The following is a 57,671-nucleotide window of genomic DNA, read 5'->3' on the forward strand; positions in this document are numbered from 1 at the left end:
TTATTAACGGCGTTTTATCTAATATAAAAGATACACTGTAAATTCTTTAAGGGGGAATCTTAAAATGGTAGCAGTAATCATCAAAGGAAATGAAGTTGCGGAGAAAAAACGAGCACAATTAACAGAAGAAGTTGTGAAGTTGAAAGAGCAAGGTATTGTACCAGGATTAGCAGTTATTTTAGTTGGAGAAGATCCAGCATCTCGTTCTTATGTGAAAGGAAAAGAAAAAGGCTGTGAACAAGTAGGGATTTACTCAGAGCTAATTGAACTTCCTGAAACAATTACTGAGGAACGTTTGCTTGCTGAAATCGATCGCTTAAATGGAGATGACCGTATTAATGGCATATTAGTGCAATTACCTTTACCAAAACATATTGAAGAAAAAGCTATCATTGAAAGAATTTCACCAGAAAAGGATGTAGACGGATTTCACCCAATCAGCGTGGGACGTATGATGACGGGACAAGATACATTCCTTCCATGTACACCGCATGGTATTGTAGAATTAGTAAAAGAAACAAATCTTGATATTTCTGGAAAACATGTAGTAGTAATTGGAAGAAGTAATATTGTCGGTAAACCAGTGGGGCAATTGTTTTTAAATGAAAATGCAACTGTCACATATTGTCATTCTAAGACGCAAAATATGAAAGAGTTATCGAAGTTAGCTGATATTTTAATCGTAGCTGTTGGACGACCTAAAATGATAACAGCAGATTATATTAAAGAAGGAGCGGTTGTAATTGACGTTGGTGTTAACCGTTTAGAAACAGGAAAACTTTGTGGTGATGTTGACTTTGACAACGTGTTAGATGTTGCGGGTTACATTACACCTGTGCCAAAGGGTGTTGGTCCAATGACAATCACAATGCTTCTTCATAATACTGTTGAATCTGCCAAACGTGCAGGTGTCGTTTGTAAATAATTTGAGTCGGCTATGAGGAGAGAGAAATGGAGAAGCAATATTTAACCGTTACAGCGTTAACACGCTATATAAAAACAAAAATAGAATATGATCCGCATTTGCAGTCTGTTTGGTTAAAAGGTGAAATTTCCAACTTTAAAAATCATAGCCGTGGCCACATGTATTTTACATTGAAAGATGAAAATGCAAGAATCGCAGCGGTTATGTTTGCGGGTCATAATCGTAATATTAAATTCAAACCTGAAAATGGGATGAAGGTACTCGTGAAAGGGAAAATCTCTGTTTACGAGGCGAGTGGTTCTTATCAAATTTATATTCAAGACATGCAGCCTGACGGAGTCGGAAATTTACATTTAGCGTACGAACAGTTAAAAGTTCGCTTAGAAGAAGAAGGACTTTTTTCTCAAGTTTATAAAAAAGCAATTCCTCCTTACGCTAAAACAATAGGTGTGATTACGTCGCCAACAGGAGCAGCGATTCGTGATATTATAACAACGATTAAACGTCGTTATCCAATTGGGAATGTTATTGTATTTCCCGTACTTGTACAAGGGGAGTCAGCGGCTCCCTCGATTGTACAAGCGATTCGTACAGCGAATGAAATGGGAGAGATAGATGTACTAATCGTTGGTCGTGGTGGAGGTTCTATTGAGGAATTATGGGCTTTCAATGAGGAAATGGTTGCAAGAGCAATCTTTAAGAGTGAAATTCCTATTATTTCGGCAGTAGGCCATGAAACGGATTTTACAATCGCAGATTTTGTTGCAGATTTACGCGCGCCAACACCGACTGCAGCAGCTGAGCTAGCAGCACCTAATATTATAGAGTTACAAGAAAAGGTATTACAAAGAACTCTGAGATTGCAAAGAGCAATGAAAGAGTTAGTACATAAAAAAGAAGAAAAACTACAAGTGTTGCAAAAATCGTATGCGTTCCGTTATCCAAGACAAGTATATGAGCAAAAGGAAGAGCAATTAGATAGAGCGCTAGAACAGCTTGTTTTAGCGAAAGAGCGCTATATTGATAAAAAGGTGAATCAGTTAAAGCAACTTTCATTTTATTTAGAGAAGCACCACCCATCTCAAAAAATTATTCAAACGAAGGTAGCTGTTGAAACGTTGCAAAAGCAATTACAACGTGAAATGCAAACGTTACTTCAAACGAAAGAATTTGCCTTTGTAAGAGCTGCTCAAAAACTTGAAGCGTTAAGTCCGCTTAAAGTAATGATGAGAGGGTACGGGCTTGTATATGATGAAGAGAAGCAAGTGTTAAAAAGTGTGAAAGATGTAAGCCTTGGAGATGCTGTTTCAGTTCAATTACAAGATGGAATACTAGATTGTAGCGTATCAGGCATAGAGGAGCGTGAATTGAATAATGGAAAATAAATTAAGCTTTGAAGAGGCAATTTCGCAACTTGAGCATCTTGTTTCTAAGCTAGAACAAGGTGACGTACCTTTAGAAGAAGCGATTTCTTATTTTAAAGAGGGTATGGAATTATCTAAGCTTTGTGATGAGAAGTTGAAGAATGTACAAGAACAAATGGCAGTTATTCTTGGGGAAGATGGAGAGCTTGAACCGTTTACTGCTTTAGGAGATGAAGCATAGTGACGATTGCTTTTGATACTTTTTTGAAGGAAAGTAAAACTTTCGTAGAAGAGAAACTTGTAAGCTATGCAAATGAATTACAATGTCCAAATGTACTTCGTGAAGCGATGGCATATTCTTTAGAAGCGGGTGGAAAACGTCTCCGCCCGTTACTTTTGTTTGCAACATTACAAGCGTTTAGGAAAGAAAGAAATCTTGGAGTAGGTGCAGCTTGTGCTCTTGAAATGATTCATACATATTCGTTAGTTCATGACGATTTACCTTGTATGGATGATGATGATTTAAGAAGAGGAAAGCCCACAAATCACAAAGTATTTGGTGAAGCGATGGCAGTTTTAGCAGGAGATGGCTTATTGACGTATGCTTTTCAAGTTATTATGGCATATGAGCAAAAAGAAATTTCTGCCGAAAAAAAAGTAAGACTTGTACTTGAACTTGCAAAAGCAGCAGGACCAGAAGGAATGGTTGGCGGACAAGTGGCAGATATGGAAGCTGAAGGGAAACGTCTTACGATTGATGAATTGGAGTACATCCATAAACATAAGACCGGAAAACTGCTTGAATTTGCTGTACTTGCGGGTGCGATACTTTCTGATGCGACAGAAGAGCAAGAAGAAAAGTTGCTTACGTTTGCTAAATATATCGGTCTAGCTTTCCAAATTCGAGATGATATTTTAGATGTTGAAGGCACCGAAGAAGAGATTGGAAAACCGATTGGTAGCGATCTTTCTAATGAAAAGAGCACATATACGACGTTGTTTACTGTAGATAGAGCAAAGGATATTTTAGAAGAAACAATTGCAGAAGCAAAAGGTGCAATTAGCTCCTTGCAATTACAAGATGAATATTTACTATCTATTTGCGATTTGATTGCAAAACGTAATAACTAATATAACAGCGTTTTCATTTGTTGAGTCATTCATCATTTTATGATATAAATGTAGGAAAAGGTTTTTCTTTTCTTGTTATTGGCAAAAATATATGTAGATTACATTGCCGTTATCACTTCGTGTTAGCGGCTATTTTTTTCATCGCCTAAAGAAATATGGTTTATAATAGGATTAAGGCGCAATAGACTGGTTAATAGCGGGACAAGACGAAAAATAGAAAAGGGAATTTCTTGTTTTGTGTAAATGTTTTTTATAATATTTGACATGTTGACAGATTATGAAATGAAAGTGAGTGATCCATGTGGATCTAACGCAAATTCAAAACCCTAGTTTTTTGAAAGATATGTCTATCAGTGAACTAGAGGGATTGAGTGAGGATATTCGTAAGTTTTTAATTGAAGAGCTCTCTCAAACAGGTGGACATATTGCACCTAATTTAGGTGTAGTAGAACTCACAATTGCTCTGCACAAATTATTTGATAGCCCGCAAGATAAATTTTTATGGGATGTAGGACATCAATCCTATGTACATAAAATTTTAACTGGACGCGCGAAAGAGTTTGGTACATTAAGGCAATATCAAGGTCTATGTGGTTTCCCGAAACGTTGCGAGAGTGAGCATGATGTATGGGAAACTGGTCATAGCTCGACTTCGTTATCGGCTGCAATGGGAATGGCTCTGGCACGTGATTTAAAGAAAACGAAAGAATATGTTATACCAATTATTGGAGATGGTGCTTTAACAGGTGGAATGGCCTTAGAGGCATTGAACCATATTGGACATGAAAAAACAGACATGATTGTTATTTTGAATGATAATGAAATGTCAATTGCACCAAACGTTGGTGCGCTTCATAATGTACTCGGTCGTTTACGTACCGCAGGAAAATATCACTGGGTAAAAGATGAATTAGAGTATATATTAAAGAAAATCCCAGCAGTTGGCGGGAAAGTGGCTGCGACAGCAGAGAAAATAAAAGATAGTCTTAAATATTTACTAGTATCTGGTGTCTTTTTCGAAGAGTTAGGCTTTACATATTTAGGTCCAGTCGATGGGCATGATTATGAAAAGTTATTCGAAACGTTGCAATATGCAAAGAAAACAAAAGGCCCAGTACTTGTTCACGTTATTACGAAAAAAGGAAAAGGTTATAAACCGGCTGAGAGTGACGTTATTGGAACTTGGCATGGAACAGGACCTTATAAAATTGAATCAGGTGACTTCGTTAAGCCAAAAGAAGTTGCACCAGCATGGAGTGCTGTCGTTAGTGAAACAGTACTTAAGCTAGCGAGAGCGGATGAGCGTATCGTAGCAATTACACCTGCAATGCCTGTTGGATCAAAACTTGAGAAATTCCAAAAAGAATTCCCAGATCGTATGATTGATGTAGGTATTGCAGAACAGCACGCTACAACAATGGCAGCAGGTATGGCAACGCAAGGAATGAAGCCATTCTTAGCAATTTATTCGACATTTTTACAAAGAGCATATGACCAAGTTGTTCATGATATATGCCGCCAAAATTTAAATGTTTTCATCGGAATAGATCGCTCGGGATTAGTAGGAGCAGATGGTGAAACGCATCAAGGCGTATTTGATATCTCATTCTTACGTCACTTGCCGAATATGGTGCTTATGATGCCGAAAGATGAAAATGAAGGGCAACATTTAGTTTATACGGCGATGCAATATGAAGATGGACCAATCGCATTGCGTTATGCTCGTGGTAATGGACTTGGCGTTCATATGGATGAAGAATTAAAGGCGATTCCAATCGGTACGTGGGAGACGTTAAAAGAGGGTACACAAGCAGCTATTTTAACGTTTGGTACGACAATACCAATGGCAATGGAAGCAGCTGAGCGTCTTGAAAAAGCTGGGGTTTCAGTGAAAGTAGTGAATGCTCGCTTTATTAAACCAATGGATGAAGCATATTTACATGATCTTCTAGGGAAGAATATACCGATTTTAACGATTGAAGAAGCTTGTTTAATCGGTGGTTTTGGAACAGGAGTAGTTGAATTTGCATCTGAAAATGGTTACCATAGTGCATTAGTTGAACGAATGGGTATTCCAGACCGCTTCATAGAGCACGGAAGTGTAACAAAATTATTAGAAGAAATTGGTTTAACGACAGATGCTGTTGTAGACCGTATTCATACAATGATTCCATCAAAACAAAAAAGGGCGTAACAAATGAGCGTAAAAAAAGAAAGAGTAGATGTACTATTAGTAGAGCGAGGACTTATAGAAACGCGTGAGAAAGCAAAGCGCGCCATTATGGCCGGACTCGTATATGCAAATGAGATGAGACTTGATAAGCCAGGAGAGAAAATCTCGCAAGATACTGAGATTACGGTGAAGGGACAAGTTATGCCGTATGTAAGTCGTGGTGGTTATAAACTTGAAAAGGCATTAGAGACATTTCATCTTGATTTACAAGATAAAGTTATGATAGATATTGGTTCATCAACTGGTGGCTTTACAGATTGCGCGCTTCAAAATGGAGCGAAATTATCTTATGCATTAGATGTAGGATACAATCAGCTAGCGTGGAAATTACGTCAAGATGAGCGTGTTGTTGTAATGGAACGAACAAACTTCCGTTACGTGACACCAGCAGACTTAGAACGTGGTTTACCTCAATTTGCAAGTATTGATGTTTCATTTATATCATTAAAGCTTATACTGCCAGTTTTAAAAACAATGCTTATGCCTAACGGAGATGTAGCAGCGTTAATTAAACCGCAGTTTGAAGCTGGAAGAGAGCAAGTTGGGAAAAAAGGTATCGTTCGCGATAGAAAAGTACATGAAGCTGTTGTAGAAATGATTGTCGAGTTTGCTTTAAAAGAAGGCTATGATGTGGAAGGTTTAACATTCTCACCAATTACGGGTGGGGATGGTAATATTGAATTTTTAATTCATCTGAAATGGCATGGTGAACGTGAGAATGGCGAAAATCATTCTCCGATTTCTATAGAGCAAGTTGTTACAGAAGCGCATGAAGTTCTAAAACAAAAAGGGAAAGGGGAATAACATATGTTGTTCCTCTTTTTGCTGTAATTGTATAATGATTGTAAAAACAATTGTGTACAAGAAACGAATTATAAGTTAACATAAATAAGTGAAGTATACCAATGTTTAAACTATGGTAAGAGATAGTGTGAGGTGCAAATGTATGAATAAAGGTCAGCGCCATATTAAAATCAGGGAAATTATTGCAAACAAAGAAATTGAAACACAAGATGAATTAGTTGATATTTTACGTAATGAGGGATTTAATGTAACGCAAGCAACAGTATCGCGCGATATTAAAGAACTGCACTTAGTGAAGGTGCCATTACATGATGGGCGCTATAAATATAGCTTGCCAGCAGATCAACGATTTAACCCGTTACAAAAATTAAAACGAAATCTAGTGGATTCATTTGTAAAATTAGACACGGCAGGACATATGCTTGTGCTAAAAACATTGCCTGGTAACGCTCATTCACTTGGAGCACTTATTGATCATTTAGAGTGGGATGAGATCATCGGAACCATCTGTGGTGATGATACTTGCTTAATTATTTGCCGTACACCTGACGATACAGGTGTTGTCTCTGATCGTTTCTTAAATATGTTGTAACAAAAAATCTTGTTTGCTTTCCATCGTAAAGTGGAAAGTGAACAAGATATTTTTATTGGTTAAAAATATGAATTTTCAATTGTAATATAATATTTTGTTTGCATAAAGTTAGAAAATAGATGGATTGACCCGTAAAACAAATGTTTGGTACAATGAAGCGGGTTAGAAGAGTATATACATACAAATATATAGCATGATTATTTGAATGAAGAACTGAGAAAATCCTTTAGTAAGGGATTATTTTATAACGAGGTGAATGGGGCATTGTTATCGGAATTATCGATTAGAAACTTTGCTATTATTGAAGCATTAAATATTTCTTTTCAAAAAGGTTTAACGGTTTTAAGCGGTGAAACAGGGGCCGGAAAATCGATTATTATTGATGCAATTAGTTTACTTGTAGGTGGCCGTGGGTCAGCAGAATTTGTTCGATATGGAACAGAAAAGGCTGAGATTGAAGGGCTATTTTATGTTGAAGATGAGAAGCATCCATGTATTGAAAAGGCAGAAGAGTTAGATATAGAAATAGAAGATAGCATGATTATTTTAAAGCGTGATATTGCTGCGAACGGGAAGAGTGTATGTCGTGTAAATGGGAAGCTTGTTACACTTAGCATATTAAAAGAAATTGGGAAAACACTTGTTGATATTCATGGACAGCACGAAACGCAAGATTTAATGAATGAAGAACGACATCTGTTTATGCTTGATCACTTTGATGGGGATCGAATCGTTAAACAATTAGACATATATCAAAACGTATACGCTGACTATGAAAAATTAAAAAAACAATTGAAATCGTTAAGTGAAAATGAGCAACAAATGGCACATCGCTTAGATTTAATTCAATTTCAGCATGAAGAAATTCGCAAGGCGGATTTAAAGATGGATGAAGAAAATGAATTAACTGAGGAACGATTGCAAATTTCTAATTTTGAAAAGATTTATAAAGCGTTAGGTGATGCATATCGTTCGTTAAGTGCCGACGGACAAGGGTTAGATAATGTAAGAAGTGCAATGGGGCAAATGGAAAGTATTACACATTTAGATGAAGTGTATCAAGAGAATCATGATTCAATTGCAAATAGCTATTACTTATTAGAAGAGGTTGCCTATCAACTGAGAGAAAAGCTCGATATGATGGAATATGATCCAAATCGTTTAGATGAAATCGAAACACGTTTGAATGAAATTCGTATGCTAAAGAGAAAATATGGAAATACTGTAGAAGAGATTTTAGCGTATGCTGATAAAATTGAACAGGAAATTTTTACGATTGAAAATAAAGACGTTCATATTGAAACGACGAAGAAACAGTTGAAGGAATTAGAAAGTGTTATTCTGAAAGAAGCAACGTTGTTAAGTAATATGCGTCATGAGCTTGCAGAACACCTTACAAATGCAATTCATCAGGAATTAAAAGAATTATATATGGAAAAAACGAAATTTGAAGTGAGAATTATGAAGAGAGAAGGAAATGCAGAAGAGCCCCTTGTGGAAGGTGCGCCGGTAAGGCTTACGGCGGATGGTTACGATCATGTGGAATTTTATATTTCAACGAACCCAGGAGAGCCGCTAAAACCACTTTCAAAGGTTGCTTCTGGCGGAGAGTTATCTCGTATCATTTTAGCTTTAAAAAGCATTTTTTCTAAGCATCAAGGGGTTGCATCTGTTATTTTTGATGAAGTGGATACGGGTGTAAGTGGCCGGGTCGCACAGGCTATTGCGGAAAAAATTTATCGAGTATCAGTAAACTCGCAAGTACTTTGTATTACGCACTTACCTCAAGTAGCTTCAATGGCAGATTCACATTTATTTATTCGAAAACAAGTAGCGAATGATCGGACAATTACATCAGTTACTGTTTTAACTATGGAGGATAAAGTAACAGAAATAGCTCGAATGATTTCTGGTGTGGAAATCACAGATTTAACGACAGAGCATGCGAAAGAATTACTTACGCAAGCGCATCATTTTAAACAGACAGCAGAGGCTATCCAGTAATGGATAGCTTTTTTTCTCAAATGACGATTTCTTAATTCTTCCGGTTATAAATAAAGCACTGCAAGGAGAGATTAAAAAGTGAAGCCAAGAGGCTGAATGTGGGGTAGGAGCGAGGAGAGTGAACAAGTTGAAATTAGAAAAATTTCGAAAAATAATAGGTCTTTGTCTCCTTGTTTCTTTAGTTTTTATTGGATGTTTTAAACCGCTTCGAACGTTTATTTCATCACCGAAACAACTTGTTGTTTTTGAAGGACAACAATCAGAAATATCATCATTACCAGTTTTCAAAGCTTCATCCACAAATCGTCATGTATTTACAGTGAGTTCGAATGAACAAAAACAAGGACTTATGGTAAATTCTCATCAAAATGGTGAAGCTGATATGGTATTTCAGCTTGCTGGTTTTCCAGTGAAAAAAGTAAATGTGAAAGTGTTAAAAGATTTTAAAGTGATTCCAGGTGGACAATCAATTGGTGTGAAATTAAATACAAAAGGTGTACTTGTTGTAGGCCATCATTTAATTCAAACTGAAAAAGGTAAAATATCTCCTGGTGAAACAGCAGGTGTACAAATTGGAGATATGATTACTGAAATTAATGGTAAAACAATTGAAAGAATGAGTGATGTAGCACCGTTTATTCATAATAGTGGAGAAACAGGTGAACCGCTTAATCTTGTATTGTTAAGAGATGGAAAATATATTCGTACGAAGCTAACTCCACAAAAAGACAACGGTGAATCGTCTTATCGAATTGGCTTGTATATCCGTGATTCGGCAGCTGGAATTGGAACGATGACATTTGTTCATCCAGATTCTATGAAATATGGGGCACTTGGTCATGTTATTTCTGATAATGATACGAAAAAGCCGATTCAAGTCGAAGATGGACAAATTATGCGCTCGACAGTTACATCAATTGAAAGAGGTAGTCATGGGAATCCAGGGGAGAAATTAGCAAGATTCTCACCAGACCGTGAAGTGATTGGCAATATTACAATTAATAGTCCATATGGTATTTTTGGAAAATTAAATACGAATATGAAAAACGGTATAATGGATAAAGCAATGCCTATCGCATTATCTCATCAAGTAAAAGAAGGACCGGCAAAAATATTAACAGTTATTGATCAAGATAAAGTAGAAGCGTTTGATATTGAAGTTGTTAGTACAGTGCAGCAAAAATTCCCAGCCACAAAGGGTATGGTAATAAAAGTAACAGATAAACGTCTATTAGCGAAAACGGGCGGTATCGTACAAGGAATGAGCGGAAGTCCAATTGTACAAAATGGAAAAGTAATTGGTGCTGTTACACATGTATTTGTAAATGATCCAACATCAGGATATGGTGTTCATATTGAATGGATGTTACATCAAGCTGGAATTAATATTTATGATCAAGAGAAAAAAGCGAGCTAATACATATTAGCTCGCTTTTTCTGTTGAAAAATTCGTTGAAATTTTGTAAAAGCTCCGCAAGAGGTGTTTTTTGTTGTAAAATAAAAGAAAAGGGTTGAACGTTTCGTTGTATTTCTATGATGGAATGTGTTGCGAAAGGGAATAAATGAACGATAAACATATTTTTTTGTGATTTTATCGGAAAGTAAGAAACTTTAAAAGGGAATTTTCACACAATTGTCGAACAATTCATGTAGCCTAGAAGGATACACATGTCGGAGAATCGATTCGGTAAGGGAGGAAAAGCTGTGGAGAAAATTAAAGTATGTCTTGTGGATGATAATAAAGAACTAGTATCAATGTTAGAGAGCTATGTAGCTGCTCAAGATGATATGGAAGTAATTGGTACTGCTTATAATGGTCAAGAGTGTTTAAACTTATTAACAGATAAGCAACCTGATGTACTCGTTTTAGACATTATTATGCCACACTTAGATGGTTTAGCTGTATTGGAAAAAATGCGAAATATTGAAAGGTTAAAACAGCCTAGCGTAATTATGTTGACAGCATTCGGGCAAGAAGATGTGACGAAAAAAGCAGTTGACTTAGGTGCCTCATATTTCATATTAAAACCATTTGATATGGAGAATTTAACGAGTCATATTCGTCAAGTGAGTGGTAAAGCAAATGCTATGATTAAACGTCCACTACCATCATTCCGATCAGCAACAACAGTAGATGGAAAACCGAAAAATTTAGATGCGAGTATTACGAGTATCATTCATGAAATTGGTGTACCCGCTCATATTAAAGGATATATGTATTTACGAGAAGCAATCTCCATGGTATACAACGATATCGAATTATTAGGATCGATTACGAAAGTATTGTATCCAGATATCGCAAAGAAATATAATACCACAGCAAGCCGTGTGGAGCGAGCAATTCGTCACGCGATTGAAGTAGCTTGGAGCCGTGGGAATATTGATTCTATTTCGTCCTTATTCGGTTATACAGTATCCATGTCAAAAGCAAAACCTACGAACTCTGAGTTTATCGCAATGGTTGCGGATAAGCTGAGACTTGAACATAAAGCTAGCTGAGAGTAAAGATAGTAAGGGTTTACTCTTTAGCTAAGCCGACAAATTCTTGAAATCTATACTTAATATCAATTTTAAAACCAATAAACTTTTCACTCAATGACCAATGAATTTTATGATTCGTTGGTCTTTTTATTTTGTTGAGAAAAAGAGATTATTTCATACCATGGAAAATAAAACCTATTTTTAGTAATATTACATATAAGTGAGTTTTTTATAAGGTAATTAAATAGGTATAGATAGGGAGAAGGGGAATGAAAAATAAAATTTTAACTTGGTTAGGAATAGTAGCAGCTATGGGAGTTCTTGCTGTAGCAGTTACATTTGGAATGTTAGAACTTGCCGATAATCCAGCAGATAAAGAGGTGAGTGCTCAAATAGACAAAAAAGAAGACCAAACGATAGTAGGTAGAGAGGTAGATGGAGTCTTTGTTGATGTGTATGTTACTGAAAATTCTACTGAAAGCGAAGTCATTATAGCGATGCATCACATGACTCATCAAAAAGTGGTGGCAGAACGAAAATCGGGCTCTATCCCAATGGTTCAAAATAATGCTAAAAAGTTAAAAGAAATCATAAATAAGAGTAGCTTTGCGAAGAAAAATGAGCTTTTAGCAATTGCTGATAGATGGGTGAAAAAAGATTTTAGTAAAATTGTAGAAAATCACAATTATTTCTCGGATGCTCAAGAAGATAGCGTTTGTAAAGCAACTAGAGCAATGGATGCGTTAGAAGAGCAACATTATATTTTAACTACATTCGGGGAGGAAAAGGCGAAAGAACTATACGAATCAGGGGATGCTCCGCACGTTCAATAAAAAATAATATAAAGGCTTTCTAGTTTTGTATTATCGTGTTTTAAGGATGCAATGGGGACTTATAAATAAATAGTCTGCTTTCTTTATGACTTGTAACAAAAAAGAAAAGATGTAATTCATTATTAAATGATGAAGGAACGGCTAAATTGCACCGAAGTACATCTATTAAAGAATTTTAGTAGGGAAAGTATCCATGGTATAATGGAGGGCAATAAAAAGCCCTGCAAAACAGGACTGTATTACTCTTCGTCTTTATTTTGTTTTTCTAATTCAACTAGCTTTTGAATTAAAATGTGCTGCGGCATATGCATGAGTTGTTCAAGTGGAACACCTAGTGCTTTTGATAAGCGGACTGCAGTATCTGGAGAAATTTGTAATGGTCTCATAGAAGTACCTCCTTTTTCGTATAGTATAGCATAAGATTGGGGGAGTGAGGATGACTCTTATATTTGCACATCGTGGTGCGGCTGGAACGTACCCAGAAAATACAATGATTTCATTTGAAGCGGCTGAGTCTTTTAGAGCGGATGGAATTGAACTTGATGTTCAATTAACGAAAGATGGAAAAGTTGTCGTCATTCATGATGAAACGGTGGACCGAACAACAAATGGAAAAGGTGCGGTTCGGAATTATGTATATGAGGATTTATGCAAGTTAGATGCAAGTTATAAATTTGGTGATAAAGTAGGGTTTTGTAAAATACCACTTTTAGAAGAGGTATTAGAATGGCTTGAACAAACGAGTTTGCTACTTAATATTGAACTTAAAAATAATAAAATTCCATACAGAGGTTTAGAGGAAGAAGTTATAACGCTTGTACGGAAATTTAGTTTAGAGGATCGTGTTATATTTTCTTCGTTTAATCACTACAGTATGAAACGGTGTCATATGATGGCTCCTGATATTCAAACAGCAATTTTATATCGCGAAGGTTTGCATAGTCCGTGGGCATACGCGAAAAAAATGGAGGCTACAGCAGTACATCCGAATTATCGTTATCTTCAAGATGCTATTGCCGAACTAACGATGGAAAGTGGTGTAGAGGTTCGCCCTTATACAATTAATGAAGAAACGCTTATGCGTAAATATTTTGATATGAATATATCGGCGATTATTACTGATTACCCTGAAACGGCAAGAACGTTGTTGCCAATAAAAAAATGAGACCGCGTGTAACGGTCTCATTTTTTTATTTATAAATAGTGGGGCCTTCCTATCTTCTAAAGCGAGCTTGTACTTTATTTCGTTTACGGTCTCGGTGCAAGACGAAGCCACCGAAGATATAAAACCCGAGCCCGAAGCAGAGAGCACCGATTAAAAATTGTAACCACAGTATAGAGATTGGTGGAAATAGAATCCCGAATACAGTATCTCTCATTAACTTTATACCAAACACAGCTAATGAAATAGGGATGAGTGCTAATAGTAGAGCAACGTAACGCTGCATACATAACTCTCCTTTTCAGATTATTTCGTATATTTTAATGATGTTATACGGAAAGGGGGTTTGTCAAGAGGGTGCTGAACGAGTAAGATAAGGGTGTGAAAAAATTTGCAGAGTTACTTCGAGAGGAAGTGTAATATATGAAACAAAAAGTATTAATTGTTGGTGCAGGTGAAGGCGGGAGCGCACTGCTGAATCTGTTACATAGTTCGAATATATTTCAAATTATAGGGATTATTGATATAAATCCGTTGGCAAAAGGATTACAAATTGCTAAGGAATATGGAATTGCAATTGGAGAAAGTGTAACTCCATTTCTTTCTATGCATATCGATGTAATATTTGATATGACAGGTGAAGATGATGTACATAAAGTTTTATTGGAAAAAAAGAAAAAAGACACTCTTCTTATACCAGGTGATATTGCAAAAATTGTTACAGGATTAGCGCATGAGAAGGAAGGGTTAATTGGGAGGTTAGAGGAACAAACGCAACAAGGAGAATTAATTTTAAATTCTACGCATGACGGCATGATCGTAATTGATCGAGAGGGACAAGTTCGTCTTTTTAATAAAAGTGCGGAGCGTATTATCGGATATAAAAAAGAAGAGGCGATAGGAAAATATATTTTAGAAGTCATTCCCACTAGTAAATTACTTCGCATTATACGTACGAAACAAATAGAAGTAAATTATGAACTAACATTAGAGAATGGAAAGAAAATTATTACAACGCGTATACCGATATTAAAAGAAGGCGGAGAGGTACAAGGGGCATTTGCAATTTTTAAAGATATAACAGAAGTTGTAGATTTAGCGGAAGAAGTTACAGACTTAAAAGAAATTCAAACACTATTAGAGGCAATTATCAACTCATCTGAAGAAGCGATTTCGGTTGTGGATGAAAAAGGAAGAGGTTTAGTCATTAACCCGGCATATACGAAATTAACGGGTCTAACAGAAGAAGATATTATTGGGAAGCCTGCTACAACTGATATTGTAGAAGGCGAAAGTATGCATATGAAAGTACTTCGAACGCGTCGTGCGGTGCGCGGAATACATATGAAGATTGGGCAAAAAAAGCGCGATGTAATTGTAAACGTAGCGCCAGTTATTGTGGATGGAATATTGAAAGGAAGCGTTGGCGTTATCCGTGACGTGTCGGAAATTCAAAAGTTAACAAATGAATTGAATAGAGCAAGGCAAATTATTCGCACATTAGAAGCAAAATATTCATTTGATGATATTGTCGGAAATTCAGATGAAACAACGGCAGCTATCGAACAGGCGAAGCTAGGAGCGAATACACCAGCAACGGTACTGTTACGCGGTGAATCTGGGACTGGTAAAGAATTGTTTGCACATGCAATCCATAATGGAAGTAATCGAAAATACAATAAATTCGTCCGTGTAAACTGTGCGGCCATTTCGGAGACGTTGTTAGAAAGTGAATTATTTGGTTATGAGGAAGGGGCGTTTTCTGGAGCGAAAAGAGGCGGGAAACGTGGGTTCTTTGAGGAAGCGAATAACGGTAGTATTTTTTTAGATGAAATAGGGGAGTTATCTGCAAATACACAAGCGAAACTCCTTCGTGTATTGCAGGAAAAAGAAATTGTAAAAGTTGGTGGGACGAAAGCGATACCCATTAATGTTCGAGTAATTGCAGCGACACATGTGAATTTAGAAAAGGCTATTCTAGAAGGGAAGTTTAGGGAGGATTTATATTATCGATTAAATAAAATTCCAATTCAAATTCCATCTCTTCGTCAACGTAAAGGAGATATACCGAAAATTGCGGACAGGTTGATTCAAAAAATTAATCAAGATTATGGTCGTAATGTAGAAGGGCTCACTGATTCAGCTATTTTATATTTACAATCATACGAATGGCCAGGAAATGTGAGAGAACTTGAAAATATTTTAGGACGAGCGATTATTTTTATGAATTATAACGAGATCTATATTGATGTACAACATTTACCACCATTACATAATGAAGAGCAGGTGGAGTCAAAGCAATCTCATTTATTACCTGAATTAGAAGAAAAGCCACTTGAACATTTAGTAACAGAGTTTGAAGGGAATATTATTCATGAATATTTGGAGAGATTTGATGGGAATAAAACACAAACTGCAAAAGCGTTAGGAATTTCCGTTCGAAATTTATATTATAAGCTAGAAAAGTATGACCATGCAAAAAATAGCATGCAATAAATTGCGCACCGCGCAATTTATTGCATGGTATACAAAAAGCGACAAAATAAGACAGAATCTTTCGTTATTTTCCAAAGTATTGATTTTACTGCATTTTGAATGCGTTTTCATTATTGGTAAGACCACTTTTAAAAGTTGGCACGGTATTTGCTTTATAAATAGACGAGGGACGACGGAAAGGGTTGATTACAAAATATGAAGTTAGAATACTTAATTGATCAAGCAGCGGGAAAGCCTAAAAAAACTGTAGCTGTAGCAGTAGCTGAAGATCATGAAGTAATTGAAGCTGTAGCGAAAGCAATTAAATTACAGCTAGCTCAATTTCGTCTATATGGAAATCAAGAAAAAATAATGGGGATGCTACAAGAACATGGTTTACAAACTTCAGAACATGTTGAAGTGATTGCAGCAATGTCTAATGCAGAGGCTGCAGAACTTTCTGTTAAAGCTGTGAGAAATGGTGAGGCAGACGTGCTTATGAAGGGGAACATCCCAACAGCGAATATTTTGAAGGCTGTGTTAAACAAAGAGTGGGGCCTACGTAAAGGTAGCGTACTTTCACATGTAGCAGCATTTGAAGTTCCAAATTATGATCGTCTTATTTTCGTTACAGATGCAGCGATGAACATCGCACCTGATGTAACACAAAAAGCTGCTATTATACAAAATACTGTAGAAGTTGCCCGGGCAATAGGAATGGACTTGCCAAAAGTGGCACCAATTGCAGCAGTAGAAGTTGTGAATCCAGCGATGCAGGCGACAATTGATGCAGCGATGTTAACACAAATGAATCGCCGCGGACAAATTAAAGATTGTATCGTTGATGGACCACTTGCTTTAGATAATGCAGTATCACAAATTGCAGCAGAGCATAAAGGCATAGTAAGTGATGTAGCAGGTAAGGCAGATATTTTACTCGTCCCAACGATTGAAGCTGGAAATGTGCTATATAAATCACTCGTATACTTTGCGGATGCAAAAGTAGGAGCAATGATTGCTGGCGCAAAAGCACCGATTGTTTTAACATCTCGTGCTGATTCAGCAGAAACAAAAGTATATTCATTAGCATTGGCAGTTGCGACTGCTTCAAAATAAACCAAAAAGGGTAAAACATTAGGGGGAAACGACAATGACATTAGAAATATTCGAATACTTAGAAAAATATGATTATGAGCAAGTGGTATTTTGTCAAGATAAAGAATCTGGTTTAAAAGCAATTATTGCAATTCATGATACAACACTTGGACCGGCTCTTGGTGGAACAAGAATGTGGACATATGATTCTGAAGAAGCGGCGATTGAAGATGCATTGCGTCTTGCAAAAGGGATGACATACAAAAACGCAGCAGCTGGTTTAAACTTAGGTGGTGCGAAAACAGTAATTATCGGTGATCCTCGTAAAGATAAGAGCGAAGCAATGTTCCGTGCACTAGGACGTTATATCCAAGGACTAAACGGACGATACATTACAGCTGAAGATGTTGGTACAACAGTAGATGATATGGATATTATCCACGAAGAAACTGACTTTGTAACAGGTATCTCACCATCATTCGGTTCTTCTGGTAACCCATCTCCAGTAACTGCATACGGTGTTTATCGTGGTATGAAAGCAGCTGCAAAAGAAGCTTTCGGTACTGACAATTTAGAAGGAAAAGTAATTGCTGTTCAAGGCGTTGGTAACGTAGCATATCATCTATGCAAACATTTACACGCTGAAGGAGCAAAATTAATCGTTACAGATATTAATAAAGAAGCTGTACAACGTGCTGTAGAAGAATTCGGTGCATCAGCAGTTGAACCAAATGAAATTTACGGTGTTGAATGCGATATTTACGCACCATGTGCATTAGGCGCAACAGTTAATGATGAAACTATTCCACAACTTAAAGCAAAAGTAATCGCAGGTTCTGCAAATAACCAATTAAAAGAAGATCGTCACGGTGACATCATTCATGAAATGGGTATTGTATACGCACCAGATTATGTAATTAATGCAGGTGGCGTAATTAACGTAGCAGACGAATTATATGGATACAATAGAGAACGTGCACTAAAACGTGTTGAGTCTATTTATGACACGATTGCAAAAGTAATCGAAATTTCAAAACGCGATGGCATAGCAACTTATGTAGCGGCAGATCGTCTAGCTGAAGAGCGCATTGCAAGCTTGAAAAATTCTCGTAGCACTTACTTACGCAACGGTCACGATATTATTAGCCGTCGCTAATCATTCATATATAACTTTTACAAAAGGTGTGGTTACCTCTTATGAGGTTTCCGCTTCCTTTTGAATTTATTAGTGGAGGTAGCAACATTGTCTGTAAATCGAATTCTTGTTATTAACCCAGGTAGTACATCCACAAAAATTGGTGTTTTTGATAATGAAAGACCCGTTCTAGAAGAAACGATTCGTCATGACGTAGAACAGATTGGAAAATATAAGAGAATTATCGACCAATATGAGTTTCGAAAAGAAACGATTTTAGAAGTTCTACATTCTCATGGTATTAACATTTCAAAATTAAACGCTGTTTGTGGGCGTGGTGGATTACTTCGTCCAATCGAAGGCGGTACGTATACAGTAAACGATGCGATGTTAGAAGATTTGAAAAATGGCTTTAGCGGTCATCACGCTTCAAACCTTGGAGGCATTTTAGCATATGAAATTGCTTCTGGATTAAACATTCCTGCATTCATTGTGGATCCTGTCGTTGTAGATGAGATGGAGCCGGTTGCTCGTATAAGTGGTATTGCTGGTATGGAACGCAAAAGTATCTTCCATGCATTAAATCAAAAAGCAGTTGCTCGTAAAGTAGCTGAACAGTTAAATCACAAATACGAGGATTTAAATTTATTAGTTACACATATGGGTGGCGGTATTACAGTTGGTGCTCATAAAAAAGGAAGAGTAATCGATGTGAATAACGGTTTAAACGGAGAAGGACCATTTAGTCCAGAGCGCGCTGGTACAGTACCAGTAGGGCAACTAGTAGAAATGTGTTTCTCTGGTGAGTATTACCGTGATGAAATGATTAAAAAACTTGTCGGACAAGGTGGACTTGTAAGTTTAATCGGTACAAATGATGCGATTAAAGTAGAGCAAATGGTTGAAAAAGGTGATCCTGAAGCAACTCTTATTTATAAAGCAATGGCATATCAAGTTGCAAAAGAGATTGGCGGAGCTAGCGCTGTACTTCACGGGAAAATCGATGCAATCGTATTAACTGGTGGACTGGCATACAGTAAAATTCTTGTCGATGAAATAAAAGAGCGAGTGGACTGGATTGCAGATGTTATCGTACATCCAGGCGAAGATGAGTTAGAAGCGTTAGCAGAAGGAGCACTTCGTGTATTACGTGAAGAAGAAGCTCCAAAAGAATACGTTGTACGTGAAAAAGAAACGGTAGCTAGGGGTTGAGATAATGGCAAAAGAATATGATTTAGTCATCGTTGGCGGCGGTACTGGTGGATATGTTGCTGCAATTCGTGCATCACAATTAGGGTTAAAAACAGCACTAGTCGAAAAAGAAAATCTTGGTGGTACTTGTTTACACAAAGGATGTATTCCTAGTAAAGCTCTTTTACGTAGTGCGGAAGTATATGCAACTGCTAAAAAAAGCGAAGAGTTCGGAGTTATTGCAAGCAATGTAGAACTAAACTTTGCGAAAGTACAAGAGCGTAAAGAGAAGATTGTAACGCAGCTTCATAAAGGCGTTCAACATTTAATGAAACAAGGTAAAATTGATGTGTTTGAAGGTATTGGTCGTATTCTTGGCCCGTCTATTTTCTCTCCTATGCCAGGGACAATTTCAGTTGAACTTGCAAGTGGAGAAGAGAATGAAATGTTAATTCCAAAAAATGTACTTGTTGCAACAGGTTCTCGTCCAAATTCATTACCAGGTTTAGAATTAGATGGAGAATACGTAATGTCTTCGGATCATGCCCTAAAAATGGAAACGCTTCCTAGTTCGATTATTATCGTTGGTGGCGGTGTAATCGGTATTGAGTGGGCATCTATGCTTGCTGACTTCGGTGTAGAAGTTACAGTATTAGAGTATGCAAAAACGATATTACCACTAGAAGATCAAGACGTTTCAAAAGAAATGCAACGTCTATTCAAGAAAAAAGGTATTAAAGTGGTAACTGGTGCAAAAGTATTACCAGAAACATTGGTAAAAGATAATGGAGTAACAATCCAAGCTGAACACAACGGTGAAAACAAAGAATTTAAAGCAGAAAAAATGCTTGTATCTGTAGGAAGACAAGCGAATACGCAAAATATTGGCTTAGAGAACACAGATATCGTTGTGGAAAAAGGATACATTCAAACAAATGAGTTTTATCAAACGAAAGAATCGCATATTTACGCAATTGGAGATGTAATCGGTGGCCTGCAACTTGCTCACGTTGCTTCTCATGAAGGAATTGCTGCAGTAGAACATATTGCAGGGAAAGAAGTTACACCAATTGATTACTCTATGGTATCAAAATGCGTATATAGCAGTCCAGAAGTTGCTTCTGTTGGCTTAACAGAACAAGAAGCGAAAGAAAAAGGCTATAAGTTAAAAGTAGGTAAGTTCTCATTCCGCGCAATCGGAAAAGCACTTGTATACGGAGAATCAGATGGTTTCGTAAAACTTGTAGTTGATGAAGAGACAAATGACATTCTTGGTGTTCATATGATTGGACCACATGTAACAGATATGATTTCTGAAGCTGGTCTTGCAAGAGTACTTGATGCAACACCTTGGGAAGTAGCACATACAATTCATCCGCATCCATCATTATCTGAGGCGATTGGTGAAGCAGCACTTGCTGTAGATGGAAGAGCGTTACACGCATAAAAATGTGGATTTAGGAGGTTATGAAAAATGGCAGAAGTAAAAGAAAAGCGCCATGAAGAGCTTGGCTTAAGTGATGAGCAAGTATTAGAAATGTTCCGTACGATGTTACTTGCACGTAAAATCGACGAACGTATGTGGTTATTAAACCGCGCTGGTAAAATTCCATTCGTAATTTCTTGTCAAGGACAAGAGGCTGCACAAGTTGGAGCGGCGTTCGCTCTTGATAGAGAGAAAGATTATGCATTACCATACTATCGTGATATGGGTGTTGTACTAGCATTTGGTATGACAGCTAAAGAGCTTATGTTGTCTGCTTTCGCGAAAGCTGGAGATCCAAACTCTGGTGGTCGTCAAATGCCTGGTCACTTCGGTCAAAAGAAAAATCGTATTGTTACAGGTTCATCTCCAGTAACAACGCAAGTACCACATGCAGTTGGTATTGCACTAGCTGGAAAAATGGAGAAGAAAGATTTAGTAACGTTCGTTACATTTGGAGAAGGTTCTTCAAACCAAGGTGACTTCCATGAAGGGGCAAACTTTGCTGGTGTACACAAACTACCTGTTATTTTTATGTGTGAAAATAACAAATATGCAATCTCTATTCCGGTTGAAAAACAATTAGCATGTAAAAACGTATCAGATCGTGCAATTGGTTATGGTATGCCTGGATATACAATAGACGGAAACGATCCGCTTGCAGTATATAAAGCTGTAAAAGAAGCAGCAGATCGCGGTCGTCGTGGTGAAGGCCCAACTTTAATTGAAACAGTATCATATCGTTTAACAGCACATTCTAGTGACGATGATGATCGTGTTTATCGTGATAAAGAAGAAGTAGAAGAAGCAAAGAAAAAAGATTCAATTATAACATTCGCGGCTTATTTAAAAGAAGCTGGTGTGTTAACTGAGGAATCGGAAAAACAAATGTTAGACGAAATTATGCATATCGTAAATGAAGCAACAGAATATGCAGAAAATGCTCCGTATGCAGCACCTGAAGATGCATTGAAGCACGTATACGCAGAATAGGGGGGAACGTTTCATGGCTGTAATGTCTTATATTGATGCTATTACATTAGCAATGCGCGAAGAAATGGAACGCGATGAGAAAGTATTCGTTTTAGGAGAAGATGTTGGTAAAAAAGGTGGCGTGTTTAAAGCGACACACGGTTTGTATGATCAATTTGGTGAAGATCGTGCGCTTGATGCACCGCTTGCAGAATCTGCAATTGCTGGGGTAGCAATTGGTGCAGCAATGTATGGTATGCGTCCAATCGCTGAAATGCAGTTTGCTGATTTCATCATGCCAGCAGTAAACCAAATTGTTTCTGAGGCAGCAAAAATTCGTTATCGTTCTAATAATGATTGGACTTGTCCAGTTACAATCCGTGCACCGTTTGGCGGGGGGGTTCACGGTGCATTGTATCATTCACAATCTGTAGAAGCGATGTTTGCAAACCAGCCAGGTTTAAAAATCGTTATCCCTTCTACACCATATGATGCAAAAGGCTTATTAAAAGCAGCCATTCGTGATGAAGATCCAGTATTATTCTTCGAACATAAACGTGCATATCGTTTAATTAAAGGTGAAGTGCCGGAGGATGACTACGTATTACCAATCGGAAAAGCAGATGTAAAACGTGAAGGTGATGATATTACAGTTATCACGTACGGATTATGTGTTCATTTTGCTCTTCAAGCAGCTGAAAAGTTAGCACAAGATGGCATCTCTGCACACATTCTTGATTTACGTACTGTATATCCATTAGATAAAGAAGCAATCATTGAAGCAGCTTCTAAAACAGGTAAAGTTCTTCTTGTAACAGAAGACAATAAAGAAGGAAGCATTATGAGTGAAGTGGCAGCAATTATTGCTGAAAACTGTCTATTTGATTTAGATGCGCCAATCGCACGTCTTGCAGGTCCAGACGTTCCAGCAATGCCATATGCACCAACAATGGAAAAATTCTTTATGGTAAATCCAGATAAAGTTGAAAAAGCAATGCGTGAACTTGCGGAATTTTAATCGGGGGGACTATACATGGCTGTAGAAAATATTACAATGCCTCAGCTCGGGGAGAGCGTTACAGAGGGCACAATTAGTAAATGGCTCGTTAATGTTGGCGATCACGTAAACAAGTATGATCCGCTTGCAGAAGTAATGACTGATAAAGTAAATGCTGAAGTACCATCTTCTTTCACTGGTATTGTGAAAGAGTTAATCGCTGGTGAAGGTGATACGTTAGCTGTAGGTGAAGTAGTTTGTGTGATTCAAGTAGAAGGCGCAGACGAAGTAGCAGCAACAGCTGTTGAGGAAAAAACGAAAGAAGAACCAAAGGCAGCAGCAATTACGCCTGAAAAAGCACCGAAAGTAAAACAACCAACTGATGGAAAACCACGTTTTTCACCAGCTGTGTTAAAACTTGCGGGTGAGCATAACGTTGATTTAGATCTAGTAGAGGGTACGGGAGCAAACGGCCGTATCACTCGTAAAGATATTTTAAAGCTAGTGGAATCTGGAAATATTCCGCAAGCAGGTGCGGCGAAGAAAGATGAAGCTGTAGCGGCGGTAGTAGAAGCTCGCCCAGAAGCACCAAAAGCAGCACCAGTAGAGCAAAAAGTAGAAGCTGCGAAACCAGTTTCTGTACCTACAATGCCTGGAGATATCGAAATTCCAGTCACAGGTGTGCGTAAAGCAATCGCAGCAAACATGTTACGTAGTAAACACGAAGCACCACATGCTTGGATGATGATTGAAGTAGATGTGACAAACCTTGTGTCATACCGTAACTCAATTAAAGGTGACTTTAAGAAGCGTGAAGGCTTTAACTTAACGTTCTTTGCTTTCTTCGTAAAAGCAGTAGCACAAGCGTTAAAAGAGTATCCTCAAATTAATTCAATGTGGGCTGGCGATAAAATTGTTCAGAAGAAAGATATTAACCTTTCTATCGCTGTTGCAACAGAGGAAGAACTATTTGTACCAGTAATTAAGCAAGCGGACGAGAAAACAATTAAAGGTATCGCTCGTGAAATTACAGAACTTGCAGGAAAAGTACGTACGAAATCGTTAAAAGCAGACGAAATGCAAGGTGGAACATTTACAATTAATAACACAGGATCATTCGGTTCTGTTCAATCTATGGGTATTATTAATTACCCGCAAGCAGCTATTTTACAAGTTGAATCAATTGTAAAACGCCCAGTAATTATGGATAACGGAATGTTCGGTGCTCGTGATATGGTTAACTTATGTTTATCACTTGATCACCGAGTACTTGATGGTTTAATTTGTGGTAAGTTCTTAGGACGTGTTAAAGAAATTTTAGAAAACATGTCAGAAAACAATACATCTGTATATTAATAAAAAGCTCGCTTATGCGAGCTTTTTATTATCTTATTTCTTCATCTACATCCTACTATATGTATAAATACCTTTCCCAGTAATCTTACAATAAACGATTATGTATTAGGAATTTACGAAAATACATTGCTGATATATGGTATATGGATATAAAATAAGAAAAGAATAATTTTTTTGGCAAATCTTACTGATGAAACTGTAGTATAATATATTGTATTGTATGAAAAAGAGAGTTATTCTATATAAGTGTTTTATAGATAATGTGTAATCAGTCGTCAAAACATGAAGAATGTTGACTCCTGGTTTTTTATTTTTGCCGTAACAATGTTTCAGGAGGATGTCATGAAAAGAAGTACCGAGTTTCTAAAAAGTTTAGATGTAAAATTAATTTTAATTTTGTGTGCACTATGTGTGACGAGTATAGCTGCTATATATAGCAGTCAGCAAACGGGACAGTATGGAGCTGCAAACTTTGCTATGAAACAAGGTGTTAACTACATAATTGGGGTTGTATTGTTACTTCTTGTTGCAAGCATCGACTTAGATCAATTGCAAAAATTATCTTGGCCACTTTATATTGCCGGGTTTGGTTCACTTATTCTTTTGAAAATACTACCGGTTTCCACCTTCACACCTGAAAAATTAGGTGCAAAAAGATGGTTCGTTTTTCCAGTACTTGGACAAATTCAGCCGTCTGAGTTTTTCAAAATTGCATTGCTACTTGTAGTAGCGAGCATAGCTGTGAAACATAATGCGCAGTATATGGCGAGGACATTCCAAACGGATTTAAAATTAGTAGGTAAAATTATGCTAGTTTCTCTTCCGCCTATGGCTGTTGTATATAGCCAACCGGATACAGGTATGGTGTTCTTATATGCTGCTGCTATTGCATGTATTTTATTTATGTCAGGTATTCAAAAGAAATTGATAGCATTATGTACAGTTATTCCGTTGACCATATTATCTGCTTTAATATTTATTTTCTTTAAGTATCCAGATTTTTTCTATAATAAGTTAGTTACTTTACTAAAACCTCACCAACAGTCGCGTATTGTAGGTTGGTTAAATCCATTTGAAAATGCAGATCAAGGTTATCAAACACAGCAATCGATTTTAGCTGTAGGTAGTGGAGGAATGGAAGGTAAAGGATACGGTGGAGGAAGCGTCTATATCCCAGAGAAGCATACTGACTTTATTTTCGCTACAATTGCCGAAGAAGGTGGATTTATCGTAGCAGCCTTAGTTGTCTTCTTGTTCCTATTACTACTATATCGAACAATTATTATTGGTTATTCCGCTGATAATTTATTTGGTACATTATTATGCGCTGGATCAATCGGTATATTAACAGTTCAAATATTCCAAAACATCGGTATGATCGTTGGATTAATGCCTGTAAAAGGTATTGCATTACCTTTCTTATCGTATGGGGGAAGTTCCTTATTCTCGAATATGATTATGATGGGGCTCATACTATCGGTACGGAAAACTTATAAAAAATATATGTTTTCAGTTAAGTAAAAAAAGCTGGTTCGTTTTTAAACGAACCAGCTTTTTTTACATATATGCTCATAAACGTTGCAAACTAAAACAGGATAGCAGTTTGAGACGGGTAAGGAGTGCAAAGTGATGCATATGCATATTTTTGAAGGAGCACGGCATCTTTCTAATAGTGAATGGGTTATTCGGGCTATTATAGCATACATATTTTTAATATTAGTTGCGAAAGCAATGGGGCAAAGGTCTATCGCACAACTTCGTTTTTTAGATGTTGTATTAGTGTTATTGCTTGGTGGGAATATTTCTAACGCATTGTCTGATGAAAAAGTAGGGTTACTGGGCTCGATGATTACAACGTTCATACTCGTTGTACTTCATATTATAAGCTCAGTTTTAATGCTGAAATGGGATAGATGGAGACGCTTTTTAGAGCCAGCACCTATCATTCTTATACATAATGGTTCCATTGATTTTAGCAATTTGAAAAAGGCGAGAATTACCGTGGAATATTTGTTTTCGGAACTTCGCATGCGAAATGTGAGCGATATTCAAACGATCAAATTAGCATTATGGGAAGCGAACGGTGTCGTTTCTATATTTCGGTATCCAGAATATGAAGCAGTTTCGCGGCTTGATCTTAAAGTGGCGGGAAGAAAATCTCCAGTTTCTTTTGTATTAGTAAAGGATGGGAGGATTCAGAAAGATGTTCTTGCATTATTAGGAAAAACAGAAGCGTGGGCGAGAGAATTTCTAGAGGAGAGTACAGAAGTCGAATCCATTATGTTAGCTACAGTAGATGAATCACATAAAATAAATATTTTGTTAAAAAAATGAAAAATATACGCATTTTGTCGTTTCGTACATATGATACAATAGTGTGGACAACGAAAAAGGAGGCGATACGGTGGGATATGTAGAAGAATTACGAAAAATAGTTGGTCATCGCCCTTTAATTTTAGTTGGTGCTGTTGTACTCGTTATAAATGAAAATGGATATGTTTTATTGCAGCAGCGGACAGAGCCGTACGGAAAATGGGGGCTACCTGGCGGGCTAATGGAGCTTAGTGAATCACCAGAAGAAACAGCTTATCGTGAAGTATATGAAGAGACAGGAATAAAAGTGAAGAACTTGCGACTAATCAATGTATTTTCTGGAGCGAACTACTTTACAAAATTAGCAAACGGTGATGAATTTCAATCTGTAACAACCGCCTATTATACGGATGAATACGAAGGGGATTTTGTTATGAATAAAGAAGAAGCAGTTCAGCTTAAATTCTTTTCAGTAACAGAACTACCTGACTATATTGTAGGATCGCATAAAAAAATGATTGCTGAATATATGAAGATTATGGAAAAAAAGATATAATAATAGTGAAAGAAATACAAAAACACAGTTCTGGTTGGTAGTCCAGACGCATGATTTCATGTCAGTAACCTTCCCCTCCGGGATGTCCCGTATTTCTAATCTTTTAAAGGAGGGGCTGTCAATGGATTTGACAGTATATCACGATGGCCAATTTTTTGTTGGAATTATTACATGCAAAGAACAAGGGAAATTGTATGGAGCGAGGTATATTTTTGGAGCGGAACCGTCAGATGAAGAAGTGCTTATGTTTGTGAATGGTTCACTTTTAGAGCATTTTCAGCATTTTGCAAAATGTGGTGTAGAAGTTAAAGAAAAACAGCGTCCTAAAAACATAAAGCGTATCATACGACAAGCAGCAAAAGAAACAAATGTTAAACGTTTTACTAAGGCGCAAGAGGCGATTAGTTTATCTTATGAATTGCATAAACAAGAAAAGAAAGTGCAGTCTAAGGAGAAGCGAGAAGCTGAAAAAGAAAGAAGACGTTTAATTAAAGTACAAAAAGCAAAGCAAAAACATCGTGGTCATTAAAGAAAAGGTGTTAGAGCAATTGCTCTAACACCTTTTCTATACTGAAATACAAGTAAACTTACTTGTATTTCATAAACATTAACTGGTAAGATACAAATAGGTAGTTTTAGAGGAGGGAAAAGAGTGATTAATTTTAACTTTTTTATGAATGATGTTGTCCGCCAAGCGCGTGAAGAGATTGTCTCTGCTGGATATACAGAATTGACGACGCCAGAAGCGGTAGAAGAAGCGTTTAAAAGAAATGGAACAACACTTGTAATGGTAAACTCTGTATGTGGTTGTGCAGGTGGTATTGCTCGTCCTGCTGCTGCGCATTCCGTACATTATGATAAACGTCCTAACCACCTTGTAACGGTGTTTGCAGGTCAAGATAAAGAAGCGACAGCAAGAGCGCGTGAATATTTCGAAGGGTACCCACCTTCTTCTCCATCATTTGCTTTATTAAAAGATGGAAAAATTGTAACGATGGTAGAGCGTCATGAAATTGAAGGTCATGAACCGATGCAAGTTATTGCGAAACTACAATCATATTTTGAAGAGAATTGTGAAGAACTATAAAAAATAAGAGAAAAGGCGGCACGTCCACAATCAAGTGGATGTGCCGCCTTTTTTATTTATTATTAAAATTTCAGAGATATGCATAGTTATGTTATTTTATGCATTATTTTATACATAACAAATAGCATTTATATTGTTTTATTATTTATTTTTATTTTATATATTGCATAAAAATAAAAGTGCTGATACAATACAAACATCGAATAAATATTCTATTAAACTTTTAAATATACATTATTAGGGGGAAGAAAGATGAAGAAGTTAGTATCAATATCGTTTGCACTTATTTTAATTGTAAGTATATTCAGCGCTTGTAGTAATGGGGAATCGAAAGAAACAAAAGGAAATAAGAAAGTACTCGTAATGGGGACTTCAGCAGATTATAAACCATATGAATACGTGGAAGCTTCAAAAAGTGATGAAATTATTGGTTTTGATGTTGATGTTGCTAAATATATCGGAAAAGAACTTGGGTATGAAGTGAAAGTGAAAGATATGGATTTTGGTGGTTTATTAGCATCTCTTAGTTCAGGAAAAGTTGATTTCGTAATGGCAGGCATGACGCCAACTGCAGAGCGTAAAAATAATGTTGATTTTACAGATATTTATTTTGTTGCGAAAAATATGGTTGTTTCTAAAAAGGATTCTAACATTAAATCTGTAGAGGATTTAAAAGGGAAAAAAGTAGGGGTACAAACAGGATCTATTCAAGAAGAGAAAGCGGCAGAATTTAAAAAACAAGTAGATTTCCAAGTTGAGGGACGTGACCGTATACCAGAAATCGTACAAGAAATTAAAGCTGGTCGTTTTGACGCTGCAATTATAGAAGACACAGTTGCTAAAAATTATTTAGAGAAAATGAAAGATTTACAAGGAATTGAAATTAAAGAAGCGCCAGAAGAAGTTGGAGCAGCAATTGCCCTTCCGAAAAACAGTGATAAAACAGCTGAATTTAATAAAGTAATTAAAAAAATGCAAGAAAATGGAGAAATGGATAAATTAGTGAAGAAATGGTTTGGCAGCGGAAAATAAGCTGCCTTTCACTTTTCTGTGAGGGGAATGAAAAGAATGAACTTAGATTTTTCGGCGATTACGCCTTCGATACCATATATACTAAAAGGTTTAGAAGTTACTTTGAAAATTGTAGCGGTATCAGCTTTAGCAGGATTTATTTTAGGAACGTTATTAGCACTTTGTAAAATTGCTAGAATACGAGCATTAAATATAGCAGCAGATTTTTATACATCAATTTTTCGTGGTACACCACTTGTATTGCAATTAATGATTATTTATTTCGGTGTCCCGCAAATAATTGGTTATGAAATACCAGCATTCTTAGCAGCTGTACTTGCATTTAGCTTGAATTCAGGTGCATACATGTCAGAAGTAATTCGTGCTGGTATTCAAGCAGTTGATAAAGGACAAACAGAAGCAGCTATGGCTTTAGGGATACCATACGGAAAAATGATGAGAAATATTATTTTCCCTCAAGCATTAAAAAATATATTACCAGCGCTTGTGAACGAATTTGCGACACTTACGAAAGAATCAGCTGTAGTAACAGTAATAGGCGCGACTGATTTAATGCGTCGTGCTTACATTGTAGGCGGTGAGACATTTAAATATCTTGAACCATTACTTTTTGTTGGATTGATTTATTATATGTTAGTCATTATTCTTACATTAGTCGGGAAGGCAATTGAAGGGAGAATGAAGAAAAGTGATTAAAATTGAAAACCTTCATAAATCATTTGGTAAAAACGAAGTATTAAAAGGAATTACAACAACGATTGAAAAAGGGGAAGTAGTTGCAATTATAGGACCTTCTGGATCAGGAAAATCAACATTTTTACGTTGTATGAATATGTTAGAAGCACCAACGGATGGTCACATTTGGATTGGAACGGAAGAAGTAACGAATCCGAAAACGAATGTTATGCATGTTCGTGAAAATGTCGGTATGGTATTTCAGCATTTTCACTTATTTCCTCATATGACTGTATTAGAAAATATTACGTATGCTCCTATCAATGTAAAAGGGGTAACGAAGCCAGAAGCTGAAAAGAAAGCTGAGAAACTTTTAGAAAAGGTTGGATTAGTAGATAAAAAAAATACGTATCCGAATCGTTTGTCGGGAGGACAAAAGCAACGCGTAGCAATTGCAAGAGCGTTAGCGATGGAACCGGAAGTTATGTTATTTGATGAACCGACATCGGCGCTAGATCCAGAGATGGTGAAAGAAGTGTTAGAAGTTATGAAATCGTTAGTTACGACAGGAATGACGATGGCTATCGTTACACATGAAATGGGCTTTGCAAAAGAAGTGGCAGATCGTGTTCTTTTCTTGGACGGAGGAAAGCTTGTAGAAGATAGTGCGCCAGAAGAATTTTTTGCAGCGCCGAAAAGTGAACGTGCGCAACAATTTTTACAAAAAATATTGTAATATGAAAAGGTTATGTGAATAATAAGTAGAAAAGGATGACATTGTGTCATCCTTTTTTTATACTAGCTGTAAATACGTTTATACATATAGGAGCAATGATATGTTCAAAATTGGATACCGTACAGTAAAAACAGCAATAGGGACAGGCGCGGCAGTTTTTATTGCTCAGTTATTAGGATTAGAATTTTATAGTTCAGCAGGTATTTTAGTTATTTTATGTGTACAAAATACGAAGCGCAAATCGCTTCAAGTGTCGTTACATCGTTTTCTAGCGTGTGTATTATCAATGGTATTCGCGTTTTGTATTTTTGAAACGATCGGCTATACACCACTTGCAATTAGCATATTGTTACTTACATTTATTCCGACTGCAGTAATGCTTAAAATTCAAGAAGGTATTGTCACGAGTTCAGTTATTGTTATGCATCTATATTCATTGAAGCAAATTACATGGCTTATAGTTGGAAATGAAATTGCTATATTAACAATAGGAATTAGCGTGGCGTTATTAGTAAATATGTATATGCCGAGTAGTGAAAATAAGCTAAAAGAGTATCAGGATAAAATAGAGAGTAATTTTAAAACGATTTTGTTTGAAATGGTTGTGTATTTACGAAATCGAGAAAGTAGTTGGAGTGGAGCAGAACTCATTGAAACCGAGAATATGTTAAATGAAGCAAGAGATTTATCGTTTAAAAAACTTGAGAATGCATTTATGCGAGAAGATGATTATTACTATCGTTATTTTAATATGCGTATGCAACAATTTGAAATTTTAGAGCGAATGATACCATTAGCAGCTTCTTTATCGTGGACGTATGAACAAGCTGACATGATTGCAGATGTTGTTGAAAACATTGGTAATGCTATTAGCCCTGAGAGTACAGGCGTTATTTCCTTAAGGCAGCTTCAAGAAATGAGGGAATTATTTAGAGACATGCCATTGCCAGCTACACGCGAAGAATTTGAGATACGTGCGAAACTTGTTCAACTTGTGTATGAAATGGAACAATATTTACTCATTAAAAGTCGCTTTAAGGGAAAGGATAATATAAAAGAACTTATATAGAAGGTAGGAATTATCTATGCCGTATCTTCTCTCTATCATATTATGTCTTTCTTTATCGCCGATTTGGCCTCTTGGGGATAATCCACGTGCCGGAGATCCTTTTATTATTGTAAATAAAGCAACGAATAAATTAGCTTACATTGACGATGGAAAGATTCAAAAGGTTTTTCCAGTAGCGACAGGGAAAACGAATGAATTAACTCCAGAAGGAACTTTTGATGTTGTAATGAAAGCGAAGGATCCGTATTACATTGCGAAGGATATTCCAGGTGGATCGCCAAAAAATCCACTTGGATCAAGGTGGATTGGATTTAATGCAAGAGGAACTGATGGAAGTAAATATGGAATACATGGAACAAACCAACCGAGTTCAATTGGAAAGTATATTTCACAAGGATGTATAAGAATGAAGAAAAACGATGTGGAATATTTGTTTGATCGTATTCCAATTGGAACGAAAGTATGGATTGTGAAATCGAAAAAATCATTTCAGCAATTGGCAAAAGAAAAAGGAGCCGTTGCATATGAAAAAGCCAACGAAAAGGTTGGCTTTTTCTATTGTAATAAGTTGTCTTGACATGTGTACATAACCATGCGTTAATGAAAGTATAGAAAGATAAAATTAGATAAAGGGGTTGCTCATATGTACTTGAATCCAAAACTTTCGTATATGCAGTTTTTTATGGGATTTCTATTTGTTATTACATTCATATTGGCAACTTTTAATATATGTTCTTATCTTGTAGCGATTGTATGTATGGCATTACTTAATCTCACTTTTGTTATTGGGGCATTTCAGCAGAAACAATATACAAGTTTTGTAATAGCACTTGTAATGTCACTTTCCTTTAGTATTGTAGCGATTGTGTTTTATATAAAATAAACCATCTCGATGTCGAGATGGTTTATTTTGTCATGTGTAAAAAGTAAAAAAAGGACGAACACATCGCCCTTTTTACCAAAACATACTCGCGCCAGCAAGTAATGTTGTTACAAGCATAGAAATTAGCATCACATAAACCATAATTTTTTGAGCTTTTTTATGCATCGTTATACCTCCTTGCAAATCAGTACAATTTCATTGTAACGAGAAATGAAATTATGGACAAGGGGAGAGTAAGGACAAAATTCGGGAAGGGGTTGCAAAATATAACAGGAAATTTGAGTGTGTGTAGAGAATATAGTAAAAGGGTATATTGTTAATTTTTAGTTGGGCAAGCTGAAGAATGGAGATACGATGATGAAAATATACGAAACAGATCGTTTATATTTAAAGGAAATTGATGAGTCGTATGCTGAAACAGTTCTTCAATATTACGACAGAAATCGTGAGTTTTTAAAAGCTTGGGAAGAGTATAGACCGGATGATTTTTTTACGCTAGATTATCAAAAGAAAAAGTTGCAAAAGGATAGAAAAGAGTTCGAAGAAGGGAAAATCATCAGACTATGGATTTTTAAAAAGGGTGATGATACGAAAATAATTGGGTGTATTTCATTTAATTTAATCGTTCGTGGCATTTATCAATCTTGTGTACTCGGTTATAAATTAGATAAAGCAGAGTTAAACAAAGGGTATACGACAGAAGCGCTTAGAAAAGCAATTCAAGTTGCTTTTGAGGGATTTCAGTTACATCGTATAGAAGCTCCGATTATGCCTCGTAATTTAGCATCTATACAAGTAGTGACGAAGATAGGCTTTCAATATGAAGGCGTGTCTAGGAAGATGTTAATGGTAAATGGCGTGTGGGAGGATCATATGCGCTGGGTATTGTTAAATGAGTAATAGAAAGCAGATGGTTATCTAGACATGTAAACCATCTGTTTTTTGTCTTGTATTTCGAAACTTTTGCGAAATTCTGTTATAATTAATAGTGTTACATACATAATGGTAGTGCAGGAGGCGCAGTCTTATGATTAATCAAGAACGTTTAGTAAATGAATTTATGGAATTAGTACAAGTAGATTCTGAAACGAAATTTGAAGCAGAAATCTGCAAAGTATTAACGAAGAAATTTACAGATTTAGGTGTAGAAGTATTTGAAGATGACACAATGGCTGTAACTGGTCATGGTGCAGGTAACTTAATTTGTACTTTACCAGCAACAAAAGATGGTGTTGATACAATTTACTTTACTTCTCATATGGATACAGTAGTTCCTGGTAATGGAATTAAGCCTTCTATTAAAGATGGATATATCGTATCAGATGGTACAACAATTTTGGGCGCGGATGATAAAGCTGGATTAGCATCAATGTTCGAAGCAATCCGTGTTTTAAAAGAGAAAAATATCTCTCACGGTAAAATTGAATTTATTATTACAGTCGGAGAAGAATCAGGTCTTGTTGGTGCAAAAGCTTTAGATCGTGAGCGTATTACAGCGAAGTATGGCTACGCATTAGATAGCGATGGAAAAGTTGGTGAAATCGTTGTTGCAGCTCCAACACAAGCGAAAGTGAACGCAATTATTCGCGGGAAAACAGCTCACGCTGGTGTAGCACCGGAGAAAGGTGTATCTGCAATTACTATCGCAGCGAAAGCAATTGCGAAGATGCCACTTGGTCGCATTGACTCTGAAACGACTGCAAACATTGGACGTTTTGAAGGTGGTACACAAACGAATATCGTTTGCGATCATGTACAAATCTTTGCAGAAGCTCGTTCTTTAATCAATGAGAAAATGGAAGCACAAGTTGCGAAAATGAAAGAAGCATTTGAAACAACTGCAAAAGAAATGGGTGGTCATGCAGACGTTGAAGTAAACGTTATGTACCCAGGATTTAAATTTGCTGATGGCGATCACGTTGTAGAAGTTGCAAAACGTGCAGCTGAAAAAATTGGTCGTACACCTTCTCTTCACCAAAGTGGTGGCGGAAGTGATGCAAACGTAATTGCAGGACACGGTATCCCAACAGTTAACTTGGCAGTTGGTTATGAAGAAATTCATACAACAAACGAGAAGATTCCTGTTGAAGAGTTAGCAAAAACAGCAGAATTAGTTGTTGCAATTATTGAAGAAGTAGCGAAGTAATAGAATAGAAAAAGCGTGTAAATCAATTGTGATTTACACGCTTTTTATTTTGATTCGATTGTTTTTACAAGGCGTATAAGCCAATACAAGAAAAATCATAGCAGTATATAATATTAGACGAGAGAAAAATTCAAACGTATTCATGTTGAAAATTGGAAGGAGTAAATAATTAATTATGATGATTAATATAACTACAAGGAACATATAGTTAATTTCACCATAATCAGCCTCTTTCACATGTGTATCCTCTTTATATGGATTATAAAAAAGAACAAGTAATTATTATAACTATTGTGCAAAATTTGATATAATAAAAGAACGAACGTTCTGATTAGGGAGTGAGTACTATGCGAGAAATGTATCCGAAAAATGGTCGTGTAATTTTACATGTAGATATGAATTGCTTTTTCGCATCTGTTGAAATTGCTCATGATCCATCATTACAAGGAAAGCCATTAGCGGTTGCTGGAAATGAAAAAGAGAGAAAAGGAATTATTATAACATGTAGTTATGAGGCGAGAGAATACGGAATACGTACGACGATGCCCCTTTGGGAAGCGAAAAGGTTATGCCCGCAATTAGTTGTAAGGCGTCCTAATTTCACATTATATCGCGAAGCTTCATTTCAAATGTTTCAAGTCCTTTCCCGTTTTACAGAAAAGATACAACCAGTCTCAATAGATGAAGGATATTTAGATATTACAGATTGCTACGCACTTGGTTCTCCTCTTGAAATAGCAAAGATGATTCAACAAGCACTATTAACAGAGTTGCAGCTTCCGTGTAGTATTGGAATCGCTCCAAATCTTTTCCTAGCAAAGACCGCTTCAGATATGAAAAAACCACTTGGTATTACCGTACTTCGAAAACGCGATATTCCAGAACTGATTTGGCCACGTCCAGTTGGAGCAATGCATGGAATTGGTGAGAAAACAGCTGAAAAATTAAATGATATTCATATACAGACAATTGAACAGTTGGCAAAGGGAGACGAGCATATCATTCGCGCTAAAATTGGCAAGCACGGTGTTGATTTGCAAAGGCGTGCAAAAGGTATGGATGATAGGGAAGTGGATCCGAGTCAAATGGGACAGCATAAAAGTGTCGGTAACTCGATGACTTTTTCAAAGGATATGGATGAAGAGAAAGAATTACTTGATATGTTAGAACGTTTATCAAAGTCAGTGAGTAAAAGGTTACAAAAGCGAACCCTTGTCAGCTATAATATTCAAATTATGATTAAATACCATGATAGGCGAACAGTAACACGGAGTAAGCAATTGAAAAATGCGATTTGGGAAGAACGCGATATTTTTCAAGCAGCATCCCGTTTATGGAAGCAACATTGGGATGGTGATTCCGTTCGTTTACTAGGTGTTACAGCTACTGAAATAGAGTGGAAGACAGAATCGGTGAAACAATTAGATTTGTTTTCATTTGAAGAGGATGCAAAAAAAGAACCGCTACTTGCTGTCATTGATCAAATTAATGATAAGTATGGAACACTACTTTTACAACGAGGTAGTCAACTACTACGTAAGCAAGAGAAGTCGTTTCAACAAAAGTTAGAAAATAAATTTATGTAGAAGGTGTCATGAAGTAGTAAAAATCATGACACCTTTCCTATTTAACTCGCTTCTAAATCTAAAGAAGTCTTCCATCCAGCTCCAGTAACGCCAGATTCTAATAGCATTCTACTTACTATTTTTTCAATTAAGATAGCTGCATTTGTCTTGCAATGTAATATAGCCTGTATACAAACTTTTTGATTAGAATCTACATCTTCACTATACAACTCTTTTAAACTGAGCCCTTCTGTACTTACCATATGCATAAGTAAAAAACGAATATGTGCTTCAGTTTCTTCTGAACAAGTAAGGGAAAGTAAGTAGTTCGTTTGTTCAGGTGATTCTTCTTTTGATTTTTTATTCATAAAAAGAGCAATTGGACGAAGAAGTATATTTGCTAGTAACACGCCGGCTGCACCTAATATAGCTGCAACGAGGAAACCGGCGCCTGTAAGAGTACCGACAGCAGCTGCACACCATAAAGTAGCTGCCGTATTTAGCCCTCTAATACTAAAACCATCGCGGATAATAACGCCACCCCCTAAAAAACCAATGCCACTAACGACTTGAGCAGCAATGCGTGAGGGGCTAGCATCATGATCAAGCATGACGGATAATAAAACAAATATACAGGCACCAAGTGATACGAGAGCATTTGTCCGCAGCCCGGCCATTCGGTGTCTCCATTGCCTTTCCATTCCGATGCAAGCACCTACAATAATTGCGATAACTAATCTGAATACAATGTCGTACCATACCATCATGGTCACCTCCATATATAAGTATCTGTTATGTCTTTTAGAATGAGCGGGGAATACCCACTCATTCTTATTTTTACAACCAGCTATGAAACTTTTTAATATAAAGCTTTTTCAGGAATTGTGTTAAAAAAGCGTAGCCTAATAGTATTCCTACTAACCAAGGGAAGTAGCTAAGTGGCAATGCTTGTAAACCAACGGCTGCACCAAGTGGTGAGAATGGAATATAAATCCCGATTGCCATAATAAGAGCGGTTAATAAAACGACTGGTGTTGATGCAGTGCTTTGAATAAATGGAATCTTCTGTGTTCGTATCATGTGAACAATTAAAGTTTGTGTTAACAATCCAACCACAAACCAACCGGACTGGAATAATGATTGCTCGCTCGGTGTATTTGCGCCAAATACATTCCACATGACTACGTATGTGATAATATCAAATATGGAACTAATTGGGCCGATACAAATAATGAAGTTTCGTAAGTTTGCAGTATCCCATTTTCGTGGTTTTTCTAGAAACTCTTTATCCATTTTGTCCCATGGAATAGAAAGTTGTGAAATATCATAAAGTAAGTTTTGAATTAAAAGATGAATGGCAAGCATCGGTAAAAAAGGAATGAAAGCACTTGCTACTAACACGCTAAACACATTACCGAAGTTAGAGCTAGCTGTCATCTTAATATATTTTAAAATATTTCCGAATGTAGTACGTCCTTCTACAATCCCGGCTTCTAATATAGTTAAACTTTTTTCGAGTAGAATAATATCAGAAGCTTCTTTCGCAATATCAGTAGCAGTATCAACAGATATTCCGACATCAGCTTCACGTAATGCTACAGCATCGTTAATGCCGTCTCCCATGTAACCTACAGTGTGTCTGTTTCCTTGTAATGCGTGTATAATGCGAGATTTTTGCATTGGATTAAGCTTCGCAAATACAGTCGTTTCTTCAGCAAGTTTTGCTAATGCTTTATCTGGTAAAGAATCAATCTCGTAACCGAGGATTGGTTCGCCGATATCTAATCCAACTTCTTTACAAACTTTTCGTGTAACAATTTCGTTATCGCCAGTTAAAATTTTTACTTGTACACCATGCTTTTGTAATGCTTGAATTGCAGCTGCTGCAGATGGTTTCGGTGGATCTAAAAAGCCGATATATCCAGTGAGAATCATATCAGTTTCGTCTTTTACTGCGTACTCTTTATCATTTATGTTTCTATCTTTTTTATAAGCCACAGCAATAACCCGCATACCTTCACTATTCAATGTCTCGCTTAGTTTTTTGACATTTGAGCGTATTTCCTCAGTGAGTGTAACGATTTTTTTATCCACTTCAGTGTAGTTGCAAATTGATAAAATTTCTTCTACGGCACCTTTACAAACCATTGTATGTTCACCTGAAATATCTTTTACGATGACTGACATACGCCGGCGGGCGAAATCGAATGGAATTTCATCTAGCTTTTGAAAAGCTGATGGGTCAAATGTATTGTTTTCCTCTGTATGCTTAATAACAGCTTTATCTATTAAGTTTTTCAATCCAGTTTGATAGAAACTATTTAAATAGGCAAATTGCAAGACGCGATTGCATTTATTTCCATTAGGATCTAAGTGACGAACAAGGATAACGTTATCTTCTGTTAAAGTTCCGGTTTTATCTGTACAAAGAATATTCATAGCACCTAAGTTTTGAATAGAATTTAGTTGCTTCACAATTACTTTTTGTTTAGACATGTTAACGGCACCTTTAGCTAAATTAGCAGTTACAATCATTGGCAACATTTCAGGTGTAAGGCCAACAGCCACGGCAATAGCGAAGAAGAAAGCTTCTTGCCAATCTCCTTTTGTGAATCCGTTAATGAGAAGGACAATAGGCGCCATAATAAGCATGAATGTAATTAAGAGCCAGCTTACTTTGTTTACACCTTTATCAAAGCTTGTTTCTACCCGCTTTCCGATTACCTTATTTGCTAAAGAGCCGAAATACGTATCAGTACTTGTTGAGATGACAACAGCTTTTGCGCTACCACTTACAATATTTGTTCCCATGAAGCAAAGGTTTTCCATATCGAGTGGATTGTAATTTTTTTTCATGTTTTTCGGTAAGATATGCTTATTTTCTGTATGGTAGCAGTTTTCGTATTTTTCTACAGGAAGTGCTTCCCCTGTTAAAGAAGATTGATTAACAAATAAATCTTTAGCGGATACAATACGCACATCGGCTGGAACGATATCACCTGCTGAAAGGGAAATAATATCGCCAGGTACAAGTTCCTCAATTGGAATTTCTGTTGTGTAATTTCGATTTAAATTCGTTACATTTTTTATTTCATGTACAAATCCATTTATTCTAAATACGCTCGCAGTTGTTCGAACCATAGCTTTTAATTTATCGGCAGCTTTTTGAGAACGAAATTCTTGGGAAAACCGAATCGTTGCACTAAGTAGGACCATTACAGATACGACAATTGTTCCTTGCATATCATCCGTGAAAAAGGAGAGTGCTCCAAGAGCTAATAAAACGAAAATAAATGGATTTTTAAATGCTAACAGAAGCTGAATGTACCACGGTGCCATTTTATTATGAGCTATTTCGTTCGGGCCATATAAAGAAAGTCTACGAGACGATTCTTGTTTAGATAATCCATCTTGAGATGTTTCTAAAAGTTTTAACGCAGAGCTTATATCTTGTGTTGCAACCTCCACTAATAATTCGTTATTTGTTTTCATGCTATCTTGCTCATAAGCATGCTTTGTTTCTTGTCTTTGTAAATTAAACATCGGTAGTTCCTCCTCTGTCATGAAGGAGGAAACAATCTGTTACCTAACTATTTGAAATGGTGAGGAACAGTTTCTTTCCTACCTACATGATGAAATATGAATGTAAAACGTATGGGTATCTGGGCCGAATCATCAATTGCCAACTGTTCCTCACCTCCGTACAATTTAGTAGTTTCTGAATATGCTATGTTTGTTTCATAGTAAGGTGCATATAGACGTAAAAAGACCTTTACTCAAAACGAGTAAAGGTCTGAATTCGCAGTTAAAAGAGTCCACAACAAAGACTGCTAGTAGACATAAATAAAAACAGTTTTTGTGTATGACAAAATACATGCACCTCTCCCTCGTTGAGTTTTAGCACTGTATAGCATAGGTACTGAAACCAGCTACGTTAAAAAAGGCCTTCATTCCGACCTTTCCTGTTGACCCATTGGCGTCTCTCGACATTTTTGGGCAGCAGCGTTTCTCTATACAGGAGCCTCACCTAACAGAGACCATATTCAATTACATGTTGAATGTTAGCACTGTAAAATCGTAGTGTCAATATCTTTTTTATCTGTGTTTTTAAAATATTAAATGGATTTATAATAGATATATGGGATGAAATGCATGATATTAATTATAAATAATGTGGAAAATAAATATTTTTATAAAAGGGGAATTTGTAATGGTACCACAAAATTTTATTATAAATATTGAGAATCAAAAGTGGTTGTTTAATGAGCAGGAAGATTTATGTTCTCACGGGGAAATTTATTTAAATGTGGATGGAACGATTATTACACAAACAGGTATGGATGAGGAATGGGGAATAAGTGAATCAGCTCTAGCTCTGTTACGAACTTTAGATAAAGAATATATTTGTGATATTGAAAATGAAGAGGGGCTTATTTTGCACGGATGTGGCACTATGCTCATGTTAGGATGCCCAATTTTAATTCATTGGACTATAAACCATATAGGTGAAAATGTGGTTTTAAAGGATTTTGTCAAAGTTATTTCTACTGATCAAAAGGCTATATACTATGAAGGGCTTCATATAGAAGTAAATGAAAATGAATATAGAAAACAAATTGTTTCTTTTGCGCTACAAGCAAAAGAATTATTCAATAAATCAAGTGAAAAGATAATTTTAGATGAGTTTGATCAAAGTATGTATACAGACTTGTGGACGGAATATAATCATTTGCTAAATAAGTATAAATAAAAAAGCACTGTAACCAGTGCTTTTTTATTATAGATTACGAGATTGTAGGGTTTTCAAAAATAACAATCTCTGAACTGTTTGTAGTTGAAACGCGTTGGGCGTAATATGTTAAAGCTGAAGAAATATATGCTGGTAACGTATCATTTGTATGTGATGTTGTATATTCATGGATTAATTCCTTTAAAGTTGTCCATTCTAATTGTGCTGGGTGATCAGACACGAAAGAACTTACCCAGCGATCAAATGAAGATGAAAAATCAGTTTGTAAACGAAATACTTCTTTCATAATAAAACGCTCCCTTAAAATGTAGTATAATCATTTTAACACAAAACACGAACGATTGCTAAATTTTTTAAGTATAACGTTCGTGTTATATAGTTGTCTAGATGATTGGTTATGTAAATTCAATTTGCCATTTGAAATAACATTCCGTAAGATGAGAGATAGAGTATATTTAGAGCTGGAGGAAAGAAAGTGGAATTTGTATTTTTAGGAACTGGTGCAGGTGTTCCTTCAAAAGGAAGGAACGTTTCAGCAATTGCTTTACAATTGTTAGAAGAACGAGGACAAACTTGGTTATTTGATTGTGGCGAGGCCACGCAACATCAAATATTACATACATCTGTACGTCCGCGCCGCATTGAAAAAATATTTATTACGCATTTACATGGCGATCATATTTTTGGATTGCCTGGTTTATTAGGTAGCCGTTCATTTCAAGGAGGAACTACGCCTTTAACGGTGTATGGACCGAAAGGAATTAAACAATTTATTGAAGTGGCATTATCGGTAAGTACGACACATGTGAAATATCCACTTGAAGTTGTGGAGATAACAGAAGAAGGTACCGTATTTGAAGATAATGAATTTTATGTAGAAACGAAAAGATTGTCACACGGTATAGAATGTTTTGGATATCGTATTGTAGAGAAAGATATACAAGGTGCTCTTTTAGTTGATAAGTTGCTTGAGATGGGTGTGAAACCAGGTCCAATCTTTAAACGTTTAAAGGATGGAGAAGTAGTTGAATTAGAGGATGGCACGATATTAAATGGAAATGAGTTTATCGGCCCACCTCAAAAAGGAAGAATTATTACTATCTTAGGTGATACGCGATATTGCGAAGCAAGTAGGGAGCTTGCGCAAGATGCAGATGTACTTGTCCATGAAGCGACTTTCGCAGCAGAAGATGAGCAACAAGCGCATGATTATTTTCATTCCACATCTAAGCAAGCTGCGAGCATTGCACTTCAGGCAAATGCGAAGCGATTAATCTTAACTCACATTAGTTCTCGCTATCAAGGAGATACATATAAGGAATTATTGAAAGAGGCAAGAGAGTTGTTTTCTAATACAGAAATAGCGACAGATTTGAAATCATTCCCAGTAGAAAAATAATAATTTTGTAAAAAATGGTAACGGTGGGTTACCATTTTTTTATGTCTAAAAAAATTTAAAAATAAAACTGTTATTATTTTATACTTATACTTGGATGATACAGAAAATTAGAATGGTTTGAATATATACGATAAAAATACGAAATAATGATTATTTAGAAAAACTGTTATATAAGTCAGATGACATACAAGTGATACAAATAGCAGGAATGGACTTTTATTCAGAACTTTTAAAATTCAACAAAAGTAAGCGTTTTATAAAAAACAAGCTATAATGAGGGCAGATTATAATTTATGATAAGTCACATGCTTTTTAGTTATTATCGTAACAAGTGAAGTTGACTAAACCATGAGAGAGTAACATGAGAATTATAATAGGAAAGATATCGCTTGTTTATGCTATCCTTGCAATGGCTTCTGTGTTAAACTTTGGATTGCTACCAGACTTTATTGTGGATTATCTTATATCATTTTTTAATGAAAATAATGCTAAGATTCTTATGTATTATTATAACTGGTATTATTTCAGGTTATATTGGATTACTTTTATTTAAAAATTATCCAATTCATACAGCAGAACAAATTCGTGGTACAACTGGAAAAGCGACAGATGTAGCAGGTTAATAGAATAGTAGAATAAATTTTTGCATAGAGGTTTAGGGGGAGTTATGATGAAGTATCGCTCAGTATTTGATATTATCGGTCCAGTTATGATTGGACCATCAAGTTCACATACAGCAGGCGCGGCAAGAATGGGGCAAGTTGCTCGCCAGCTGTTTCGTCATGAACCAGAAAGAGTAAGCATTTCGTTATATGGATCATTTGCAAAGACGTATCGAGGGCATGGTACGGATGTAGCACTAATCGGTGGAATATTAGGATTTGAAACAGATGACTTACGTATTCCAGAGGCGCTAGAAATAGCAAAAGAGCGCGGAATTGAAGTGGAATTCATTGAAGAAGATGCCAATGCACCTCACCCAAATACAGCGAAAATTCGTTTGTATAAAGGTGAAGAAGAAATTGAAGTTGTTGCTTGCTCAATTGGTGGCGGTAAAATTGAAGTTGTAGAATTAAACGGATTCGATCTTCAATTATCAGGCACAAGTCCAGCACTACTTATTGTAAATAACGATCGCTTCGGTGCTATTGCAGCAGTAGCTTCAATCCTTGCGAAACATGAAATTAACATTAGTACAATGAGTGTTTCTCGTAAAGAAAAAGGAAGAAGAGCGCTTATGGTCATCGAAACAGATGAATTATTAGCAGATGAAGTGATTGAAGAAATAAACGCGCAACAAAATATTTGTCAAGTAACTATTATGGAATAATTGCAGGGGGGACACACCATGTTTCGGAACGCAGCGGAACTAGTGGCGCAAGCTAAAGAACAAAATGTAAAAATCGCAGAAATTATGATTCAATGTGAAATGGAAACAAGAAGTATTTCACGTGAAGAAGTAATTGCTGGTATGGAAAAGAACTTAGTCGTAATGGAGCAAGCAGTAGAACGTGGTATTCGCGGAGTGAAATCACCAACTGGTTTAACTGGCGGAGATGCTGTAAAAGTTCAGGCGTATATGAATAGCGGAAAAGGCTTATCTGGAGATACGATTTTGGACGCGGTGAGTAAAGCTGTTGCAACAAATGAAGTAAACGCGGCGATGGGAATTATTTGTGCAACACCAACAGCAGGGTCTGCTGGAACAGTGCCAGGTGTACTGTTTGCACTGCAAGAAAAATTAAAACCGACACGCGAAGAGATGATTGAATTTTTATTTACAGCAGGAGCTTTCGGTATGGTTGTTGCGAATAATGCTTGTATTTCCGGCGCGGCAGGAGGTTGCCAAGCTGAAGTAGGTTCAGCAAGTGGAATGGCAGCAGCAGCTGCAGTTGAGATGGCTGGTGGAACGCAAGATCAAGCAGCTACAGCGATGGCGATTTCATTAAAGAATATGCTTGGTTTAGTATGTGATCCTGTTGCAGGACTTGTAGAAGTACCTTGTGTAAAACGTAATGCAGCAGGAGCTGCAAATGCGATGATTTCAGCAGATTTAGCATTAGCTGGTGTAACGAGTACAATTCCATGTGATGAAGTAATTGAGGCAATGTTTAGAATCGGACAAACGATGCCAGTAGCACTTCGTGAAACAGCTGAAGGTGGACTTGCAGCAACGCCGACTGGTCGTCGCCTGCAAGAAGAGATTTTTGGGAAGAACAATAACTAAGTGTAATTATAGAAAAAGGAGCTCAAATAAACTTGAGCTCCTTTTTTTATTTTTCTTTTGTTAGTTGTTCTAATGTTTTTCCAAGATTATGTGATCGTTCCGTTGCCTGTGTAATACAAGAAATAAGTGCTTGTTGAAATTTATGTTCTTGTAATACTTCAATGCCTGCCTCGGTCGTTCCGCCAGGCGAAGTAATTTCCTTTCGCAAAACAGAAGGGTGTTTTTCGCTTGCTTTTAGCATTTCAGCAGCACCAATCATCGTTTGAAGAATAAGTGATTTTGCAACATCTTCTTTTAAACCAATTTTTTTTGCAGCTTCTTCCATAGCTTCCACTACGTAATAAATATAAGCAGGTCCACTTCCGGATAATGCAGTGACAGCATGCATATCTTCTTCCTCTACAACAGAGACGAGACCAATCGTTTCAAATAAAGATGTTGCAGTGCGAATATGTTCCGCTGTTGCATGTTTCGAAGGGGAGATAGCGGTAGCTGATTTTAAAATGGCTGCGGATGTATTTGGCATTGCACGAATAATTGGAACGTCTTTTTGAAGTAGTTTTCTAATTGAGTGAGTAGAAACACCTGCTAGTAATGAAATAATAAGCACGTTATTATTTATGTATTCTTTAAAAGGGATAAGCGCCTCTGCAACATCCTTTGGTTTCATTGCTAGAAAAAGAATATTTGCATCAGTAAGTAATTCTTTTTTATTATGAGTACCTTTGACATCGTATTTTTTATGTAGCTCTTGTAATCTTGTCTCGTTAGAACGATTACTTACAGTAATTTGTTCACATTTAACAACATTTGCATGTAACAAGCCACCAATAATAGCTTCAGCAATAGAGCCTGCACCGAGAAAGGAAATGTTTTGAATAGACATGATGTTCCTCCTTTAATTTTGGTTAGAAATTCTTATAAATGTACATACATTCGTTTTTTTATAGGAAACACCTCTTTTTATCTGAAAATAATGACAAATATATATAGAAGTTGTAAACTGAAGAAGTATTCATTTTTGAACCGGAAAGAGACAGGGGGGCTAAGCATGACGGCGATTCACCGAATGGAGATTCCTGTACCATTTGCAGTGGAAACTGTGAATGTGTTTTTAGTTGAGGGGGAGACATTAACATTAATTGATACAGGGACGAATACAGAAGAGGCAAGAAATGCGTTAGAAAGTCAATTAGGTACATTAGGACATACGATAGAAGATATTGAAACAGTAGTCATTACGCATCATCATGCAGATCATTGTGGACTTTTAAATATATTTTCTGAGAAGACGAATATTATTGGACATCCTTGGAATGAGCCTTGGATCACACAAAATCCAGAGTTTTTAAAGCGGTATCATGAATTTTTTAGAGAGACGGCCTTACAGTTTGGTGTGCCAGCAGCATTTTTGAAAGACGATTCGTTATTGACGACGAGGACACTTAAATATTCTTGTAATAGATCGTTAACGCATACTGTGAGAGAAGGAGATCGTATTAATTCTTTGCCTGGATTTACAGTGCTTGAAACACCAGGTCATGCTTCTACTCATATTTCTTTATATAGAGAATCTGATGGAATATTAATTGGTGGAGATGCTCTCATTAGTCATATTTCTTCGAATCCAATACTAGAACCACCATATGAAGGGCAAACAGAACGGGCACGCCCATTACTACAATATAATCAAACATTACAGCGTTTAAGCGAAATGAATATTTCACGCATTTTATCAGGGCATGGGGAAGATGTTCTAAATGTGAAACAACTTATTGAAACGAGATTACAAAAGCAAGAAACACGTGCTTTTAAAGTACTTGAGTTATTAAAGGAAAAACCAATGACAGCATTTGAAGTATGTGTAAAACTATTTCCGGTATTATATAAAGAACAATTACCACTTACTATTTCAGAAACGGTTGGACAATTGGACTATTTAGCATATAATCAACAAGTGATGATTGATGAGTCATCGCAACAATTGATTTATTATGCAAAGTAGGTGACAGCAATGACAGGACGTTTACAAAATAAAGTAATCGTCATTACAGGTGCTTCTAGTGGGATTGGTGAGCAAGTTGCAATGCAAGTTGCAGCACAGGGAGCGACTCCAGTATTAATGGCTCGAACAGAAGAGAAACTACAAGCGTTAGTAGACAAAATTAAAGAAACTTATAATACGCCTTGCTATTATTATGTATTAGATGTAAGTGAAGAGATGGAAGTACAGTCTGTTTTTTCAAAGGTATTACAAGAAGTGGGACGTATTGATATATTAGTAAACAATGCGGGATTTGGTATTTTTAAAACGTTTGAAGATGCGTCAATGGGTGAAGTAAAAGATATGTTCCAAGTAAATGTATTTGGATTAGTAGCATGTACGAAAGCGGTACTACCTTATATGGTAAACAAGAATGAAGGACATATTATTAATATTGCTTCACTTGCTGGAAAAATTGCAACTCCGAAATCGAGTGCTTATGCAGCAACGAAACATGCCGTATTAGGATTTACGAATAGTTTACGCATGGAATTAGCGAATACAGATATTTATGTTACAGCAATTAATCCAGGTCCGATAGATACAAACTTTTTTGAAATAGCGGATCAATCTGGTACATATGTAAAGAATATGGGACGTTACATGTTAAAACCAACATACGTAGCAGAACAAATCGTAAAGTCGATGCACACAAAAAAACGTGAAGTAAACTTACCGAAGTGGATGGGAATTGGCCCGAAACTTTATGCTTTATTCCCAGGTTTATTTGAACGTGTAGCAGGTAAATCATTAAGTAAAAAATAGGAGATTTCCATATGGAAATCTCCTATTTTTTATTATTTTCCAGTTACATAATCATAAACAATATCCTCAATTTCCTCGTATAAATCAATTTCAATATTTGAATGAGTCACCGTTTGAATATGTTTCACTAGCATTTCCTGATCTTCTTTTGATATTGGACTGCATTGATATTGTTGAAAACTTTTTATAATCATTTTCTCAATTAATTTTTCGTTCATATTTTTCCCCGCCTGTATGTACGTATGTATTGTTCTATTGTACTTGAAGTGAAATAAAAAAACTACTATGCACTATTTTTGTATAAAAATCCGGTTGAGTATATTGTTTTTCTAATAAAATTAAGTTTTTTTAGAATTAAAAATTTATAAATATTTAATTGACTCTATAAATATACAATATTATAATCATACTTAATTTAAAGAATCGATATGAGGAGGAACTTATGAAAGTCGCAATTATTGGAGCCACTGGATATGGGGGCATTGAGTTAATTCGTTTATTAGAACAACATCCATATTTTTCGATAGCATCTCTCCATTCTTTTTCACAAGTTGGTGAGTGTATAACAAATGTATATCCGCATCTTCGAAATGTCCTTTTTCATACGTTACAAGAGATTGATGTGGAGACGATAGGAAAAGAAGCAGAAATCGTATTTCTAGCAACCCCAGCAGGAGTATCGGCGGAGTTAACTCCCAAGTTATTAGCAGAAGGTTTAAAAGTAATTGACCTATCTGGAGACTTTCGTATGATAGATCCTTCGTCATATGAACTGTGGTATAAAAGGCCAGCAGCGAAAGAAGAAATTCTTAGAAAAGCAGTGTATGGGTTAAGTGAATGGAAAAGGACTGGGATTCAAAAGGCAAATTTAATTGCAAACCCAGGATGTTTTGCTACAGCCACATTGCTAGCGATAGCGCCGTTAGTACGTAGCGGCATGATTGAAGAAGATTCGATTATTATTGATGCGAAATCAGGGGTATCAGGAGCAGGTAAAACACCAACAACAATGACTCACTTTCCTGAGCTATATGATAACTTGCACATTTATAAAGTGAATGAGCATCAGCACGTTCCAGAGATTGAGCAAATGCTTACAGAATGGAATAGTGGATCACAGCCAATTACATTTAGCACACATTTAATACCGATATCACGAGGAATCATGATTACACTTTATGCAAAAGTAAAACAAAAGATGGAAATAAAGCAACTTCAAAAATTGTATGAAGAAACGTATGAACAATCGCCTTTCATCCGAATTTGTACGCAAGGGAAATTTCCAAGTCCAAAAGAAGTGAGAGGCTCAAATTATTGTGATATTGGCATAGCTTACGATGAAAGAGCTGAAAGAGTTACGGTCGTTTCTGTTATAGACAATATGATGAAAGGCGCGGCTGGGCAAGCGATTCAAAATGCAAACATAATAGCGGGACTAGAAGAGACAACAGGTTTACAACATATGCCGCTTTATGTATAAGGGGGACATGATGATTAAAGTAGCGTCTATTACAAAATTAGAAAATGGTTCAATTGTAACGCCGAAAGGCTTTTCGGCAATTGGTACTGCAAATGGTTTAAAAAAGGAGAAAAAGGATTTAGGTGCCATCGTTTGTGATGTACCAGCATCATGTGCCGCTGTGTATACAACGAATCAAATACAAGCAGCTCCTTTGCAAGTAACGAAGGATAGTATAACGGCAGAAGGGAAGTTACAAGCAATTATCGTTAATAGTGGAAATGCAAATGCTTGTACTGGAATGAAAGGATTACAAGACGCATACGAGATGCGCGCATTAGGGGCGGAACATTTTGGGATGAAAGAAAATTACGTTGCAGTAGCTTCAACAGGTGTAATTGGTGTTCCACTGCCGATGGATATAATCCGAAAGGGAGTTGCAACTCTTATACCGACGAAGGAAGAAAGTGAAGCATATTGTTTTTCTGAAGCAATTTTAACGACGGATCTTATAACGAAAGAAACTTGCTATGAAATGATTATTGATGGGAAGAAAGTGGCGATTGCGGGTGTTGCAAAAGGTTCAGGGATGATTCATCCGAATATGGCAACGATGCTTAGTTTTATTACGACAGATGCTCATATAGAGCATGACGTATTGCAAACAGCGTTATCACAAATAACGAATCATACATTTAATCAAATTACGGTAGATGGAGATACTTCTACGAATGATATGGTCATCGTTATGGCAAGTGGATTATCAGAAACAAGGCCGATAAATATGGAACATACAGATTGGGAAACTTTCGTAGGTGCTTTACAGAAGGTATGTGAAGATTTAGCGAAAAAAATTGCGCAAGATGGTGAAGGCGCTACGAAGTTAATAGAAGTAAATGTGCTAGGAGCTCAAACGAATGAAGAGGCAAAAAAAATTGCAAAGCAAATAGTCGGTTCGAGTCTTGTGAAAACAGCAATACATGGTGAAGACCCAAACTGGGGGCGAATTATTAGCAGTATTGGACAAAGTGAAGTAGTTATTAATCCGAACACAATTGACATTACTCTTCAATCTATATCGGTATTAAAAAATAGTGAGCCTCAAATATTTTCTGAAGAAGAAATGAAAGAGAGATTACAAGAAGATGAAATAGTGATTAATGTGTACTTACATTTAGGTGAAGAGACAGGATCAGCTTGGGGCTGTGACTTAAGCTATGAATATGTGAAAATAAATGCTTGTTATCGTACATAAGGAGAGAGAAGATGAGCGATTATACTGTAGTGAAATGCGGCGGTAGTATGTTGAATCAATTAAATGCTGTGTTTTTTGATTGTATAAAGAAATTGCAACAGAAGTATAAAGTGGTGATTGTTCATGGTGGTGGGCCAGAAATTGATGCCAAATTAAAAGATTGTAACATCAACGTAGAAAAAAGAGATGGATTACGCGTAACACCAAAAGAAGTTATGGATGTTGTTCAAATGGTGCTATGCGGAAGTACGAATAAAAAACTCGTAATGAATTTACAAAAGCATAATTTACTTGCTGTAGGTTGTTCAGGGTGTGACGGTAATTTACTTCAAGTTCAACCTGTCAGCGAGGAGATAGGATATGTGGGAGAAGTAAGTTATGTAGAAACAGCCTTATTAAAAGGATTAATAAATATGGGGTATATTCCTGTTATTGCTCCAATCGGGGTAAATAGTAATGAAATTTATAACATAAATGCGGACAATGCTGCAGCTGGGATTGCGGCCGCGTTAGGGGCAAAAGAGCTGATTTTTATTACGGATGTAGATGGAATATTACATGAAGGGAATTTGGTAAAGGAAACGGATGAATCTGAAATTGCAACTTTTATAGAAACAGGTGTTATTACAGGTGGGATGATTCCGAAAGTACAGGCGGCACTAGCATCATTAAAAATGGGAGTGCAAAAGATAAGTATTGTGAATGGTACAAAAGATTTTACTGAGGTTACGGGAGAGTGTATTGGAACGACGGTAACGAAAGGTGTGAGTATTGCATGACGAGTCATCTTTTTCAAACGTATGGCAGAAGAACTATTGAGTTTGTAAAGGGAACTGGAACGAAAGTTATTGATAATAAAGGTAAGCAATATTTAGATTTTACATCAGGAATTGGCGTATGTAATTTAGGACATTGTCACCCTACTGTTCTCAAAGGTGTACAAGAGCAACTTGATGATATATGGCATATATCTAACCTGTTTACAAACAGCTTACAAGAAGAAGTTGCGTCATTATTAACAGAAAATAGAGCATTAGATTATGTGTTTTTCTGTAATAGTGGGGCAGAGGCAAATGAAGCGGCTTTAAAGTTAGCACGTAAGCATACTGGAAAATCTCTCGTCGTAACATGCCAGCAGTCTTTTCACGGTAGAACATTTGGAACGATGAGTGCAACAGGCCAAGATAAGGTAAAAGAAGGATTTGGTCCATTACTTCCATCTTTTTTACATATCCCTTTTAACGATATTAAAGCATTAGAGGAAGTAATGAATGAAGAAGTTGCGGCGGTAATGGTAGAAGTAGTTCAAGGAGAGGGAGGAGTAATACCTGCTGATCTATCTTTTTTGAAAGAGATTGAAACATTATGTAATAAGTTCGGTTCCTTATTTATTATAGACGAAGTACAAACGGGGATAGGAAGAACTGGAACACTATTCGCTTATGAACAAGTGCGAATAGAGCCTGATATCGTTACCGTTGCAAAAGCACTTGGGAATGGGATTCCTGTCGGAGCAATGATTGGCCGGAAAGAGCTCGGAACGTCGTTTACTGCAGGATCACACGGTTCAACTTTTGGCGGGAATTACATCGCGATGGCTGCAGCGAAAGAAGTATTGCAAGTAAGTAAAAGACCATTGTTTTTAAAAGAAGTACAAGAAAAAGGCGAGTATGTATTAGAGAAGTTGCAAGAGGAATTACAGCATGTCGAATGTATTCAAAATATACGTGGTAAGGGGCTTATGATTGGGATTGAGTGTAAGCATGAAGTTGCAAGTTTTATAGAACAACTAGAAAACGAAGGACTTCTCGTATTACAAGCAGGCCCTAATGTTATAAGACTATTACCGCCACTCATTGTCACGAATGAAGAGTTAGAACAGGCAGTATATATAATAAAAAAAGTAGTTTGTACAAAAAACGTATCAATCATATAAGGGGGAAGTTTCATGTCAACTTTACAAGTACCGAAATTAAATACGAAAGATCTTTTAACACTAGAAGAATTAACGAAAGAAGAAGTTATTTCTTTAATTGAGTTCGCTATATATTTAAAAAAGAATAAGCAAGAGCCTTTATTACAAGGCAAAATATTAGGGCTTATTTTTGATAAGCATTCAACTCGTACTCGTGTATCTTTTGAAGCGGGAATGGTACAACTCGGGGGACATGGTATGTTTTTAAGTGGGAAAGAGATGCAAATGGGAAGAGGAGAAACCGTTTCAGATACTGCGAAAGTATTATCGCAGTATATTGACGGGATCATGATACGTACATTCTCACACGCGGATGTAGAAGAGCTTGCAAAAGAATCGAGTATTCCTGTTATTAATGGATTAACGGATGACCATCATCCTTGTCAAGCATTGGCAGATCTCATGACGATATATGAAGAAACAAATACATTTAAAGGAATAAAATTAGCTTACGTAGGTGACGGAAATAATGTATGTCATTCATTGTTGTTAGCTAGTGCAAAAGTTGGAATGCATATGACTGTTGCAACGCCTATAGGGTATGAACCGAATGAGGAGATTGTAAAAAAAGCGTTAGCGATTGCCAAGGAAACAGGAGCTGAAATTGAAGTTTTGCATGATCCTGAATTAGCGGTGAATGAAGCAGATTTCATTTATACTGACGTTTGGATGAGCATGGGGCAAGAGGGCGAAGAAGAGAAATATTCTTTATTTCAACCTTACCAAATCAATAACGAACTTGTTAAGCATGCGAAACAAACATATCGTTTCTTACACTGTTTACCTGCCCATCGTGAAGAAGAAGTAACAGGCGAAATTATAGATGGACCACAGTCTATCGTATTTGAGCAAGCTGGTAATCGATTGCATGCTCAAAAAGCGTTATTAGTGAGTTTATTTAGAAATGTAGAAGAGCCTTCCTAAAAGGGAGGTTTTTTTATATTAAAATGTCGGATGTATATTTGGTTAACCATTTCGATATCATTTATAATAAAAGAGAAAACTAAATTTGTTTTTCAGAGTGTGTAAGGACATACTACATATAAAAATATAGTTAAAGAGATGATGAGGGTGAAAACAACTAAGAAAACATATTCGTTTTTTCAGCGGATGTGGAGAATATTAAAGTTTCAATATTATAAGTTGCTTCGATCGCCAGAAGGCGCAAAGAAAGTATCGTTAGGGTTTGCTATAGGATTCGGCTTAGAAATGTTAGTCATTTATACGGCATCGCTCGTATATGTAATATTTTATCCAATCGTCAGGTTAGCAAAGGGATCTTTTCCTGCGGCAGTTATTGGCAATATTATTGGGAAAATATCGTTTCTCCCAGTATTTTTATTTCCGCTTGCGTATGCGCTAGGAAAAATGATTTATCCATTCCATGTACAGAAAATTCATCATGAACCATTTACGATATCGGACTTGTTTTCAAGTCACATTTTTACGATATTAAAGAGCTTATTACAAAGTGAAGTGTATGTATTAATTGGAATGACGATTTTAGGAGTTGTGTTTGGTCTCATTTCGTATTTCGTTGTGCATTATTTATACGAAAAGAACCGTAAGTTACGCTTGAAGAAAAGGAAGAAACGAGTGAGAGAACCACTTGTACAATTATAAACAATGTCACATCCATTTTCTCCTTTGAATATGTTTAAGAAAAAGGAGGAGAGGATAATGTATTATTATTACGTACCTCAAGTATATCCATATGTAAATTATTATCCGGTTTATGATACGAGTAGACAATACGAATTATATCGGCAACAACAATTACAGCAATTATCACAAATACCACAATTACCACAACAACAGCCTACACAGGAAAAAAAACCATATTTAACAACATGGCCATATTCCAATGTGTACTATGGTAACTATTACGAATCATAAAGCTGCTTCTATTTAGAAGCAGCTTTATACGTTTGTTTTCAAAATTAAATTTTGAATGGTTTGAAGAGAATGAATGAGCTTTTCGCGCTCTTCCTCAGATAATGTTTGGAAATTTTCTTTTAGTTTGTCTAAAATGAATTGCTGATACTGATTTACTAATAATTTCCCTTCAGCTGTTAGGGAAATTAAAATGACCCGTCGATCTTTTTCGCTATAATGACGCTCTATTAGTTCTTCTTGAATAAGTTTGTTTAATAGAGGTGTCATGTTAGGCCGTGAAATCGCTAGCCGCTTGCCGATTTCGGAAACTGCTAATGTGCCGTTTTCATGCAAAAGCAGTAATACTTGTGTATGTGATGGCGGCATATGTCTTTGAGAAGAAAATTCTCCAGGAAGCATAAATTTGCGATAAAAAAGAGGCACTAGCGAAAGAAGATGATCAACAATACGTTCCCACTCGCGTGATTCCATATAAAGGCCCCCTTCCACTATCATTGTAACAAAAAAGACATGTTATAAAAATAGAATTGTTTCATGGGAATTTTAATATTTGTAGGCCAATACTTTTTTTGTAAATGAATCGGCAATAATCGTATAGCCTTTATCATTTGGGTGTACTTGGTCAAAGAGCAATTCTTTTTTATCATTCGATATTAATTTACGAATTGGCAAAACGATAGATGGTTGATTCACTTTTGCAATGGAATAAACGGATTCATTCCAGCCGTCTAAAAACATATCTGCATAACTTGCGATGGAGTCATCGAGTTGTAACGGGTTATAGAGTTCAGAAAGAATGAGTAAAGCATCCGGATTTTGATCTCGGACTGTCTTTACAATATTTTTTACATCCGCTTCAAAATGAGCTTTTTCTTTATTTAACATTTTAATACCGTCTATAACACCGACATCACGATTTAAGCGAAATAAATTATTTCCCCCAATATTAATTGTAATGATATTTGCTGCTCTAATTTTTTCCTTTACATCTTCTGATTGAACTTTTTTAGCGAGACGATCTGTTGTAAGACCGTTTACCCCAAGGTTTTCTACTGTAATTGGTTTATGAATTTGTGCTTCTATTTGCTTAGAAGCTAATTCAGCAAATCCACCTTGTGTCGATCCATATCCTTTAGCGAGTGAATCACCTAATACAAGATGATAAAAAGATTCGTTTGTTTGCTTATCAATCCAATTTGGGGCAGATGTTTTTTCTGTTTTTTCTTCAGATTCATTTTGTTTTGTCTCGTCGTTCTTTTCAAAATAAGAATAAGAAATGATCAGAAGGAGGAGACAAACAATTGTTAAGATGACTTTTTTCATAAATTCATCCTCCTTGTAATTGGTAATTGTATCATATTCAGCAGTATTAGCAATGTAAGGGCATATTATATGTTTATGAAAAGTTTATAATAACTTTACAGAAAATTTGTTGAAGTTTGTCAAAAAATATTGACGATAGGAAAGAACTTTATATATGATAATGTCAGATAAGGTGAAACTTTAATTAGTGGGAGCTTTATTTCCTATTAATTGTTAGTCTTCATCAATCGGGCGTTTAAGGGGACTACTCGTTAGCGCAGGGTGAAATGAAAATTGTGTCTCTAATAGAAGAAAAAAGGTATGTGGTTAGAGACAGATAGGGATTCATTTCATTATTTCTGGTAATTGTATAAGGGGGATTTTTTGTGAAAAAGTCAAAAAAAATGCTAGCTGGAGCAACTCTTGCGATTGGTGTTATAGCACCGCAAGTAATGCCAGCAACAGCTCATGCAGATGAGAACACTGGGGAGAGTACAGTTAAATTACGAATTCTAGAAACATCAGATATTCACGTTAACTTAATGAATTACGATTATTATCAAACGAAAACAGATAATAAAGTAGGTCTCGTACAAACGGCAACACTCGTTAATAAAGCACGTGAAGAAGTGAAGAACTCTGTCCTATTTGATGATGGGGATGCATTACAAGGGACACCGCTTGGGGATTACGTAGCGAATAAAATAAAAGATCCGAAGAATCGTGTGGATCCTAGTTATACACATCCATTATATCGTGTAATGAATTTAATGAAGTATGACGTCATCTCTCTTGGGAATCATGAATTTAACTACGGTTTAGATTATTTAAAGCAAGTGACTAGTAAAACAAAAATTCCGGTTATTAACTCGAATGTCTACAGAGATGACCATGATGGTAATGATGAGAATGACGAGCATTACTTTGATAGACCATATCATATTTTAGAGAAAGAAGTAGTGGATGAAGCAGGCCAAAAACAAATAGTGAAAATTGGTGTAATGGGATTTGTTCCACCACAAATTATGAATTGGGATAAAGCGAATTTAGAAGGACAAGTAAAAGCAAAAGATATTGTGCAAACAGCGAAAAAATTAGTTCCGGAAATGAAGGCGCAAGGTGCGGATATTATAGTTGCACTAGCGCATTCAGGTGTTGATAAGAGTGGATACAACGAAGGAATGGAAAATTCATCGTTTTATTTAGCGACAGAAGTTCCTGGCGTAAATGCAGTATTAATGGGACATTCACATACTGAAGTGAAGGATGTATTTAATGGTGTTCCAGTTGTAATGCCGGGTGTTTTTGGTAGTAACTTAGGTATTATTGATATGCAATTGAAAAAGGTAAACGGAAAATGGGAAGTGCAAAAAGATCAGTCTAAGCCGCAACTTCGTCCGATTGCTGATAGTAAAGGTAATCCATTAGTAGAATCTGATCAAAAATTAGTTAATGAAATTAAAGATGAACATGAAAAGACAATCGAATATGTAAATACACATGTAGGTGAAACGAAAGCACCAATTAATAGTTATTTTTCATTAGTACAAGATGATCCTTCCGTACAAATTGTGACAAATGCGCAAAAATGGTATGTAGAACAAGAACTTAAAAAACCAGAATACGAAAAGATTAAAGATATTCCAGTTTTATCTGCAGGAGCACCATTTAAAGCAGGTGGCCGAAACGGTGCGACATATTATACTGATATTCCAGCTGGAACGTTAGCAATTAAAAACGTTGCAGATTTATACGTGTATCCAAATACGTTATATGCTGTAAAAGTAAATGGGGCACAAGTGAAAGAATGGCTTGAAATGTCTGCAGGTCAGTTTAATCAAATTGATCCAAAGAAAACAGAAGAACAGCCGTTAGTAAATATAGGCTATCCTACATATAACTTCGATATTTTAGATGGCTTAAAATACGAAATTGATGTAACACAACCGGCGAAATACGATAAAGATGGAAAAGTTGTAAATGCAAATGCTAATCGTATTGTAAATATGACATATGAAGGTAAGCTAGTAGCTGACAAGCAAGAGTTTATCGTCGCTACAAATAACTATCGTGGAAGTAGCCAAACGTTCCCAGGTGTAAGTAAAGGGGAAGTTGTATACCAATCACAAGATGAAACACGTCAAATCATTGTGAAGTATATGCAAAAAATAAAAGATATTGATCCAGCAGCTGATCAAAATTGGACATTTAAACCGATTGTTGCAGATAAATTAAATACAACATTTGATTCTTCACCAAATGCACAAAAGTATATAAAGAAAGATGGAAAGATTTCATATGTTG

Annotated in this window: 60 protein-coding genes and 1 riboswitch (2 of these 61 only partly in view); of the genes, 50 read left to right on the forward strand and 10 right to left on the reverse strand. The window is 36.3% G+C overall.

What is annotated here, in order from left to right; translation table 11 throughout:
• The 12 genes from nusB to BUA87_RS16595 form a co-directional block, all read left to right on the forward strand.
• On the forward strand, window positions 1-41 hold the 3' end of the coding sequence (gene nusB / locus BUA87_RS16535) for a N utilization substance protein NusB (RefSeq protein WP_000830247.1). It extends 352 nt beyond the left edge of the window; 41 of the gene's 393 nt are visible here — the last part of the coding sequence; its start codon lies beyond the left edge, outside the window; its stop codon occupies window positions 39-41.
• A 23-nt stretch (window positions 42-64) separates the two neighbouring features.
• Window positions 65-925 carry a bifunctional methylenetetrahydrofolate dehydrogenase/methenyltetrahydrofolate cyclohydrolase FolD gene (gene folD, locus BUA87_RS16540; protein WP_000226732.1) on the forward strand — a complete coding sequence of 287 codons (861 nt, stop codon included), beginning with the start codon at window positions 65-67 and terminating at the stop codon, window positions 923-925.
• Window positions 926-951: 26 nt separating this feature from the next.
• Window positions 952-2,310 (forward strand): exodeoxyribonuclease VII large subunit, encoded by a 1,359-nt coding sequence (gene xseA / locus BUA87_RS16545; protein ID WP_000415244.1) that lies wholly within the window; start codon window positions 952-954, stop codon window positions 2,308-2,310.
• Window positions 2,300-2,530, forward strand: coding sequence for an exodeoxyribonuclease VII small subunit (gene xseB / locus BUA87_RS16550; RefSeq protein WP_000428423.1), 231 nt, complete (start codon window positions 2,300-2,302; stop codon window positions 2,528-2,530). The genes xseA and xseB overlap by 11 nt, the downstream gene beginning before the upstream one ends.
• The gene (ispA, locus tag BUA87_RS16555; protein ID WP_065229337.1) at window positions 2,530-3,420 is read left to right on the forward strand and encodes a (2E,6E)-farnesyl diphosphate synthase; all 891 of its coding nucleotides are present in this window, start codon (window positions 2,530-2,532) and stop codon (window positions 3,418-3,420) included. Before xseB ends, ispA begins: the two co-directional genes overlap by 1 nt.
• Before the next feature lie 301 nt (window positions 3,421-3,721).
• Window positions 3,722-5,614 (forward strand): 1-deoxy-D-xylulose-5-phosphate synthase, encoded by a 1,893-nt coding sequence (dxs, locus tag BUA87_RS16560; protein ID WP_000366452.1) that lies wholly within the window; start codon window positions 3,722-3,724, stop codon window positions 5,612-5,614.
• A 3-nt stretch (window positions 5,615-5,617) separates the two neighbouring features.
• The gene (locus BUA87_RS16565; protein ID WP_000111875.1) at window positions 5,618-6,457 is read left to right on the forward strand and encodes a TlyA family rRNA (cytidine-2'-O)-methyltransferase; all 840 of its coding nucleotides are present in this window, start codon (window positions 5,618-5,620) and stop codon (window positions 6,455-6,457) included.
• A gap of 142 nt (window positions 6,458-6,599) precedes the next feature.
• Complete coding sequence (argR, locus tag BUA87_RS16570) at window positions 6,600-7,049, forward strand: arginine repressor ArgR (protein ID WP_001032580.1); 450 nt, start codon at window positions 6,600-6,602, stop codon at window positions 7,047-7,049.
• Between the two features lie 264 nt (window positions 7,050-7,313).
• Window positions 7,314-9,053 carry a DNA repair protein RecN gene (gene recN / locus BUA87_RS16575; RefSeq protein ID WP_065229336.1) on the forward strand — a complete coding sequence of 580 codons (1,740 nt, stop codon included), beginning with the start codon at window positions 7,314-7,316 and terminating at the stop codon, window positions 9,051-9,053.
• Window positions 9,054-9,171: 118 nt separating this feature from the next.
• Window positions 9,172-10,470 carry a SpoIVB peptidase gene (spoIVB, locus tag BUA87_RS16580; protein ID WP_002000940.1) on the forward strand — a complete coding sequence of 433 codons (1,299 nt, stop codon included), beginning with the start codon at window positions 9,172-9,174 and terminating at the stop codon, window positions 10,468-10,470.
• 287 nt (window positions 10,471-10,757) lie between these two features.
• On the forward strand, window positions 10,758-11,552 hold the full coding sequence (spo0A, locus tag BUA87_RS16590; RefSeq protein ID WP_033657527.1) for a sporulation transcription factor Spo0A: 795 nt from the start codon (window positions 10,758-10,760) through the stop codon (window positions 11,550-11,552).
• 251 nt (window positions 11,553-11,803) lie between these two features.
• Window positions 11,804-12,367, forward strand: a complete 564-nt coding sequence (locus BUA87_RS16595; protein WP_023522992.1) for a PRK06770 family protein — start codon at window positions 11,804-11,806, stop codon at window positions 12,365-12,367.
• Between the two features lie 239 nt (window positions 12,368-12,606).
• Here the strand turns inward: BUA87_RS16595 and BUA87_RS16600 are convergent, their stop codons facing one another.
• Window positions 12,607-12,753 carry a YycC family protein gene (locus tag BUA87_RS16600; protein WP_001247671.1) on the reverse strand — a complete coding sequence of 49 codons (147 nt, stop codon included), beginning with the start codon at window positions 12,751-12,753 and terminating at the stop codon, window positions 12,607-12,609.
• 50 nt (window positions 12,754-12,803) lie between these two features.
• On the opposite strand from BUA87_RS16600, the gene BUA87_RS16605 reads away from it, so the two are divergent.
• A complete protein-coding gene (locus BUA87_RS16605; RefSeq protein ID WP_072940272.1) occupies window positions 12,804-13,532 on the forward strand; it encodes a glycerophosphodiester phosphodiesterase in 729 nt (242 codons plus the stop codon).
• 49 nt (window positions 13,533-13,581) lie between these two features.
• On the opposite strand, the gene BUA87_RS16610 is transcribed toward BUA87_RS16605, so the two are convergent.
• Entirely contained in the window at window positions 13,582-13,815 is a 234-nt protein-coding gene (locus BUA87_RS16610) for a DUF2627 domain-containing protein (protein WP_001190211.1), read from the reverse strand.
• 137 nt (window positions 13,816-13,952) lie between these two features.
• Between BUA87_RS16610 and BUA87_RS16615 the strand changes: the two genes are divergently transcribed.
• From BUA87_RS16615 to BUA87_RS16715, 19 genes are all read left to right on the forward strand, one after another.
• A complete protein-coding gene (locus BUA87_RS16615) occupies window positions 13,953-16,025 on the forward strand; it encodes a sigma-54 interaction domain-containing protein (RefSeq protein ID WP_023522991.1) in 2,073 nt (690 codons plus the stop codon).
• Between the two features lie 195 nt (window positions 16,026-16,220).
• The gene (gene yqiS, locus BUA87_RS16625; protein WP_072940279.1) at window positions 16,221-17,120 is read left to right on the forward strand and encodes a phosphate butyryltransferase; all 900 of its coding nucleotides are present in this window, start codon (window positions 16,221-16,223) and stop codon (window positions 17,118-17,120) included.
• A 34-nt stretch (window positions 17,121-17,154) separates the two neighbouring features.
• Entirely contained in the window at window positions 17,155-18,255 is a 1,101-nt protein-coding gene (locus BUA87_RS16630; protein ID WP_000171355.1) for a leucine dehydrogenase, read from the forward strand.
• 87 nt (window positions 18,256-18,342) lie between these two features.
• On the forward strand, window positions 18,343-19,446 hold the full coding sequence (gene buk, locus BUA87_RS16635) for a butyrate kinase (RefSeq protein ID WP_000115781.1): 1,104 nt from the start codon (window positions 18,343-18,345) through the stop codon (window positions 19,444-19,446).
• A gap of 4 nt (window positions 19,447-19,450) precedes the next feature.
• Window positions 19,451-20,872, forward strand: a complete 1,422-nt coding sequence (lpdA, locus tag BUA87_RS16640; RefSeq protein ID WP_001051295.1) for a dihydrolipoyl dehydrogenase — start codon at window positions 19,451-19,453, stop codon at window positions 20,870-20,872.
• A 27-nt stretch (window positions 20,873-20,899) separates the two neighbouring features.
• Complete coding sequence (gene bfmBAA / locus BUA87_RS16645; RefSeq protein ID WP_000852551.1) at window positions 20,900-21,901, forward strand: 3-methyl-2-oxobutanoate dehydrogenase subunit alpha; 1,002 nt, start codon at window positions 20,900-20,902, stop codon at window positions 21,899-21,901.
• A 13-nt stretch (window positions 21,902-21,914) separates the two neighbouring features.
• Entirely contained in the window at window positions 21,915-22,898 is a 984-nt protein-coding gene (bfmBAB, locus tag BUA87_RS16650) for a 3-methyl-2-oxobutanoate dehydrogenase subunit beta (RefSeq protein WP_000290071.1), read from the forward strand.
• A gap of 15 nt (window positions 22,899-22,913) precedes the next feature.
• Entirely contained in the window at window positions 22,914-24,233 is a 1,320-nt protein-coding gene (locus BUA87_RS16655) for a dihydrolipoamide acetyltransferase family protein (RefSeq protein WP_072940281.1), read from the forward strand.
• Between the two features lie 342 nt (window positions 24,234-24,575).
• Window positions 24,576-25,754, forward strand: coding sequence for an FtsW/RodA/SpoVE family cell cycle protein (locus BUA87_RS16660; protein ID WP_000831182.1), 1,179 nt, complete (start codon window positions 24,576-24,578; stop codon window positions 25,752-25,754).
• Window positions 25,755-25,862: 108 nt separating this feature from the next.
• Window positions 25,863-26,567, forward strand: a complete 705-nt coding sequence (locus BUA87_RS16665; RefSeq protein ID WP_000550963.1) for a DUF421 domain-containing protein — start codon at window positions 25,863-25,865, stop codon at window positions 26,565-26,567.
• Between the two features lie 70 nt (window positions 26,568-26,637).
• Window positions 26,638-27,102, forward strand: a complete 465-nt coding sequence (locus tag BUA87_RS16670) for an NUDIX hydrolase (protein WP_000542551.1) — start codon at window positions 26,638-26,640, stop codon at window positions 27,100-27,102.
• Window positions 27,103-27,223: 121 nt separating this feature from the next.
• A complete protein-coding gene (locus BUA87_RS16675) occupies window positions 27,224-27,631 on the forward strand; it encodes a YjdF family protein (protein ID WP_000366603.1) in 408 nt (135 codons plus the stop codon).
• Window positions 27,632-27,775: 144 nt separating this feature from the next.
• Entirely contained in the window at window positions 27,776-28,189 is a 414-nt protein-coding gene (locus tag BUA87_RS16680) for a BrxA/BrxB family bacilliredoxin (RefSeq protein ID WP_001979317.1), read from the forward strand.
• A gap of 252 nt (window positions 28,190-28,441) precedes the next feature.
• Window positions 28,442-29,221, forward strand: coding sequence for a transporter substrate-binding domain-containing protein (locus BUA87_RS16690; RefSeq protein WP_000737678.1), 780 nt, complete (start codon window positions 28,442-28,444; stop codon window positions 29,219-29,221).
• 36 nt (window positions 29,222-29,257) lie between these two features.
• The gene (locus BUA87_RS16695) at window positions 29,258-29,917 is read left to right on the forward strand and encodes an amino acid ABC transporter permease (RefSeq protein ID WP_001046915.1); all 660 of its coding nucleotides are present in this window, start codon (window positions 29,258-29,260) and stop codon (window positions 29,915-29,917) included.
• A complete protein-coding gene (locus BUA87_RS16700; RefSeq protein ID WP_071713550.1) occupies window positions 29,910-30,632 on the forward strand; it encodes an amino acid ABC transporter ATP-binding protein in 723 nt (240 codons plus the stop codon). The genes BUA87_RS16695 and BUA87_RS16700 overlap by 8 nt, the downstream gene beginning before the upstream one ends.
• 100 nt (window positions 30,633-30,732) lie before the next feature.
• Window positions 30,733-31,701, forward strand: a complete 969-nt coding sequence (locus BUA87_RS16705; RefSeq protein WP_000472671.1) for an aromatic acid exporter family protein — start codon at window positions 30,733-30,735, stop codon at window positions 31,699-31,701.
• 16 nt (window positions 31,702-31,717) lie between these two features.
• Window positions 31,718-32,278 carry a L,D-transpeptidase gene (locus tag BUA87_RS16710; protein ID WP_065229328.1) on the forward strand — a complete coding sequence of 187 codons (561 nt, stop codon included), beginning with the start codon at window positions 31,718-31,720 and terminating at the stop codon, window positions 32,276-32,278.
• A gap of 66 nt (window positions 32,279-32,344) precedes the next feature.
• Entirely contained in the window at window positions 32,345-32,584 is a 240-nt protein-coding gene (locus BUA87_RS16715) for a DUF3894 domain-containing protein (protein WP_065229327.1), read from the forward strand.
• A gap of 72 nt (window positions 32,585-32,656) precedes the next feature.
• Here BUA87_RS16715 and prli42 read toward each other — a convergent pair whose 3' ends face one another.
• On the reverse strand, window positions 32,657-32,749 hold the full coding sequence (gene prli42, locus BUA87_RS31375) for a stressosome-associated protein Prli42 (protein WP_000549037.1): 93 nt from the start codon (window positions 32,747-32,749) through the stop codon (window positions 32,657-32,659).
• 189 nt (window positions 32,750-32,938) lie between these two features.
• Between prli42 and BUA87_RS16720 the strand changes: the two genes are divergently transcribed.
• The 3 genes from BUA87_RS16720 to BUA87_RS16730 all read left to right on the forward strand — a co-directional run bounded on the left by BUA87_RS16720 (window position 32,939) and on the right by BUA87_RS16730 (window position 36,316).
• A complete protein-coding gene (locus tag BUA87_RS16720) occupies window positions 32,939-33,484 on the forward strand; it encodes a GNAT family N-acetyltransferase (protein ID WP_025118231.1) in 546 nt (181 codons plus the stop codon).
• A gap of 127 nt (window positions 33,485-33,611) precedes the next feature.
• Window positions 33,612-34,730, forward strand: a complete 1,119-nt coding sequence (locus BUA87_RS16725; RefSeq protein ID WP_000609816.1) for a tripeptidase T — start codon at window positions 33,612-33,614, stop codon at window positions 34,728-34,730.
• Between the two features lie 347 nt (window positions 34,731-35,077).
• Window positions 35,078-36,316 carry a DNA polymerase IV gene (locus BUA87_RS16730; protein ID WP_025118230.1) on the forward strand — a complete coding sequence of 413 codons (1,239 nt, stop codon included), beginning with the start codon at window positions 35,078-35,080 and terminating at the stop codon, window positions 36,314-36,316.
• 41 nt (window positions 36,317-36,357) lie between these two features.
• Here the strand turns inward: BUA87_RS16730 and BUA87_RS16735 are convergent, their stop codons facing one another.
• Both BUA87_RS16735 and mgtA read right to left on the reverse strand, forming a co-directional pair.
• Window positions 36,358-37,059, reverse strand: a complete 702-nt coding sequence (locus BUA87_RS16735) for an MgtC/SapB family protein (RefSeq protein ID WP_048563851.1) — start codon at window positions 37,057-37,059, stop codon at window positions 36,358-36,360.
• 73 nt (window positions 37,060-37,132) lie between these two features.
• A complete protein-coding gene (gene mgtA / locus BUA87_RS16740; protein WP_072940284.1) occupies window positions 37,133-39,838 on the reverse strand; it encodes a magnesium-translocating P-type ATPase in 2,706 nt (901 codons plus the stop codon).
• 331 nt (window positions 39,839-40,169) lie between these two features.
• Window positions 40,170-40,337, reverse strand: a riboswitch (M-box (ykoK) riboswitch).
• 168 nt (window positions 40,338-40,505) lie between these two features.
• Here mgtA and BUA87_RS16745 point away from each other — a divergent pair.
• Window positions 40,506-41,045: a hypothetical protein gene (locus BUA87_RS16745; RefSeq protein ID WP_000249062.1), complete on the forward strand. Its 540-nt coding sequence runs from the start codon at window positions 40,506-40,508 to the stop codon at window positions 41,043-41,045.
• Between the two features lie 34 nt (window positions 41,046-41,079).
• On the opposite strand, the gene BUA87_RS16750 is transcribed toward BUA87_RS16745, so the two are convergent.
• Window positions 41,080-41,331, reverse strand: a complete 252-nt coding sequence (locus BUA87_RS16750) for a DUF3932 family protein (protein ID WP_000665709.1) — start codon at window positions 41,329-41,331, stop codon at window positions 41,080-41,082.
• Between the two features lie 189 nt (window positions 41,332-41,520).
• Between BUA87_RS16750 and rnz the strand changes: the two genes are divergently transcribed.
• The 4 genes from rnz to sdaAA all read left to right on the forward strand — a co-directional run bounded on the left by rnz (window position 41,521) and on the right by sdaAA (window position 44,671).
• Complete coding sequence (rnz, locus tag BUA87_RS16755; RefSeq protein ID WP_000397454.1) at window positions 41,521-42,444, forward strand: ribonuclease Z; 924 nt, start codon at window positions 41,521-41,523, stop codon at window positions 42,442-42,444.
• 485 nt (window positions 42,445-42,929) lie between these two features.
• On the forward strand, window positions 42,930-43,067 hold the full coding sequence (locus tag BUA87_RS31380; RefSeq protein WP_000943432.1) for a hypothetical protein: 138 nt from the start codon (window positions 42,930-42,932) through the stop codon (window positions 43,065-43,067).
• Window positions 43,068-43,114: 47 nt separating this feature from the next.
• Complete coding sequence (gene sdaAB, locus BUA87_RS16765; RefSeq protein ID WP_000877448.1) at window positions 43,115-43,774, forward strand: L-serine ammonia-lyase, iron-sulfur-dependent subunit beta; 660 nt, start codon at window positions 43,115-43,117, stop codon at window positions 43,772-43,774.
• Window positions 43,775-43,792: 18 nt separating this feature from the next.
• Window positions 43,793-44,671, forward strand: a complete 879-nt coding sequence (sdaAA, locus tag BUA87_RS16770) for an L-serine ammonia-lyase, iron-sulfur-dependent, subunit alpha (protein ID WP_000489464.1) — start codon at window positions 43,793-43,795, stop codon at window positions 44,669-44,671.
• Window positions 44,672-44,717: 46 nt separating this feature from the next.
• Here the strand turns inward: sdaAA and proI are convergent, their stop codons facing one another.
• A complete protein-coding gene (proI, locus tag BUA87_RS16775; RefSeq protein ID WP_072940287.1) occupies window positions 44,718-45,557 on the reverse strand; it encodes a pyrroline-5-carboxylate reductase ProI in 840 nt (279 codons plus the stop codon).
• Between the two features lie 165 nt (window positions 45,558-45,722).
• On the opposite strand from proI, the gene BUA87_RS16780 reads away from it, so the two are divergent.
• Together BUA87_RS16780 and BUA87_RS16785 are read left to right on the forward strand one after the other, a co-directional pair.
• On the forward strand, window positions 45,723-46,676 hold the full coding sequence (locus BUA87_RS16780) for an MBL fold metallo-hydrolase (RefSeq protein ID WP_000125133.1): 954 nt from the start codon (window positions 45,723-45,725) through the stop codon (window positions 46,674-46,676).
• A 9-nt stretch (window positions 46,677-46,685) separates the two neighbouring features.
• Window positions 46,686-47,480, forward strand: coding sequence for an SDR family NAD(P)-dependent oxidoreductase (locus BUA87_RS16785; RefSeq protein ID WP_000147794.1), 795 nt, complete (start codon window positions 46,686-46,688; stop codon window positions 47,478-47,480).
• A gap of 32 nt (window positions 47,481-47,512) precedes the next feature.
• Here the strand turns inward: BUA87_RS16785 and BUA87_RS16790 are convergent, their stop codons facing one another.
• Window positions 47,513-47,698: a YqzH family protein gene (locus tag BUA87_RS16790; protein ID WP_001003221.1), complete on the reverse strand. Its 186-nt coding sequence runs from the start codon at window positions 47,696-47,698 to the stop codon at window positions 47,513-47,515.
• 224 nt (window positions 47,699-47,922) lie between these two features.
• On the opposite strand from BUA87_RS16790, the gene argC reads away from it, so the two are divergent.
• The 7 genes from argC (at window position 47,923) to BUA87_RS16825 (ending at window position 54,065) form a co-directional block, all read left to right on the forward strand.
• Complete coding sequence (argC, locus tag BUA87_RS16795; protein WP_000861239.1) at window positions 47,923-48,960, forward strand: N-acetyl-gamma-glutamyl-phosphate reductase; 1,038 nt, start codon at window positions 47,923-47,925, stop codon at window positions 48,958-48,960.
• Between the two features lie 10 nt (window positions 48,961-48,970).
• Window positions 48,971-50,194 (forward strand): bifunctional glutamate N-acetyltransferase/amino-acid acetyltransferase ArgJ, encoded by a 1,224-nt coding sequence (gene argJ, locus BUA87_RS16800; RefSeq protein WP_000598386.1) that lies wholly within the window; start codon window positions 48,971-48,973, stop codon window positions 50,192-50,194.
• A gap of 11 nt (window positions 50,195-50,205) precedes the next feature.
• Window positions 50,206-50,973, forward strand: coding sequence for an acetylglutamate kinase (argB, locus tag BUA87_RS16805; RefSeq protein ID WP_072940290.1), 768 nt, complete (start codon window positions 50,206-50,208; stop codon window positions 50,971-50,973).
• Entirely contained in the window at window positions 50,970-52,130 is a 1,161-nt protein-coding gene (locus tag BUA87_RS16810; protein WP_000200545.1) for an acetylornithine transaminase, read from the forward strand. The genes argB and BUA87_RS16810 overlap by 4 nt, the downstream gene beginning before the upstream one ends.
• Window positions 52,131-52,142: 12 nt before the next feature.
• Complete coding sequence (argF, locus tag BUA87_RS16815) at window positions 52,143-53,093, forward strand: ornithine carbamoyltransferase (protein WP_000105795.1); 951 nt, start codon at window positions 52,143-52,145, stop codon at window positions 53,091-53,093.
• Window positions 53,094-53,231: 138 nt separating this feature from the next.
• The gene (locus BUA87_RS16820; RefSeq protein WP_002005691.1) at window positions 53,232-53,792 is read left to right on the forward strand and encodes a DUF2062 domain-containing protein; all 561 of its coding nucleotides are present in this window, start codon (window positions 53,232-53,234) and stop codon (window positions 53,790-53,792) included.
• Between the two features lie 57 nt (window positions 53,793-53,849).
• Window positions 53,850-54,065 carry a hypothetical protein gene (locus BUA87_RS16825; RefSeq protein ID WP_000291956.1) on the forward strand — a complete coding sequence of 72 codons (216 nt, stop codon included), beginning with the start codon at window positions 53,850-53,852 and terminating at the stop codon, window positions 54,063-54,065.
• 24 nt (window positions 54,066-54,089) lie between these two features.
• On the opposite strand, the gene BUA87_RS16830 is transcribed toward BUA87_RS16825, so the two are convergent.
• Together BUA87_RS16830 and BUA87_RS16835 are read right to left on the reverse strand one after the other, a co-directional pair.
• On the reverse strand, window positions 54,090-54,536 hold the full coding sequence (locus tag BUA87_RS16830; protein WP_000445819.1) for a MarR family winged helix-turn-helix transcriptional regulator: 447 nt from the start codon (window positions 54,534-54,536) through the stop codon (window positions 54,090-54,092).
• A 72-nt stretch (window positions 54,537-54,608) separates the two neighbouring features.
• A complete protein-coding gene (locus BUA87_RS16835) occupies window positions 54,609-55,388 on the reverse strand; it encodes a GDSL-type esterase/lipase family protein (protein WP_016080356.1) in 780 nt (259 codons plus the stop codon).
• Between the two features lie 365 nt (window positions 55,389-55,753).
• Between BUA87_RS16835 and cpdB the strand changes: the two genes are divergently transcribed.
• Window positions 55,754-57,671: the 5' portion of a bifunctional 2',3'-cyclic-nucleotide 2'-phosphodiesterase/3'-nucleotidase gene (gene cpdB / locus BUA87_RS16840; RefSeq protein WP_000748639.1), read on the forward strand. Its footprint extends 407 nt past the window's final position; only the first 1,918 of its 2,325 coding nucleotides appear in the window; it begins with the start codon at window positions 55,754-55,756; the stop codon falls past the right edge of the window.

This window comes from Bacillus sp. bc15 (assembly GCF_900142585.1).
Classification (GTDB): domain Bacteria; phylum Bacillota; class Bacilli; order Bacillales; family Bacillaceae_G; genus Bacillus_A; species Bacillus_A cereus.

Coding starts and splice junctions, on each gene's coding strand:
- folD (WP_000226732.1), top strand. CDS start 65: ATGGTAGCAGTAATCATCAAAGGAAATGAAGTTGCGGAGAAAAAACGA.
- xseA (WP_000415244.1), top strand. CDS start 952: ATGGAGAAGCAATATTTAACCGTTACAGCGTTAACACGCTATATAAAA.
- xseB (WP_000428423.1), top strand. CDS start 2,300: ATGGAAAATAAATTAAGCTTTGAAGAGGCAATTTCGCAACTTGAGCAT.
- BUA87_RS16565 (WP_000111875.1), top strand. CDS start 5,618: ATGAGCGTAAAAAAAGAAAGAGTAGATGTACTATTAGTAGAGCGAGGA.
- argR (WP_001032580.1), top strand. CDS start 6,600: ATGAATAAAGGTCAGCGCCATATTAAAATCAGGGAAATTATTGCAAAC.
- BUA87_RS16595 (WP_023522992.1), top strand. CDS start 11,804: ATGAAAAATAAAATTTTAACTTGGTTAGGAATAGTAGCAGCTATGGGA.
- BUA87_RS16600 (WP_001247671.1), bottom strand. CDS start 12,753: ATGAGACCATTACAAATTTCTCCAGATACTGCAGTCCGCTTATCAAAA.
- BUA87_RS16605 (WP_072940272.1), top strand. CDS start 12,804: ATGACTCTTATATTTGCACATCGTGGTGCGGCTGGAACGTACCCAGAA.
- BUA87_RS16610 (WP_001190211.1), bottom strand. CDS start 13,815: ATGCAGCGTTACGTTGCTCTACTATTAGCACTCATCCCTATTTCATTA.
- BUA87_RS16615 (WP_023522991.1), top strand. CDS start 13,953: ATGAAACAAAAAGTATTAATTGTTGGTGCAGGTGAAGGCGGGAGCGCA.
- yqiS (WP_072940279.1), top strand. CDS start 16,221: ATGAAGTTAGAATACTTAATTGATCAAGCAGCGGGAAAGCCTAAAAAA.
- BUA87_RS16630 (WP_000171355.1), top strand. CDS start 17,155: ATGACATTAGAAATATTCGAATACTTAGAAAAATATGATTATGAGCAA.
- lpdA (WP_001051295.1), top strand. CDS start 19,451: ATGGCAAAAGAATATGATTTAGTCATCGTTGGCGGCGGTACTGGTGGA.
- bfmBAA (WP_000852551.1), top strand. CDS start 20,900: ATGGCAGAAGTAAAAGAAAAGCGCCATGAAGAGCTTGGCTTAAGTGAT.
- bfmBAB (WP_000290071.1), top strand. CDS start 21,915: ATGGCTGTAATGTCTTATATTGATGCTATTACATTAGCAATGCGCGAA.
- BUA87_RS16655 (WP_072940281.1), top strand. CDS start 22,914: ATGGCTGTAGAAAATATTACAATGCCTCAGCTCGGGGAGAGCGTTACA.
- BUA87_RS16660 (WP_000831182.1), top strand. CDS start 24,576: ATGAAAAGAAGTACCGAGTTTCTAAAAAGTTTAGATGTAAAATTAATT.
- BUA87_RS16665 (WP_000550963.1), top strand. CDS start 25,863: ATGCATATGCATATTTTTGAAGGAGCACGGCATCTTTCTAATAGTGAA.
- BUA87_RS16675 (WP_000366603.1), top strand. CDS start 27,224: ATGGATTTGACAGTATATCACGATGGCCAATTTTTTGTTGGAATTATT.
- BUA87_RS16680 (WP_001979317.1), top strand. CDS start 27,776: ATGAATGATGTTGTCCGCCAAGCGCGTGAAGAGATTGTCTCTGCTGGA.
- BUA87_RS16690 (WP_000737678.1), top strand. CDS start 28,442: ATGAAGAAGTTAGTATCAATATCGTTTGCACTTATTTTAATTGTAAGT.
- BUA87_RS16695 (WP_001046915.1), top strand. CDS start 29,258: ATGAACTTAGATTTTTCGGCGATTACGCCTTCGATACCATATATACTA.
- BUA87_RS16705 (WP_000472671.1), top strand. CDS start 30,733: ATGTTCAAAATTGGATACCGTACAGTAAAAACAGCAATAGGGACAGGC.
- BUA87_RS16710 (WP_065229328.1), top strand. CDS start 31,718: ATGCCGTATCTTCTCTCTATCATATTATGTCTTTCTTTATCGCCGATT.
- BUA87_RS16715 (WP_065229327.1), top strand. CDS start 32,345: ATGTACTTGAATCCAAAACTTTCGTATATGCAGTTTTTTATGGGATTT.
- prli42 (WP_000549037.1), bottom strand. CDS start 32,749: ATGCATAAAAAAGCTCAAAAAATTATGGTTTATGTGATGCTAATTTCT.
- BUA87_RS16720 (WP_025118231.1), top strand. CDS start 32,939: ATGATGAAAATATACGAAACAGATCGTTTATATTTAAAGGAAATTGAT.
- BUA87_RS16725 (WP_000609816.1), top strand. CDS start 33,612: ATGATTAATCAAGAACGTTTAGTAAATGAATTTATGGAATTAGTACAA.
- BUA87_RS16730 (WP_025118230.1), top strand. CDS start 35,078: ATGCGAGAAATGTATCCGAAAAATGGTCGTGTAATTTTACATGTAGAT.
- BUA87_RS16735 (WP_048563851.1), bottom strand. CDS start 37,059: ATGGTATGGTACGACATTGTATTCAGATTAGTTATCGCAATTATTGTA.
- mgtA (WP_072940284.1), bottom strand. CDS start 39,838: ATGTTTAATTTACAAAGACAAGAAACAAAGCATGCTTATGAGCAAGAT.
- BUA87_RS16745 (WP_000249062.1), top strand. CDS start 40,506: ATGGTACCACAAAATTTTATTATAAATATTGAGAATCAAAAGTGGTTG.
- BUA87_RS16750 (WP_000665709.1), bottom strand. CDS start 41,331: ATGAAAGAAGTATTTCGTTTACAAACTGATTTTTCATCTTCATTTGAT.
- BUA87_RS31380 (WP_000943432.1), top strand. CDS start 42,930: ATGCTAAGATTCTTATGTATTATTATAACTGGTATTATTTCAGGTTAT.
- sdaAB (WP_000877448.1), top strand. CDS start 43,115: ATGAAGTATCGCTCAGTATTTGATATTATCGGTCCAGTTATGATTGGA.
- sdaAA (WP_000489464.1), top strand. CDS start 43,793: ATGTTTCGGAACGCAGCGGAACTAGTGGCGCAAGCTAAAGAACAAAAT.
- proI (WP_072940287.1), bottom strand. CDS start 45,557: ATGTCTATTCAAAACATTTCCTTTCTCGGTGCAGGCTCTATTGCTGAA.
- BUA87_RS16780 (WP_000125133.1), top strand. CDS start 45,723: ATGACGGCGATTCACCGAATGGAGATTCCTGTACCATTTGCAGTGGAA.
- BUA87_RS16785 (WP_000147794.1), top strand. CDS start 46,686: ATGACAGGACGTTTACAAAATAAAGTAATCGTCATTACAGGTGCTTCT.
- BUA87_RS16790 (WP_001003221.1), bottom strand. CDS start 47,698: ATGAACGAAAAATTAATTGAGAAAATGATTATAAAAAGTTTTCAACAA.
- argC (WP_000861239.1), top strand. CDS start 47,923: ATGAAAGTCGCAATTATTGGAGCCACTGGATATGGGGGCATTGAGTTA.
- argJ (WP_000598386.1), top strand. CDS start 48,971: ATGATTAAAGTAGCGTCTATTACAAAATTAGAAAATGGTTCAATTGTA.
- argB (WP_072940290.1), top strand. CDS start 50,206: ATGAGCGATTATACTGTAGTGAAATGCGGCGGTAGTATGTTGAATCAA.
- BUA87_RS16810 (WP_000200545.1), top strand. CDS start 50,970: ATGACGAGTCATCTTTTTCAAACGTATGGCAGAAGAACTATTGAGTTT.
- argF (WP_000105795.1), top strand. CDS start 52,143: ATGTCAACTTTACAAGTACCGAAATTAAATACGAAAGATCTTTTAACA.
- BUA87_RS16820 (WP_002005691.1), top strand. CDS start 53,232: ATGATGAGGGTGAAAACAACTAAGAAAACATATTCGTTTTTTCAGCGG.
- BUA87_RS16825 (WP_000291956.1), top strand. CDS start 53,850: ATGTATTATTATTACGTACCTCAAGTATATCCATATGTAAATTATTAT.
- BUA87_RS16830 (WP_000445819.1), bottom strand. CDS start 54,536: ATGGAATCACGCGAGTGGGAACGTATTGTTGATCATCTTCTTTCGCTA.
- BUA87_RS16835 (WP_016080356.1), bottom strand. CDS start 55,388: ATGAAAAAAGTCATCTTAACAATTGTTTGTCTCCTCCTTCTGATCATT.